This window comes from Maridesulfovibrio sp. (assembly GCF_963677005.1).
Classification (GTDB): domain Bacteria; phylum Desulfobacterota; class Desulfovibrionia; order Desulfovibrionales; family Desulfovibrionaceae; genus Maridesulfovibrio.
This window is the reverse complement of sequence record NZ_OY781616.1, coordinates 1,662,668-1,720,338: the sequence shown is the minus strand read 5'-3', so window position 1 is coordinate 1,720,338 and position 57,671 is coordinate 1,662,668. Positions and strand designations below refer to the sequence as shown.

Annotated in this window: 48 protein-coding genes and 1 tRNA gene (1 of these 49 cut by a window edge); 25 read left to right on the top strand and 24 right to left on the bottom strand. The window is 49.8% G+C overall.

The genetic code is table 11. The features are described 5' to 3' along the window. Positions 1-83 precede the first annotated feature (83 nt). The 4 genes from ACKU4E_RS07855 to ACKU4E_RS07840 all read left to right on the top strand — a co-directional run bounded on the left by ACKU4E_RS07855 (position 84) and on the right by ACKU4E_RS07840 (position 7,815). Positions 84-1,886 carry a methyl-accepting chemotaxis protein gene (locus ACKU4E_RS07855; protein ID WP_320170523.1) on the top strand — a complete coding sequence of 601 codons (1,803 nt, stop codon included), beginning with the start codon at positions 84-86 and terminating at the stop codon, positions 1,884-1,886. A gap of 393 nt (positions 1,887-2,279) precedes the next feature. Then, on the top strand, positions 2,280-3,974 hold the full coding sequence (locus tag ACKU4E_RS07850) for an FAD-dependent oxidoreductase (RefSeq protein ID WP_320170522.1): 1,695 nt from the start codon (positions 2,280-2,282) through the stop codon (positions 3,972-3,974). A 259-nt stretch (positions 3,975-4,233) separates the two neighbouring features. Beyond that, a complete protein-coding gene (locus ACKU4E_RS07845; protein ID WP_320170521.1) occupies positions 4,234-7,563 on the top strand; it encodes a S8 family serine peptidase in 3,330 nt (1,109 codons plus the stop codon). Between the two features lie 176 nt (positions 7,564-7,739). Next, a tRNA-Ala gene (locus ACKU4E_RS07840) sits at positions 7,740-7,815 on the top strand. Positions 7,816-7,959: 144 nt separating this feature from the next. Here ACKU4E_RS07840 and ACKU4E_RS07835 read toward each other — a convergent pair. Then, a complete protein-coding gene (locus ACKU4E_RS07835; protein ID WP_320170096.1) occupies positions 7,960-9,135 on the bottom strand; it encodes an ISL3 family transposase in 1,176 nt (391 codons plus the stop codon). Positions 9,136-9,319: 184 nt separating this feature from the next. Continuing rightward, on the bottom strand, positions 9,320-11,686 hold the full coding sequence (locus tag ACKU4E_RS07830) for a hypothetical protein (RefSeq protein WP_320170520.1): 2,367 nt from the start codon (positions 11,684-11,686) through the stop codon (positions 9,320-9,322). A gap of 450 nt (positions 11,687-12,136) precedes the next feature. Between ACKU4E_RS07830 and ACKU4E_RS07825 the strand changes: the two genes are divergently transcribed. Then, on the top strand, positions 12,137-12,367 hold the full coding sequence (locus ACKU4E_RS07825) for a type II toxin-antitoxin system ParD family antitoxin (RefSeq protein ID WP_320170519.1): 231 nt from the start codon (positions 12,137-12,139) through the stop codon (positions 12,365-12,367). A 3-nt stretch (positions 12,368-12,370) separates the two neighbouring features. Next, complete coding sequence (locus tag ACKU4E_RS07820; RefSeq protein WP_320170518.1) at positions 12,371-12,658, top strand: type II toxin-antitoxin system RelE/ParE family toxin; 288 nt, start codon at positions 12,371-12,373, stop codon at positions 12,656-12,658. Positions 12,659-12,671: 13 nt separating this feature from the next. On the opposite strand, the gene ACKU4E_RS07815 is transcribed toward ACKU4E_RS07820, so the two are convergent. The 4 genes from ACKU4E_RS07815 to ACKU4E_RS07800 form a co-directional block, all read right to left on the bottom strand. Then, positions 12,672-12,971 (bottom strand): type II toxin-antitoxin system RelE/ParE family toxin, encoded by a 300-nt coding sequence (locus ACKU4E_RS07815; RefSeq protein WP_320170517.1) that lies wholly within the window; start codon positions 12,969-12,971, stop codon positions 12,672-12,674. Beyond that, positions 12,958-13,200, bottom strand: a complete 243-nt coding sequence (locus tag ACKU4E_RS07810; protein WP_320170516.1) for a ribbon-helix-helix protein, CopG family — start codon at positions 13,198-13,200, stop codon at positions 12,958-12,960. The genes ACKU4E_RS07815 and ACKU4E_RS07810 overlap by 14 nt, the downstream gene beginning before the upstream one ends. Positions 13,201-13,340: 140 nt before the next feature. Further along, positions 13,341-16,487, bottom strand: a complete 3,147-nt coding sequence (locus ACKU4E_RS07805; protein ID WP_320170515.1) for an HD domain-containing phosphohydrolase — start codon at positions 16,485-16,487, stop codon at positions 13,341-13,343. Between the two features lie 205 nt (positions 16,488-16,692). Beyond that, positions 16,693-17,121 (bottom strand): rhodanese-like domain-containing protein, encoded by a 429-nt coding sequence (locus tag ACKU4E_RS07800; RefSeq protein WP_320170514.1) that lies wholly within the window; start codon positions 17,119-17,121, stop codon positions 16,693-16,695. 632 nt (positions 17,122-17,753) lie between these two features. Between ACKU4E_RS07800 and ACKU4E_RS07795 the strand changes: the two genes are divergently transcribed. The 3 genes from ACKU4E_RS07795 (at position 17,754) to ACKU4E_RS07785 (ending at position 20,708) form a co-directional block, all read left to right on the top strand. Next, positions 17,754-18,737 (top strand): MoxR family ATPase, encoded by a 984-nt coding sequence (locus tag ACKU4E_RS07795; protein WP_320170513.1) that lies wholly within the window; start codon positions 17,754-17,756, stop codon positions 18,735-18,737. Positions 18,738-18,746: 9 nt separating this feature from the next. Next, positions 18,747-20,066, top strand: coding sequence for a DUF2201 family putative metallopeptidase (locus ACKU4E_RS07790; protein WP_320170512.1), 1,320 nt, complete (start codon positions 18,747-18,749; stop codon positions 20,064-20,066). 183 nt (positions 20,067-20,249) lie between these two features. Then, positions 20,250-20,708, top strand: a complete 459-nt coding sequence (locus ACKU4E_RS07785) for a hypothetical protein (protein ID WP_320170511.1) — start codon at positions 20,250-20,252, stop codon at positions 20,706-20,708. Between the two features lie 520 nt (positions 20,709-21,228). On the opposite strand, the gene ACKU4E_RS07780 is transcribed toward ACKU4E_RS07785, so the two are convergent. Continuing rightward, on the bottom strand, positions 21,229-22,686 hold the full coding sequence (locus tag ACKU4E_RS07780) for a hypothetical protein (protein ID WP_320170510.1): 1,458 nt from the start codon (positions 22,684-22,686) through the stop codon (positions 21,229-21,231). Between the two features lie 515 nt (positions 22,687-23,201). Here ACKU4E_RS07780 and ACKU4E_RS07775 point away from each other — a divergent pair. The 3 genes from ACKU4E_RS07775 to ACKU4E_RS07765 all read left to right on the top strand — a co-directional run bounded on the left by ACKU4E_RS07775 (position 23,202) and on the right by ACKU4E_RS07765 (position 25,541). Further along, on the top strand, positions 23,202-23,735 hold the full coding sequence (locus ACKU4E_RS07775; protein ID WP_320170509.1) for an HD domain-containing protein: 534 nt from the start codon (positions 23,202-23,204) through the stop codon (positions 23,733-23,735). Positions 23,736-23,858: 123 nt separating this feature from the next. Next, positions 23,859-24,713, top strand: coding sequence for an aldo/keto reductase (locus ACKU4E_RS07770; RefSeq protein ID WP_320170508.1), 855 nt, complete (start codon positions 23,859-23,861; stop codon positions 24,711-24,713). Between the two features lie 189 nt (positions 24,714-24,902). Continuing rightward, positions 24,903-25,541: a LysE family translocator gene (locus ACKU4E_RS07765; RefSeq protein ID WP_320170507.1), complete on the top strand. Its 639-nt coding sequence runs from the start codon at positions 24,903-24,905 to the stop codon at positions 25,539-25,541. Between the two features lie 19 nt (positions 25,542-25,560). Here ACKU4E_RS07765 and ACKU4E_RS07760 read toward each other — a convergent pair whose 3' ends face one another. Next, entirely contained in the window at positions 25,561-26,094 is a 534-nt protein-coding gene (locus ACKU4E_RS07760) for an N-acetyltransferase family protein (RefSeq protein ID WP_320170506.1), read from the bottom strand. Between the two features lie 273 nt (positions 26,095-26,367). Here ACKU4E_RS07760 and ACKU4E_RS07755 point away from each other — a divergent pair, with 273 nt between their 5' ends. The 3 genes from ACKU4E_RS07755 to ACKU4E_RS07745 all read left to right on the top strand — a co-directional run bounded on the left by ACKU4E_RS07755 (position 26,368) and on the right by ACKU4E_RS07745 (position 28,307). Continuing rightward, the gene (locus ACKU4E_RS07755) at positions 26,368-27,198 is read left to right on the top strand and encodes an AraC family transcriptional regulator (protein ID WP_320170505.1); all 831 of its coding nucleotides are present in this window, start codon (positions 26,368-26,370) and stop codon (positions 27,196-27,198) included. Between the two features lie 10 nt (positions 27,199-27,208). Then, the gene (locus ACKU4E_RS07750) at positions 27,209-27,811 is read left to right on the top strand and encodes a LysE family transporter (protein ID WP_320170504.1); all 603 of its coding nucleotides are present in this window, start codon (positions 27,209-27,211) and stop codon (positions 27,809-27,811) included. Positions 27,812-27,914: 103 nt separating this feature from the next. Then, the gene (locus ACKU4E_RS07745) at positions 27,915-28,307 is read left to right on the top strand and encodes a hypothetical protein (RefSeq protein ID WP_320170503.1); all 393 of its coding nucleotides are present in this window, start codon (positions 27,915-27,917) and stop codon (positions 28,305-28,307) included. A 9-nt stretch (positions 28,308-28,316) separates the two neighbouring features. Here the strand turns inward: ACKU4E_RS07745 and ACKU4E_RS07740 are convergent, their stop codons facing one another. From ACKU4E_RS07740 to ACKU4E_RS07720, 5 genes are all read right to left on the bottom strand, one after another. Beyond that, positions 28,317-28,676 carry a cupin domain-containing protein gene (locus tag ACKU4E_RS07740; protein WP_320170502.1) on the bottom strand — a complete coding sequence of 120 codons (360 nt, stop codon included), beginning with the start codon at positions 28,674-28,676 and terminating at the stop codon, positions 28,317-28,319. Further along, on the bottom strand, positions 28,673-28,918 hold the full coding sequence (locus ACKU4E_RS07735; RefSeq protein ID WP_320170501.1) for a DUF2798 domain-containing protein: 246 nt from the start codon (positions 28,916-28,918) through the stop codon (positions 28,673-28,675). Before ACKU4E_RS07735 ends, ACKU4E_RS07740 begins: the two co-directional genes overlap by 4 nt. Positions 28,919-28,938: 20 nt before the next feature. Next, complete coding sequence (locus tag ACKU4E_RS07730) at positions 28,939-29,541, bottom strand: TetR/AcrR family transcriptional regulator (RefSeq protein WP_320170500.1); 603 nt, start codon at positions 29,539-29,541, stop codon at positions 28,939-28,941. A 258-nt stretch (positions 29,542-29,799) separates the two neighbouring features. Then, complete coding sequence (locus ACKU4E_RS07725; protein WP_320170499.1) at positions 29,800-30,651, bottom strand: YkgJ family cysteine cluster protein; 852 nt, start codon at positions 30,649-30,651, stop codon at positions 29,800-29,802. A 125-nt stretch (positions 30,652-30,776) separates the two neighbouring features. Then, entirely contained in the window at positions 30,777-31,724 is a 948-nt protein-coding gene (locus ACKU4E_RS07720; RefSeq protein WP_320170498.1) for a LysR family transcriptional regulator, read from the bottom strand. A 122-nt stretch (positions 31,725-31,846) separates the two neighbouring features. Between ACKU4E_RS07720 and ACKU4E_RS07715 the strand changes: the two genes are divergently transcribed. The 7 genes from ACKU4E_RS07715 to ACKU4E_RS07685 all read left to right on the top strand — a co-directional run bounded on the left by ACKU4E_RS07715 (position 31,847) and on the right by ACKU4E_RS07685 (position 36,025). Beyond that, complete coding sequence (locus ACKU4E_RS07715) at positions 31,847-33,079, top strand: APC family permease (protein ID WP_320170497.1); 1,233 nt, start codon at positions 31,847-31,849, stop codon at positions 33,077-33,079. A gap of 200 nt (positions 33,080-33,279) precedes the next feature. Beyond that, positions 33,280-33,909 (top strand): nitroreductase family protein, encoded by a 630-nt coding sequence (locus ACKU4E_RS07710; RefSeq protein ID WP_320170496.1) that lies wholly within the window; start codon positions 33,280-33,282, stop codon positions 33,907-33,909. Between the two features lie 211 nt (positions 33,910-34,120). Further along, positions 34,121-34,591 carry a transcriptional repressor gene (locus ACKU4E_RS07705; protein WP_320170495.1) on the top strand — a complete coding sequence of 157 codons (471 nt, stop codon included), beginning with the start codon at positions 34,121-34,123 and terminating at the stop codon, positions 34,589-34,591. 226 nt (positions 34,592-34,817) lie between these two features. Beyond that, positions 34,818-35,060 (top strand): hypothetical protein, encoded by a 243-nt coding sequence (locus ACKU4E_RS07700; RefSeq protein ID WP_320170494.1) that lies wholly within the window; start codon positions 34,818-34,820, stop codon positions 35,058-35,060. Next, complete coding sequence (locus ACKU4E_RS07695) at positions 35,060-35,407, top strand: hypothetical protein (protein WP_320170493.1); 348 nt, start codon at positions 35,060-35,062, stop codon at positions 35,405-35,407. The genes ACKU4E_RS07700 and ACKU4E_RS07695 overlap by 1 nt, the downstream gene beginning before the upstream one ends. 31 nt (positions 35,408-35,438) lie before the next feature. Beyond that, the gene (locus ACKU4E_RS07690; RefSeq protein ID WP_320170492.1) at positions 35,439-35,768 is read left to right on the top strand and encodes a hypothetical protein; all 330 of its coding nucleotides are present in this window, start codon (positions 35,439-35,441) and stop codon (positions 35,766-35,768) included. Between the two features lie 26 nt (positions 35,769-35,794). Next, positions 35,795-36,025 (top strand): hypothetical protein, encoded by a 231-nt coding sequence (locus ACKU4E_RS07685; protein ID WP_320170491.1) that lies wholly within the window; start codon positions 35,795-35,797, stop codon positions 36,023-36,025. Positions 36,026-36,110: 85 nt separating this feature from the next. Here the strand turns inward: ACKU4E_RS07685 and ACKU4E_RS07680 are convergent, their stop codons facing one another. The 11 genes from ACKU4E_RS07680 to ACKU4E_RS07630 form a co-directional block, all read right to left on the bottom strand. Continuing rightward, positions 36,111-38,201, bottom strand: coding sequence for a heavy metal translocating P-type ATPase (locus ACKU4E_RS07680; RefSeq protein ID WP_320170490.1), 2,091 nt, complete (start codon positions 38,199-38,201; stop codon positions 36,111-36,113). Then, positions 38,198-38,941, bottom strand: coding sequence for a ferrous iron transport protein A (locus tag ACKU4E_RS07675; protein WP_320170489.1), 744 nt, complete (start codon positions 38,939-38,941; stop codon positions 38,198-38,200). Before ACKU4E_RS07675 ends, ACKU4E_RS07680 begins: the two co-directional genes overlap by 4 nt. Beyond that, positions 38,942-41,083, bottom strand: coding sequence for a heavy metal translocating P-type ATPase (locus ACKU4E_RS07670; RefSeq protein ID WP_320170488.1), 2,142 nt, complete (start codon positions 41,081-41,083; stop codon positions 38,942-38,944). It lies immediately after the preceding gene. Positions 41,084-41,418: 335 nt separating this feature from the next. Beyond that, positions 41,419-41,640 carry a hypothetical protein gene (locus ACKU4E_RS07665; RefSeq protein WP_320170487.1) on the bottom strand — a complete coding sequence of 74 codons (222 nt, stop codon included), beginning with the start codon at positions 41,638-41,640 and terminating at the stop codon, positions 41,419-41,421. Between the two features lie 4 nt (positions 41,641-41,644). Then, the gene (locus tag ACKU4E_RS07660; protein ID WP_320170486.1) at positions 41,645-42,019 is read right to left on the bottom strand and encodes a YtxH domain-containing protein; all 375 of its coding nucleotides are present in this window, start codon (positions 42,017-42,019) and stop codon (positions 41,645-41,647) included. Between the two features lie 4 nt (positions 42,020-42,023). Then, entirely contained in the window at positions 42,024-42,503 is a 480-nt protein-coding gene (locus ACKU4E_RS07655; protein ID WP_320170485.1) for a hypothetical protein, read from the bottom strand. 37 nt (positions 42,504-42,540) lie between these two features. Next, a complete protein-coding gene (locus ACKU4E_RS07650; RefSeq protein ID WP_320170484.1) occupies positions 42,541-43,269 on the bottom strand; it encodes a hypothetical protein in 729 nt (242 codons plus the stop codon). Between the two features lie 25 nt (positions 43,270-43,294). Next, positions 43,295-43,606: an HMA2 domain-containing protein gene (locus ACKU4E_RS07645; RefSeq protein WP_320170483.1), complete on the bottom strand. Its 312-nt coding sequence runs from the start codon at positions 43,604-43,606 to the stop codon at positions 43,295-43,297. Positions 43,607-43,611: 5 nt separating this feature from the next. Then, positions 43,612-45,819 (bottom strand): cation-translocating P-type ATPase, encoded by a 2,208-nt coding sequence (locus tag ACKU4E_RS07640; protein WP_320170482.1) that lies wholly within the window; start codon positions 45,817-45,819, stop codon positions 43,612-43,614. Between the two features lie 161 nt (positions 45,820-45,980). Continuing rightward, complete coding sequence (feoB, locus tag ACKU4E_RS07635) at positions 45,981-48,167, bottom strand: ferrous iron transport protein B (RefSeq protein WP_320170481.1); 2,187 nt, start codon at positions 48,165-48,167, stop codon at positions 45,981-45,983. Positions 48,168-48,169: 2 nt separating this feature from the next. Beyond that, positions 48,170-48,412, bottom strand: coding sequence for a FeoA family protein (locus ACKU4E_RS07630; protein ID WP_320170480.1), 243 nt, complete (start codon positions 48,410-48,412; stop codon positions 48,170-48,172). A gap of 765 nt (positions 48,413-49,177) precedes the next feature. Here ACKU4E_RS07630 and ACKU4E_RS07625 point away from each other — a divergent pair. The 3 genes in view from ACKU4E_RS07625 to ACKU4E_RS07615 are tightly spaced (at most 49 nt apart) and all read left to right on the top strand, a layout consistent with a single transcriptional unit that may run on beyond the window. Further along, positions 49,178-50,173 carry a hypothetical protein gene (locus ACKU4E_RS07625; RefSeq protein ID WP_320170479.1) on the top strand — a complete coding sequence of 332 codons (996 nt, stop codon included), beginning with the start codon at positions 49,178-49,180 and terminating at the stop codon, positions 50,171-50,173. Positions 50,174-50,222: 49 nt separating this feature from the next. Further along, on the top strand, positions 50,223-51,695 hold the full coding sequence (locus ACKU4E_RS07620) for a TolC family protein (RefSeq protein WP_320170478.1): 1,473 nt from the start codon (positions 50,223-50,225) through the stop codon (positions 51,693-51,695). 27 nt (positions 51,696-51,722) lie between these two features. Next, on the top strand, positions 51,723-57,671 hold the 5' portion of the coding sequence (locus ACKU4E_RS07615) for an Ig-like domain-containing protein (RefSeq protein ID WP_320170477.1). It continues 3,360 nt past the right edge of the window; 5,949 of the gene's 9,309 nt are visible here — the first part of the coding sequence; it begins with the start codon at positions 51,723-51,725; its stop codon lies off the right edge, out of view.

The window sequence follows — 57,671 nt, the reverse complement described above, 5'->3', positions numbered from 1 at the left end:
CGTCAGTATCTTGTTGCTTTTACATGTGCTGAATCTATACGGAATGTTGACAAACATTGTGTCTTATATGGGGGAGGTAACCCTTGGTAAATCTTTCTATACGTGGCAAACTACTGCTTTTGTTTTCAGTTGCAGTTGTCACTACGGTAATAATTATTCTGATCAACATTTATTCTTCTTATGAACTGGCTGACAGAGAGGTTGAAAAGGCCCAGCAACTGATGCTTGAAGGGCAGAAAGAGAAGATAAAGGTTGCAACATCCGCCATGGCCGAGGCCCTGGCAAAAGCTGTGTCTGGTGTTTCCGAGGACAAGGAAAAGATTGAGATATTCCGGAACATGATAAAGGACGCTTTTTTTGAGCAGGATTCATCCGGATATTTTTTTGTATATGAGGGAACGACAAACGTTGCGCACCCTGTGAAGCCCTCCTTGCACGGCAAGGATCTTAACAATCTGAAGGGCAAAGACGGCGTTTATTCCGTCCGTGAGTTGGCTCGTGCCGCAGAGTCCGGCGGCGGGTTTGTCCATTTTACCTGGGATAAGCCGGGCAAGGCGGAACCCATGCCGAAACTTGGTTACGCACAGATGATTCCGGGTACGGATTTCTGGATCGGGACCGGCGTTTACATCGATAACATCGACAGCAGGGCCGCCGAAATACGTCAGGCCATGATGGATGCCGGAACACGGACCATACTGATTCAGTTGGGCGCCGCCGCTGCTCTGTTCCTGTTTCTTATGCTCCCCATGAACATGGTTGTTTCAAGAAATATCATAAATCCGCTTGTTGAAACCAAGGAGGCTGCCCGCAAGGTTGCCGCCGGTAACCTTGATATGGTCCTCACATCGAAAAATCATGATGAAATAGGTGAACTGCAGGAGGCTTTGTCGGCCATGGCTGCATCACTTCGCAAGAACATTTCCGATATGGCCCAAAAGGAACGTGAAACCGCCAGAAAGGCGGAAGAAGCTGAAAAGGCCGGCAGGGAAGCCATGGAAGCTCATGAGCTTGCACAAGGCAAGACAGCCGAGTTGCTTGAGGCTGCCCACATGCTTGAGGATGTTGTTGAATCAATTTCTTCGGCATCCGAGCAGTTAATGGCTCAGATAGAACAGTCAAGCGCCGGAGCGGTTGAACAGGAGTCCATGGTTGAAGCTACTGCCGCATCTACTGCAGAGATAAGCGCAACCGTGGCGGAAGTGGCCCACAATGCAGCCGGAGCAGCTGAAGCCGTGGACGAGGTCAGGAAAATGGCTGAAAAAGGGGCCGAGGTCGTGAACCGTGCAGTTGATGGAATCGGAACAGTCGCGGTTCAGTCCAGAACGCTGATGGACGATATGAGCCATCTCGGACAGCTGGCCGAAGGGATCGGCGCGGTCATCAATGTCATTAATGACATAGCTGATCAGACCAACCTGCTGGCGCTCAATGCCGCCATCGAGGCTGCAAGGGCCGGGGATGCCGGACGCGGTTTCGCCGTTGTCGCGGACGAAGTCCGTAAACTCGCGGAAAAGACCATGAGCGCCACCAGCGATGTGTCCAGCGCGGTAAAGGATATTCAGTCTGAGACCCGTAAAAACATTGATAACACGGTTCATTCGGTTGAAACCATTGCTAAGGTGACTGAACAGGCCAATGAGTCAGGCGAATCTTTACGTCAGATTGTTTCACTGGTCGAAGATGCCACCGGGCAGGTGCATTCAATTGCCACCGCCGCGGACCAGCACAGCGTCGCCAGTGAAGAAATCAGCCAGAGCATCACGGAGATTAATACTATCTCCGGCGAGACATCCAGAGCCATGGCGTCCTCCAAAACGGTTGTAAAAGACCTTGCAAAGCAGATAAATACCCTGACTTCACTTATGGTGAGGATGAAAGCGTAGTTACTAAAGCCTTGAATGTGCGGCTCAGGCTGTACTGATTCGGTTTTTTATAAGACAGCGGCAGGTTCGACCTCTGCTGTGGAAGGGCGGGAGCAATCCCGCCCTTTTTTATCCGGTTATCAGTCCTGTGCCGGAGTGATTGCTGTATCAAAAAGTTTATTCATATTTCCTTGAAGTTTGCAGAAAAAACGGATTACGTTGATCTCGGTCAATGCCTTGCCTGTTTGGTCCGGGTAGAAGCTTTACCTGCAGGCGGGAATTATTGATGTCTGTACTTTACGGGTTGGGTTGAAGTCCTGTTTTTTCCCGTCTTGATTAATATTGAGCAGAAATATCTACTGAGTCGGTCTGTGTTCTATTCACCACCGGTGGAAGCAAACAAGGAGAAAAGGTATGAGTACGAGTAAGATAGTTGTGATAGGGGGCTCGGCAGCTGGTCCCAAGGCCGCAGCGCGCGCCAAACGTCTGGATGCCGATGCGGAAGTTACCCTGCTGCAGAAGGCCCCGGAACTTTCCATGGCCTCATGCGGCTATCCCTATTATATCGGCGGAAATTTTGATGAAAGAAACGCCCTGCTGGCCACTCCGACCGGGGTTGTGCGCAATGAGGCTTTTTTTGAGGCTGTAAAAGGCGTCAAGGCCATGGTCAATACCGAAGTGACGGCCATTGACCGCAAAAGCAAAGTCGTCAACTGCACGGATGTGGCCACAGGAAAATCTTCCACAGTTGAATATGACAAGCTGGTCGTCTGCACTGGAGCCACTCCGCGCCGTCCCCCCATTCCCGGAATTGAACTTGAGGGAGTAAGGTCCCTTTCCGAAATGAAGGACGCGGACAAACTTCGCGAACTGGTTGATTCCGGCGCGGTCAAGAATGCGGTTATCGTTGGCGGCGGGCTGATCGGCATTGAGGTCTGCGAGGCCCTTTCCGAATCCGGAATGAACGTCAGCGTTGTGGAAATGCTTTCCCAACTGCTGCTGTTTCTGGACTGGGAAATTGCCAAGCTTGTTGAAAAGCATGTGGCCTCCAAGAACGTTACCGTGCATACGGAAAACGGAGTTGCGGAATTTATCGGGGAAAACGGCAAATTGACCGGGGTAAAACTCAATGACGGGTCTGTAATTCCGTGCGAACTGGCCGTGGTTGCCATCGGCGTTGTTCCGAATTCCACTCTTGCCCGCGAGGCAGGGCTGGAGATCGGTTCGTTCGGCGGCATTGCGGTGGACGAGTACATGCGCACTTCCGATCCCGATATCTATGCCGCGGGTGACTGCGTGGAAATCACCAACCGCATTACCGGCAAAAAGGTTTTTGCTCCGTACGGAGACCTCGCCAACCTTGAAGCCCGCGTGGCTGCCAACAACATCGTCCTCGGCGATAAACACGTATTTCCCGGCACGGTAAACAGCGGCATATGCAAGGTTTTCGATATGAGCGCCGGTGCTACCGGACTTTCCGAAAAACGTGCCCGTGATGAAGGGTACAACGTAATAACCTCCACCAACGCAAGCCCGGATAAACCCGGTTTCATGGGAGCCAAGCTGCTCGTTTCCAAGATGGTTGCGGATGCTGATACCGGGCGCGTTCTCGGTTTTCAGTGCGTCGGCCCCGGAGAAGTGAACAGACAGCTGGCCGAGGCTGCCATGGCCGTAATGAGCGGCGTAACCGTGCAGGATATAGCAGTTGCCGACCTGCCTTATGCCCCTCCGTTCTCCCTGGCTATCGACCACTTCATCGCCACCGCGCACATTCTGGACAACAAGATGTCCGGCCGCATGACCGGCATCAGCAATGCCGAGGTCAAGGAAATGCTTGATAACGGTGCGCACCCGTTCATTCTGGACGTGAGAGCCCCGGACGAGTTCGAACAGATGCGCCTTGATGTCGGTGAAAATCTCATCCCTCTTGGAAAGCTGCGCCATTCGCTGGATAAGCTGCCGCAGGACAAGAACGCGGAAATCATAACCTTCTGCAAGATATCCATGCGTGGATATGAGGCCCAGCGTATTCTTGAAGCCGGCGGCTGGACCAATGTGAAGGTCATGGAAGGCGGAATTATGGCCTGGCCTTTTGCCGTTAAAATGTAATAAACACTCTTTTAATAAATACTGCTGTTTTCCGGGCACTTCGGCTTTACTGCCGGGTGCCCGTTTTTTTATGCCGTTGAACTTCAGCATGCCGTTATCGATCATGTGATTTTATCTTCATTGCAGCAGGTTGTTTTCTGTGTACTAGTAAATCTGATTATTATATATAACCACCTATTATAACTGCTGTTGCTTGTTGACAGTTCTGTTACATTTTCAATATTGCATTCAGATAATCCGGCAAAATTGGAAATAAGTGATGCGTACAGTTTCTACCCTGCAGTTAATTCTTGCCCTATCGATAGTCCTCATGTTGTCCGGTGTTATTTCAGCTGGCGCGGCGGCAGAAAGCAATGCAGCAGATGCACCGGTTCTCCATTTTCAGAATCGTGTTGTCGACCCTTTGAAGGACAGTCTTGAAGATGGGCTGCTTCCGTCCGAAGCTGACTCTGCAAAAGCGGAATCCTCTTCCCAGACCAGCGGTCTTTTGCAGTCTCTACGCCTTTTTTCTCTCTCCGTTTCATCTCTTGTTGAGGATGACGCCGGTTATTATGTTGTTCAGTTCAGCGGACCGGTCCAGTCCGGTTGGAAGGAGAGCATTTCGGAACTGGGGGCCGCTTTTTATGATTATATCCCGCAGTATGCCTTTATCGTAAAAATTTCAGCTTCACGAATTGATGAACTCCGGGGACTCAGCTTTGTCCGCTGGGTCGGCGAGTATGTTGCGGACCTGAAATTATCCAGCAAGGTTTATGACCTTACGCCGGAGCAGCTGCAGGAGCATGGCGGGGTATTGCAGGTGCGCGTAGTGGCTTTCCCCGGCGAGAATCTCGATGCCCTGAGCCGTGAAATATCCGCTGCCGGCGGAAGTGTGCTTTCCTCATCATCTTCCAAGTGGAATATCCTGATCAATGTTGAAATACCGGTAGCTGACGTAATTAAATTAAAAGATATCTCAGGGGTAAAATGGGTGGAGAAAGCCCCTGAACACCGGTCCGACAACAATATTGCCGCCGGGATTATGGAAGTCCGTTCCGTGCAGTCCAAGGACTTGCCTTCATCCGGGTTACGACTGTTCGGAAAGGGGCAGATAGTGGGTATCTGCGATTCCGGACTTGATTCCGGAGACCCCGGCAGCATGCATGACGATTTCAGCGATGGATCAGGCGGAACCCGCATAATCAGCTGCACGGCCTTTGAAGGGGCGGAAACCAAGGATTATACCGGACACGGTACCCATGTGGCGGGAGCAGTTGCCGGAAACGGACTTATGTCCGGATCGACTCCGTCAACCGGATCTTTCCCCGATACCTGCTATGCCGGGATTGCTCCTCAAGCGAAACTGTTCATTCAGTCTGCCGGTTATGAAGGCGGCAACGGAAGACTCGTGGGCATCCCGTCCGATCTGAATGATCTTTTCCAGCCAGCCTATGATGCCGGAGCCAGAATTCATACGGACAGTTGGGGAACGACCGGACCCGGAGATTACAGCAGTGAGAGTCTGAACACCGACCAGTTCATGTGGGCAAAAAAGGATTTCCTTGTCCTTTTTGCCGCAGGCAACGGAGGGTATGACAAGGATATGGACGGAGTGACCGATCCATACTGTATCGATTCTCCGGCTACGGCCAAGAACTGTCTTTCCGTCGGGGCAAGCGAATCTTACCGAGTTGGTGGCAATGAGGGATTTGCTTCTTCCTATTGGGGACAGTTTAGAACATATGCGGAACCTATCAAGTCCGATCTTACTTCGGACAAACCATACGGCCTTGCATCTTTTTCCGCCCGAGGACCGACTATTGACGGCCGCCATAAGCCGGAAGTTGTTGCTCCGGGCACTAATATTCTTTCCACAAGATCAGCATTCCAGACCGGTGACGGCTGGGGCGCGTTCAACGACTATTATTACTGGTCCGGCGGAACGAGCATGGCAACGCCCCTTGTAGCCGGGACCGCAGCACTCCTTAGGGAGTACCTCATAAGTGAGGAAGGAATAAGCAATCCCAGTGCGGCACTGATCAAAACTGCTCTTATTCACGGTGCGGTTTCTCTGGTTCCGGGACAATTCGGAACCGGGGATACTCAGGAAGTTCATTCTGCTCCTGACTACGCTCAGGGATGGGGCCGTATAGACCTTGAATCCTCAATTAATTCCGACAGCAGCTATAAGATGGAATACCATGACGTAACAGACTCGGCCCCTGAGGATACCGACTATTCACGCACATTTTCTTTTGATGTGGGTGATGATGCAAAGCCCTTTAAAGCGACTCTGGGATGGACTGACTATCCCGGCTCTGTGGCTGCCGGCGGAGGGCTTGTAAATGATCTGGACCTGAGGGTGCAGCGTCCGGACGGGACATGGGTCTATCCGGATAATGCCGTTGATCTTAGTTCGTTGACCGAGATAAAGTATGTAACCTCAGTAGACAGTAAATTCCTTGATGGCGCTCTGGGGTTGGTGGTTACTCCTCCTTCTTATCCGGCAACACTGGAATCGGTAGTGCTGGCTTTTTCCAATACCAACAGTGAAGCAAGAACGGTTTCTGTTGCCGTTTACAGGTTTGACGGTGAAGTGGGGGATGAAATTTTCCGTGATGATTATGCCTACATTCCATCCGGAGAGTTCGGGATACCGGTCGGGGTTATGGTCTCTTCCGGCAGTGTGCTGGTTTCAGTTGAAAAGCACGGCGGCACCTGCGGACTCTGGTATGAAAACGGAAATACTTCCGGGCGCGGAATGGTCTTGGATTCCGGAGTCTGGAAGGTCGCTGAATTCACTCCGGCCATGATTGTTAATTTCAGAAGCAGTGGTGATTCGTCAGAATTTGACCGCATCAACAACACTGTTTCAGTCTCCATCAAGAACCCGGAGTCCGGTACGTATACTGCCGAGGTCACAGCACATAACGTCCCCATGGGGCCGCAACCGTACGCTCTGGTTCTCAGCGGCATGACCGGGGCTGCTCCTACTGACGGCGACATTGAACTGAACGAAGATCAGCCTGATGCTCCGGAAGCGACAATCCTCAGTAAAAGCAATACCTCGCAGACTGCGGAAGGATTAAACACTTCATACGGCGCAAAACTTGATTCCGTGTACGGCGACGTGGCTTCTTTCAGCATTCAGACTACAAATTCCAGCCTCGTAAGCGTTAAATACGCTGTGAGCGGGCTTCCGGCTGTTGAGGCTCGGAGTCTGAATCTGGTCAAGCTGTTCAGCAACGGAACCAGCAGGGATTTTTCATATGCTGAGCTGGAGCAGTACAATGACGGCAACTGGTGGCTGACTGATGTGGGGGGAGTCTTTGTGTCCCCCGTGCAGGTTTTGAATGCCACAACCCCGTACTATATAGTCTCGGTGGTGCAGGATAACGGTTCTTTCGATGACAACAGGGATGAAGGTATCATAGACGACCCTCAGATACTCGGTGCCAGAAGTTCAGAAAGCAGTGCGACCGGCTGCACAATCGGGGTGAACGATGATTACGGTCCGGTTCTGTTGCTGCTGATAGCAGTGCTTTCGTTGCTCTTGCGCCGCATCGGCTCCGCTTTGCCGAGTAATGTCAGGCGGACTACGAAACCATAAGGCGGTTGTTCAGCCGTTAAAAGGGTCGCTGGGACATAAAAATGGACCTTGTCTGGCCGTGAGAATAAGGCAGTTCCCAGGTTTGTTTTAGTTTTTGCGCATAATTATGGACTATGCCCCTGTTAGGTGTTGACATTGGTCGGGTGATTCTATAAACACTCTTTCACACAGCAAGTGGGGCTGTAGCTCAGTTGGGAGAGCGCTTGAATGGCATTCAAGAGGCCAGGAGTTCAATTCTCCTCAGCTCCACCATTCGAAATTATAAGGACTTACGATGAAAATCGTAGGTCCTTTTTTAATGCCCTTTCTTTGAGGTAGAGCCGTAGAGGGGTCTACACCAAAGAAAGGGGCACAAGCCCGAATGATCAAATTTCCAACCGTTGATTTTCTTCTCGACTACCCGCACAAAACCCGTACACGCAGCCGATAGTTTTCGAAATTTCTAAATCCGTATGCCCGCCTCTGGATAAGTTTCATCTTCCGATGAAATCCTTCGGTTGTTCCGTTGCTTTTACCGTAACGAAACATCCGGGCCACTTCCTCTTTCCAGCTATTCAGAGTTCTGCCCAGCGTTCGAAGCGGAGCAAAAGGACTCTGCTGAAGTTGCTTGATTTTATCAAGCAGTTCGAAAATGTATTTTTTGCAGCTACGGCCATTTTGTGCCCTAACTCTGAGCAGATCGTTCAGTTCATGGCAGAAGTGGTAAAGACTTTCGATTGCCGGTTGCGCCTCAAAATATTTAGATAAAAGCTCTTTCCTTTTGTCTGACAAACGGTCCTGCCGACACAGCATGGCCCGCAAAATTCCACCCCGACCATACGAAATATTTTCTTCATCGATCAGCTTGCAGGTCTTGCTGAAATGCTGGTTCACCAGCCGAATTACGTGAAAGCGATCCGAAACAATCCGGGCGTTCGGAAACCAGGTTTTGACCATATGCCTATAAGCAGAATTCATATCTATACAAACTACTTTTACCTTACTCCGCCCTTTAAGAGTCCTGAGAAAGGGAAGTAATTCAGCGGCACTGCGGCCCATGGCTATGTCAAAAATTTTATTGTTTGCAAGGTCGCAAAACGTGGTTGCAAACCCCACTTTGCGTGTGAAACGATGCTCATCAATTCCGAGATACCGAGGACACTTCCAGTTGCTGCGCTGTCGGACTTTTAGATTGATGACCTGATGATAAAATCGCTCCACGCTGGAAACTCCGATTCCGTTTTCACTGGCAATGGTCTTGTTACATGATCCGTTGTTGTACTGCCGAAAAACTTCGCGCTTTAAAATTTCGGTAGAGCGGCTCCACTTCTTAATCCCGTCCATACGGGTGTTGAAATATCGACCACAATCCTTGCAGTGATACTTGTGGCACTTTACCCGCAAAATCGATGCGCGCCCGTTATGCGGAATGCTCTTGATAAATCGCCTGAACGTATCCTTGATCCGAAATGAAGAACTTCGGCACCGAGGACAAATTGGCTTGCCTGTCCACTCTACCTCAAGAATTATCGGAAAATACGACACCACATTTTTGATTGCAAAATCGGGCAGGCCGATTAAGATTCGATCCATAAATTGATCTCCTTTCTTTGGTCGGAAATTTGATCAATTTATAGGGCATATCGAGTCGGTTCGGTATGCCTTTCTTTTTATCGGATTAAGTCATCGCCCCTTTCTTTGAGGTAGAGCCCCGTAGAGCCTGAAAAGTGGGTGGGCAGAGTTTTAATTGATAAACAAAATAACATGTTATATTTGATCATTTTTTTAAGTTTTTAGCATAGCGACGGAGGTATTTCTGTCTGCGTTTTCCAAATTTTTCAATTTCTTGTTCTAGGCTATTCTTGGCTGCAAGGTCATTTTTTAACTCTTTAATAGTCTTTTCTTTTGCCTTAAGTTTTGCTTCCATAGCTTGTCCAGCAAGATATAATGGCACTCCAGCTTCTTCTGCTACGGCAAGTAATTCTTTGAATTCAGCAGAGTCTGAAGATGCAGTTTTCATGTCTATCTTAGTGAGATGTTCGTGTAGCTTGTCTTCCATAGTTACACGTAAGCGAGGAAGTGTCATGTTGCTTAAATCAAATCCAAGCTTAATCAGTTTGCCAATGTCATCCCAATGCTGTTCCATAGAGTGCATCAATATTGGATTTTCGAGAGTTTTTATTAAATCTACTTTTGAAATCGAAGAAATGCCAATAGATGTCAATATGCTCATGAGAGACTGTGGGCGAGTAGAGACCGAGTCTTTGTAGTCAAGTATTGAGGATATTATTCGGTATCTACCTGAATCTGTTATTAGATAATGTGATCCGCCAAGAATAGTGTCTTTAACAGCGTCCTTATTGCAGTGAAGTGTGGTCAAAAATAAAGAAGTATCAACCTCGGCATATGCCTTGTTTTCTTCCTCGTCTCTGTATCTTCCTTTTTTAGATCCTGCTGTAAGTTTAAGGACTTCTGAAAATACACTCTCATATTCTTCATCAGAAATATAGCCACTGTAAATGTCGGCAACGTTTTTAAAATGTATACCCTCTGGGAGATGTGTTTTTATGACCTCCTTCATAAAGGCTTCAGGTCTGTCAGGATCGTAGTAGTTGTAAAGGTAAGTCTGGTAATTGACCGAAGAAAGAATTTTTCCTCTTTTTATTGAAAAGTAATAACCGCGCACGAATGCGTTGTATATCTTTTCACTAGCCACAGGCTCTGGCAAAGACAGTAAGCTTGAATTGAAAAAGTTGTATGTTCTAACGGAGTACTTTGCATGAAGAACACATTCATCTATGGATGAATCTGGGATAACTACTGTTGCATTGAGGGCAATCAGGTCTTTTACAAGTTGTATGGCAAGGGCATATTCGTCAACATCTGGAACTAGACAATTAATAAGAAAGTCTGTGTCCAAGATAAATGTTTTTTGTGAAAATTTAGTAGCTTGAAATTCTTTAAGGTTTGGGTCTAGTACCATTATTGCATTTGTTACGTGCGCTAAAACTAAATAATGCAATGCTTCAATTTGTTCTTCTGAAGGCGAAGCTAAGACTTCACCTATGCTATCAAAAATTAAGTTTCCTAGTCTATCACCAACCTGTCTACTGCACTCGTCGGTTATTGTTGAAATTGATTTTTGAAATACAGGAAACGATTTTGCCTCAGAGGAATACTGGCTTGTTATCTCTGTGCCGAAAGCTTTAAAATACACAATGAGGGCTCGTTTGGCATTTCTCTTTGCCCTTCTAATGGTGTCGTCACTTAGAGGCTCAGCATGACTGTCCTGCGCCATTTGCACAATATCATGCACTAATGCATCAAGTTTTTCCAGACAATCATTGGTATTGAGCTCTATCTCTTGATGTTGTTTGTCTGCGACTTTAGAGGAGTTCTCTTTAAGTTCAATTTTCGCTTGTTTCTGAAGTCGAGTTAAAGTCGCTGACAGCTTATTTTTAATATAGTCTTTTCCTGGAATTATCGCGTCAAGTTTTTCCACGACAGTTTGATGTGCTATATAATGAGGGTATGCCTCATTGATGACACTAAAGGTCAAATTGTCAAACACGTGCTTCCTAACATTTTGAGCATCGTCATTATGAATAAAAGCAAGGTTGACCTTCAGTAGTTCTGCCTCGATCTGATTCTTATCATCTAAAGATAAATCATCAATATTGGCTGAAAACGCTGCAATCTGTGTCTCTATATCAGGGAAGTGCCTTACGAATATCGTATTTGTAGAGTTAGCTAAAACTGATTTGAAAGTTTTTCTCTCGTATATGACCAACGTTTTATGATATTTTTTTCTTATCTTTGATATTAGGTCGGTCTGAGCGCTACTAGATATTGTGGTAGAGGTGACGTATATGATCGTGTGAAAATCAATGTTGTTATTCAGCAACTTATCAATAGTTCCGATCAGCTTTGTATATGTATTTTTATCAACTGTGTACTGAAAAACATACTTTTCTCGTTTGTGAGCATAAAGTCTTTCAACAGTAGCATCTTGACCATAGTCTCCAACTCCACCAAGCGGCTTGATATCGTGAAATCCTTCTTCTTGCATGACTTCTGTAGCCAAATTTTCAAAACCGATATAATCAGTTATAGTACTTAATGCGAAGTCAATAATGTCACTCATAGCTTTACCTTTGCATGGTGAAGTTTGTGCTTGTTGTCATCAATATTAAATACGTAAACTCCTTCCCTGAAGGAGCGATATTGTCCAAATCCACTTGAAAAATTGTCATATTCTATTGAATCTCATGCCTTTTTGCTAGGTTAAAATGGCACGCCAGCTTTGGTCAACCAATTTGGTCAACCAAACGCATTCAACAGACCTACAACACCACTGATTCTCTGTTGACGTCATAATAAAAATCCAAGTAGTTTTACATTTACACGAGTATCTTCCGCCATGGCATTCAAAAGGCCAAGAGTTCAATTGTCTTCATCTATATAATATATTTCAATGTCTTAAAATAAAAATTGTATGCCCTTTTTAATGCTCTTTCTTTGAAGTAGAGCCCCATGTTGTTGCACCAGATACCAATAAATATTATATTTCTTTCTAGAGACCACGGAGGACAACATGCAAAAGAACACCAGCGTTACGCTCGGCCATCATTTCGATGATTTCATTGCCAATCAAGTCAAAGAAGGGCGTTTCAACTCCGCCAGCGAAGCGATTCGTGCGGGATTGCGGCTTCTTGAGGAGCGCGAAGCCAAAGTCAAAGCGCTTCAACTTGCTCTCATTGAAGGCGAGAAGAGCGGTGTTGCGGACTATTCCATAGAAAATCTGTCTGCCGAGTTGGACGGGTAGGTGTTGTTTCAGCTTACAAACAAGGCATATGACGACCTTAAGAGTATTGCCCGGTACACCCAAAAGACCTGGGGTATCGAGCAACGCAAGGAGTATATGTCACGGCTGGATCAGTCATTCCATCTGATTGCTGAGAATATCGGCATTGGGAGAAATTGCGATCACATAAGAGAAGGGTATTTCAGCCATCTGGTCGGCAGGCATCTCATCTTCTATCGCGTTGAGGACAAGACCGTTATGATCGTTAGAATTCTGCATCAGAACATGGATGTAGAGCGGGGAGAGTTCTGAAAAAGGAAAATCCTCATTCGTTATCGCTTTTTCCGGTCCATAGCTTTGATGTGTGCATAACTCGCAACAGGTCAACGACATCCTGCCGCACCTGATACACTAGAAAATATGGGATATGAGGGATAATCAGCTCCCTCGTCTCTTTCAGCAGTCCAACCCTACCGGAGTGAGGAAAAGTGCGGAGTATTCCTGTTGCCTTGTAAATCTTTGCAACCAGAATCTTGCCGATATCCGGCTCATTTTGTTTTTGAAAGTAGTCCAGCAATTCAGTTAGATCGGCGTATGCTGTTTCGGTCCAGTTAATCGAGTTCAACGCCTAGTCCTTTCAGCCTGTCGGCAACTTCCTCATGCGAAAAGACTCTGCCTGCTTCAACATCATCAAGTCCCTTCTGAACCTCGGCTGAATACCAAGTCAGATATTCCAGATAATGATTCACAGCATCTTTAATCAAGCCGGATCTGGTTTGTCCTAACGCATGGACAACCTCGTCCAACCGCTCAAGAGTGGCGGTGTCAAATCGTGTGCTTACTATTGAAGGCATATTTGTTCCTCCTGTATGACATAGTGTATGTCGGTGCCGTATAGATGTCCACTACGAGATCGGAGGTCGGGGTAATGAAATGAAAATTGTGAATCCTTTTTTCGTCTGGAAAACCGGGAGTGGAGCTCTTAAACTGAAGTCTAGTGCAATGAATCAATGTTTGAAAGAATTGCGGAGATATCTATTTTATCCAACTGGTCTTTGGCTAAGTATCGTCTTGCGTACTTAAGATATATGCCGCTTTCCAGAAATAGCCGGAACAGTTCCGGATCAAGGCGTTGGGCTTTTACCATGCCCGCCATGATGTTGATGGCTTCACTCAATGTTTTGTTCTTTTTGTAGGGCCTGTCGCTGGCTGTGAGGGCTTCGAAAATATCGGCGATGGCGATGATACGGGAGGGTATCGAGATGTCCTTTCCTTTCAAGCCCCGTGGGTAACCAGTGCCGTTGAGTGTTTCATGGTGTGCTCCTGCATATTCAGGAATTTTCGCCATGTTCGGAGGCAAAGGCAGAGTTTCCAGCATCCGTATGGTTATCAATATATGTTCATTGATTTTGTCTCTTTCCTCCGGGGTCAAGGTCCCTCTGGTGATGCTTAAATTGTACAGTTCGCCATGGTTGTAGATAAAAACTGGTTTTTTAAGGGCGGAGTCGGACTCGGTGCGGGGTGGGATTGCAGACCTTGTATCGAGAATCTGCTCAGGCTTATCGGCGAGCAGTTTTTCAACGCAAGGCAGTGGGCGCGGTTGCTCAGGGTAACGTTTGAGTTCTTGTGGACTCAGCCCCAGACGGTCATCAAGCTGGCGAATCCATGTTTTTTTACCGATGGACTTGATTCGGTCTATTTCCGATTGCCCCATGGCTTCTCCGCCAATGTTGCAAGAAGCAATGAAGGCGAAATCTTCCCGGATTTCCTCCTTTTTGCGATGCAGAACAGGCGCAAGTTCTTTTTCCTCACCACCGTTGAGAACAGCTTGAAGATATTCTATCTCGGCATCGCGAAGCAGTACTTCAAAGCGGGTGCGGATTTCGTGGATTCGGTTGTAGATGGTCTCCAGCTTGGTTGCTTTGTCCACAATATATTCCGGGGTGGTTATTTTTCCGCAATCATGCAGCCACGCAGCGACTTTAAATTCGCGCCATTGTTCCTCTGAATCAAGCGAAAAGTCAGCCATTTCCCCTTCGTCACATGCCGAAGCAGCTTGAGCCAGCATAATCGAGAGTTTGGGAACCCGCGCGCAATGTCCGCCGGTATAGGGCGATTTGAAGTCGATGGCTGAAGCGATAAGTCGGATGAATGAGTCCAGAAGCTCTTGCCGCGATTTTTCGTGCGCTCTTATGGATGAGGCCATGGATGTCATGGATGTGGAAAGAGCCTGAATTTCAGTGATATTGCTGTTTATTCCGCACACCTCGTCGAATCGGCGTTGAGTTACTTTTTCACTTTCACGTGACAAAGCACGGATGGGCAGGGTGAGGAAGGTTGAACCGAACCAGGCCAACGGGGATAGGAGGAGCAATACGGAAAATGTAATAAAAATGGATACCTGTATTTTTTCCAAATAGGGCTGCAGTGCTACATCAAGCGGTAGCAGCATGCCTAAGAATACATGTCCGCCGTAGTCTGAATCTATGCGAGCTAAATAACCTAGATATTGCTTTTCATTAATGTCAAGAAATTGCAGCTTGCCATGCTTGGTTTCATCTGCAGCCAGTTCCAATATCCGCAATGCCTTTCGACCTCTGACGAGATTGGCGTCAACTGCTTGATTTCCGAACCATTTAGTGTTCAGCCACCTTTTTTCATCCGGAGTAACTGCTGCTATTGCTTTGTTCAGGATGGTTGCCAGTTGGGGAATATCCGGCCGGACAACGAAATGCATACCCTGCTTTGGAGTTGGCAGTTGTATCCCCAGACGGATAAAACCAATGAAATTTGTGTTTCCAAGATATCGGAGTTCTTCAACTTTACCTATTACCGCATCGGCCTGCCCGAGAGCGACGGCTTTGGTGCCATCAAGAATGCTCATGTTTATTTGTCGGATATCTGGATATCTTTCTTTGAGGTATATAGCGGCGAGGCTGTTTTTATCAATCGCTACACGTTTTCCTCTGAGGGCGGCAAGAGATGTGGGCAGCGGAGTATCACGCTTTACAGCTATTCCGTCTGAAAGAGTCGTATATGCGTCTGTAAAAATCCCTAATTCCTTGGTCCTATGTGTTTTAAGTTGAGAATGAAGCAGGTCTGTTTCTCTGTCTGTATGTGACTCAAATGGTTTGTCGTCGTATTCAATATGTAAATTAACCTTGCCGGCAATCAGGTTTAGAAAATCAATGGAATAACCGGCTTCGGATGTCGTTACGGGTAAGGAAAAGGGAAGAATCGGTGAACCTGCTGCATGGATAACAGGATGCTCTGCAATGAAAGCCCGTTCGTCTAAACTTAGAAAAATGTTGCTGTCCGGTTTGAATGCCGGTTGAATCTGTTTGTTGGTCCTGGCAATAAGGTTGCCCTGCTGGTCAAAAAGGGTCACCTGTGCTGATGCTGGCAAATGTTGATGATGAAGAAAGTTGGATATTCCATCCAGTGAGATATTGAGGGCTACGACTCTGTTTCCATTGTCCATGCTTTTGGCATAGGTGAATCCGGATGTTTTGAGGTTGGCAAAAATATAGGGTTTGGTTCGAATTGTGTCTCTGGATGCAACTGCATCAACAAACCAGGGACGTTCATAGGGAGTGTAGTCAGTCTGTCCCTTATTCTGTGATCGGATGATGAAATTCTCATCCATATAGACAGTGTGCTTTACACGCTTGCCGTCTTTAGTTTCTGTACGGATGACAACCCAGCTGTCTTTTGGGTTTGCATTCAGCGCCAGTCGGGCATTTATGCTGCTGTTCAGATTGACTATTTCAAAAAAATCGCCGTTCTTGAATCCTACATATACCGATAATACCGGTGTTTGCTTCATACATCCGGTTATGAGCGACAAAAATCTTTCGTCCAGCTTTTCCGGGGGATATTGTTCTAATTCAGAGAACTGACTTAAAATTCTGATGAGATTGGCGCTTTGGTTGTCTAGCGAGCGGACTCGTTCGCTGATGTTTTCGGAAACGGATCTGAATGTTTTTTCTGCGGCAGTCTTAGCCAGATCAAAATTGAAATAGTAATCCAATCCGATAGCCAGACCGGCGATCAATGCACCGATGGTCATGACTGCTCCCACCGCCAGAAAGCGTATAGAGATGGAATGTTTAGGTCTGAAAATATTGGAAATAGTTGTCATGATTGCTCCGAGCACCGGTCTTTTGCCTGAATAGGTTTGGCATAAATAATAGAATAATTGCTCGATAAATGGTATGAAATGTAGGTGGGGCGGTATATCTTTTAGGGAAGTGTACGTCAACCTATTCGGCCTGTGGTTGTGCATATAAGAAAGCCCCGGCATCACTGGATGCCGGGGCTTTTGGTGTATCAGTAGGAATATGGAACTAATCTTTCGCCAGCAGTTCGGGATAGGGCCAGCCCTGCTGTCCGTCTTCCAGAATCAAAAGGCGTCCTTCGTCAACGCCGTTTTCTTTCATATAGTCATACGCGCGTTTGGCTCCGCCCTTGCCTCGCGGACAAATAATGACCACAGGCAGATTGTCCTTTTTGGCCTTGCCCAGCACGTCCTGCAGTTTTGCTTTGTCCTCGTCTGATTTAACGGGGTAGGCCGTGGTCTTTACGGCTCCTTTGAGGTGATGTTGGGCAAACTCATCAGCGACCTGGATGTCCACGATGAGCATGGGCTCGCCCTGCTCCATCTTAGCCTTCATATCCGCCGGGGAAATGTAGTTGAAATCTCCGGCCAGCGCCACGGACGCGGTCAGTGCCATGAGCAGCATCATGAACGGAACGGCAAGTCTATGCAGTTTCATACGTGTCTCCTTTGTTTGTTAAATTTAATTTTCTTAGCAAAGGATTATCTTTATGGATAATTGAAAACACGGATGGTTGTGTGTGGTTGGTATTATTAAATCAGATCGAAATCAGGCCGTGGGAGACCTGTCGGTTTACGATGAAAATTGCATCATTTTATTTACTGTTCGGATCGAGCGCAGAGCTCTATTTCAAAATAATCGGTACATATGCTTTGGGCATCGTTATTAATTTTCACACCCTCGTTCTCCCGTAGCGCGAGATATAGGTCAATAAACTTCCCCCAAATACGTGAGTCCTTTGAAAATTCATCAATGATCTTGATGAGGATCTGCTTATGCGTGTTTGGAAGACTATCCGGGAAATCCTTTTTTATCTGCCAGTTAGAAGTGAAAACCGCCAAAGCGGAGCGTGCGGTAAAATGAGCGCAAAAAATTAGACTGCTTTAAATCAGGTGTAATCGCAATATCAGAATTTGTCTTACAGCTTGAAAGTGAATCGGGAGACCTTATTGCCGATCAGGATTTTGTTGACAACGACTTTCAATCTCTAGTAGCTAATATTTGTCTAGTTGATATTAAAAGTCGTTCTCAATGATATTTTGCAACTTCATTATTTCCGAGGATAATATATGACCCCTAAATTGATCGCTAAATCTCTGTTAACCCTTATCAAGTCGAAACAGCCGGTATTCATCTGGGGGCCTCCCGGAGTGGGCAAGAGTCAGGTTGTAAGACAGGTGGCCGAAAAACTGGAGTACGAGCTTACCGATTTGCGTGCGGTACTGCTTGACCCCGTGGATTTGCGCGGTTTACCGCGAATCTCGGAGTCCGGTGATGCACAGTGGTGTCCTCCGTCTTTTTTGCCCAAGGATGGTAAAGGAATTCTATTTCTGGATGAACTCAACGCAGCACCGCCGCTGGTACAGGCAGCCTGTTATCAATTGGTGCTGGACAGGAAGCTTGGTGAGTACCAAATGCCTGAAGGCTGGTTGATTGTTGCTGCCGGGAACAGGGAATCTGACAAGGCGGTTACCCATCGCATGCCGTCTGCACTTTCCAACAGATTTGTGCATCTTGATTTTGCCACCAGTACAAATGACTGGTTGGATTGGGCTGGGCAAAATGGTATTGCCGAAGAATTGCAGGCGTTTATCAAGTTTCGTCCCGGATTGCTTCATGATTTTGATCCTTCCCGAAACGAAAAGGCCTTTCCTTCCCCGCGATCATGGGAGTTTGTGTCAGAAATTATCAAAGGCAGGCCGGAGCCCGAAATAGAGTATGAGTTATACAAGGGAACAGTGGGCGAAGGGGCTGCCGCTGAATTTTTCGGGTTCTGCAAAATCTATCGCAAGCTTCCTGATCCTGACTTTATCATCAATTCCCCTGATACAGCTTTAATCCCCGAAGACCCTGCCACGGTTTACGCTCTCTGCGAATCGGTAGGTTCCAAGGCTACCCCTGATAATACAGAAAGCATAATGAGTTTTGCCTCACGCCTTCCTGCGGAATTCGCCGTGCTGCTGGTACGCAATGCTGTGAAGAAAGAGCGGTCCATTATAGAGAGTGCTGCCTTTGCAAGCTGGGCCACAGCCAATTCCGATATCCTGATCTAGGGAGCAACCATGAATGCAGAGCGGAAACTGATCAAGGCCCGGGCGAATCTTTTATTGAATCATCCTTTTTTCGGTTCCCTGTGTTTGCGTATGGAACCGCAGGTGGACTACACCTGCCAATCCGCATGGACTGACGGCAAAATATTGGGATTTAATCCCCACCAGATAGATAGGCTGTCCAGCGAAGAAGTTCAGGGTATGCTGGCCCATATTGTCATGCATCCTGCCTGCCAGCATCACAGGCGCAGGAAAGAACGTGATGAGCGCCTCTGGAACATGGCTTGTGACCATTCCATTAACTGGATTCTGATTGAAGCCGGTTTTGAGCTGCCTCCCGGTTATTTGGATGATGAAAAATACCACGGCAAGACCGCTGAGGAAATCTATACCGAGTTGGGGGTGGAGTTCGATCAGGACGGCAACCCGGAAATAGGCAGGCAGCAGGATGGCCCTAGGAGACTTGATGGCGAATACGAAGACGGGCAGGGCGAAGGCGATAACCACGAACAGGGGAAAGATGAAGAACGGTTACAAAACGGAGAGGACCGAGACAGCGAACAATCCGTAGATTCTGAACCAGGTGAATCTCAAGATTCTGAAGGACTGGCGGAAGATGAGATGTCGGCAGACCCTGCCGGAACAGGGGAAATCAGAGATGCTGCGGATGATTCAGATTCCGGTGGCGGTAATGAAGGCTTTGAAACTGATCAGAACTGGTTGCAGGCCTTGGCACAGGCCTCCAATCTGGCTCGGGATTGCGGAGAACTGCCTGGTGGATTGGAACGGCTGGTACAAAAGCTTCTCTACCCGCAGCTGGACTGGCGGGAATTATTGGACCGTTTTATCAGTGCCCGCGCCCGTAACGACTATTCATGGACCCCGCCCAGCCGCCGACACCTTCACATGAATCTTTATCTGCCGTCTCTTTCTACCGAGCAGTTGCCGGAAATTGTGCTGGCAATTGACACCTCCGGCAGCATTGGTCCGAGGGAACTGGAACAATTCAGTTCCGAAATTTCTTCCATTCTGGATTCATACGACACAACGATGCGGGTCTATTGGTGTGATATGGGCATTGCCGGAGAGCAGGTTTTCGGTCGAGCCGACCTGCCCCTTAACCTTAAAGCCGAGGGCGGTGGTGGAACGGATTTTCGTCCGGTATTCAAAAGACTGGATGAAGAAAATCTGCATCCAGCCTGTCTGGTTTACCTGACTGATATGGAATGTGGAAAATTTCCCAGCCAGGAACCGGATTACCCGGTGCTCTGGGTCAGGATCGGAGGGGCAGGGTATGCACCCCCTTTTGGTGAGATGGTCGATATTTATTAGGTAAAATTAGATAGTCAACTTTTTGAAGACCATTTTTCAAACGTTGCTGTTTTCTTTGCTCCGCCGAAAAGCATTTGGGAGGCTGGTTTGAAAGTCGCTTAAGTCGAAAGTCCTGCGTAGCGAAGGCAACGGCCGGATTTTTATAAAGTTTTAGGCCCGCTTGAGACATTCAGGAGGATTATGATGATTATTGAATGGAGTATTAAAAAGAAACGGGGAAATTTTCGTCCGGTGCTGACATACACCGTAACTTTGGAAGATTTTGAAAAAGATCTGGGTATGCAGCGTATTGTGATACAGTCGTCGATTCCGCACCCTCCAGGCTCATGGTTCGCCGGATGCTTACCCGGAGAAAGGGAGAGAGGCGGTGAAGAGTGCGGTACGTATAGAATATACACTCCCGACTATAAAACCGGTGAAGTTGATGGCGAATTAGTTCTTCCCTGGCGGGAACACGCTGAGTATCCTGAAGTGGAGGAATCATTCATCAGGCTGCGCGAAGAATTTGAAGCTGCCTTGAATGACGTATACAACAGCAAACCTGTCGAAACAGAAGGAAGGCTTGAGCTGTCTGAAGAGACTCGCAAGAATATCGCCGTAGGATTGATTTCACAGAAGTTTTTGCAGGCTGCGGGGTTTTAGTATGAACAGCAGCACACAAAATTCTTCGCAACAGGACCATTCTGTGACAATACGGCAGAACACCATTGGTTTTGGCAGTTTTTTCTTCTGGCTTTGTGCAGGCTACACAGATCTCTTTAAAAATTGTTTTCCAGAACTTGATGTCCGAACGACGAAGGAGGCATCGCTTTAAGCAACCGAATCTGTAAGTTATGTGGCAGTTGTTTACAACTCCGGCTGTATCGGTCTTGGACAGATGGCCAGAGTCGGATCAGTGCTCGATTTAGCCTGTGCCATCTGGATTACTGTAACGGTTGTATTTCTTTTACCCATACTATGGGGGATCAACCTTATGGACTTACCTGCCTGGGCGGTCATGCCGAAATAAGATGTTGATATTCCAATATTATCAAAGTCGAAGAATTCCCTCTTTTCCGGCTTTGACAACATGCGATATGCAATTGCGGTAAATATATTTTGTGTCGGTGAATTGTGTGTCAGCGTTTATATCTTTTGAACTGACATAGGGGTTGAGATAGAGTTATAATTTTAGTGGATGTTTGAAGAAATGCTCATTTAGTATCCTCTTGATGCCACTTGCACGTATCCTGCTTGAATACTTTTTAACCTGACTCCCGTCCTTCCAATCCAATTCGTACTTTTTAACCGATGACTTCGTCTTGGCTAGTAATTCAATGGCATCAGCATGGAATTTTCCGCATGTCCAAAATTCAAAACGGATTGTTCCGTCAAACCGACTTTCCTGACGTGTTGCACTGTAGATAGTTGGTATTTTTTTAGTAATCCATTCATTAATCTCATCAAAAGAGACCTTCGATGAAGGTTGATATCCCTTACACTCATAAATAATTACGTCTCGCTCTTTCACAAGCCTAACGTCGACTTCTGCATTTTTCCCATTGATATTATCGTATACTTGTATTCCAAGATCAATTGATCCAGCTTCAAGTGTTCGCACACAATGTCCGACGATCAATTCAAATAGTGCTCCTCGAAGATTTGAAGCAGCACCTTCAATTTTTGAAATTCCAGAAAACAATTTTTCAATTCGGTCTGGATTTACCGCTGCAATGGCCGCTGAATTGTTAAGAGTGTCGAGGAGACTCGTGAGTGCTTCTGCGACGTCTTTCCCAAAAATTGTATCTGGCCTAGTTGCAATTATCCCCTGAGAGCGACATTCTCGTAGGGCTTCAGGGGTAAAATTATCTGCTACTAACATAGGCAAGAATTTTGGAAGGTTTCTCAAAGCCTTGAGCATGGCACATTTTCTTGTAAAGGGTCTTATCCCATTAATATCAAGTGTTACACCTAGCACAACATCAGAAACGAAAAAGCCCGGCTGAATTTTATTATTGTTGAATTCTACCAATGGGTTGAGATATGAAGGTCCGCAAAGATCAAAGTGGCAAGTTCCAAATTTTGGCAGAGTGCTGGGGGCTCTTGTCGTGGTCGCTTCTGGGCTGGCAATATTCATACGTCCGGCCCACCGTTTTATTGCGTCAAGAAGCACATTCTCTGTTATTAACCTCGAACGGAGTTTTGTTAATTGCGGGCATGGAAATATGCCATTCTCTGAAATATAAACACATTCCCCCAGTCCATCAAAGCTAACGACTTTGAGGATATCAATTGCTTCTAGCCGTTCTAAAATTACTGAACTAGCAATTTGGCCCTGCTGTCTGACTGGAGCGCCTAAGATAATCGGTAAATAATTTTGGGGGTAAATGCCGTCCCTGATTTCCAGTCCAACAAGAGCCGTACCATAAGCAGGGCTATGTTTTTTAACAACTCTATACAGAGCTTCCCAGTAAACCGGTTTGCGGAAGTGGTCGCTTAGGTATAAGAATCTAGCTCGTTTTGGGAAGCTTAAGCCTGATAGATATCTGAGGTCTGCTCTGGCTCGAGAAATCCGTTGTCTAGCTGCATCCGCTGAAAGCCCCATTTGTTTATACTGGTCAATGAGGTTGCTTGATAGCATTGGTCCTTGCTCGAGAAGAATCTCTTTTACTGAGGGGAGGTTTTGATTTATTTTTGTCACACAGCGCTATTTATAATAAAAACTACTAATGGGCAAGATTCTACTGATTATTTGTTGGCTTTAGGGTTTTTTATACTTATATTTAAGTTGGTTATAAAACGTACGAATACGCCGTGGTTTTTACGATGTCACAACACATTCCCGGAATATAGAAAAGAAAGCACCTTCTTTGACGTCCCCAACTTGTATAATTCACACCTCTCCCTATTCGGAATTGGTTTTCATGGTGCTGGGTTAAATGCAGCTTGCAGATTCTACGAAACACTGTGTTTATTTTGCGGTTCTTTTGACATATCAAGTGATTTCGAGAAATATGACTCGAAGTTGAATAAGAAATTCAGGTGTTTTTTACCTGTTGCAGCTTTTCAGCCAAGAAGGCTGGAGTATTGGATGTATGGTCTTCTCGAGGGAATTGCAGGGATACTGAACGGCCCCAAAGCATAAGGATTCTAATGATGAGCCCGGATAAATATATGGCTGCCTGGAAATTCGCAGCAGCAAAGCACAATGGACAGCTCGTGCCTGGCACGGAATTGCCTTACATCACTCATGTCGGTTCTGTCGCCATGGAAGTAATGGCGGCCATGATTGAAGAGCCTGACCGCAATGCTGATTTGGCGGTTTGCTGTGCTCTGCTTCACGATACAGTTGAGGATACTGATACCACTTTGGGCGAACTCGCTAAATTGTTTGGAGAGGATATTGCCATGGGGGTGTCCGGCCTGACGAAGGACAAGACGCTTCCGGATAAACGCTCACAGATGCTCGACAGTCTGGCACGTCTGAAAGTTCTGCCGAAAGCGGTGCAACTGGTTAAGTTGGCAGATCGGATAGTTAATCTGCAGCCGCCGCCGGCATACTGGACATCGGAGAAGTGCGCAGCATATCGAGACGAAGCGCAACTTATTTATGACGAACTGAAAGATGCCTCGCCTGTGTTGGCCGAAAGGCTTGCAAAGAAAATAATCGGGTACGGGCAGTATTGCTAAAAATTATCTCAATAATCTACCGCCCTCATTATAAAATCTTTGGCGGCGTGAAATCCATGGAAATATATAGAGGGGGCAGGCTGTTAAAACCGGCTGACCTGTTTCGCACTATCTGGAGGAGCTATGCCCAAGGATAATGAAATTAGTGCTGCAAAGAGCATCGGGACATTCAATTTCAAAGAAAAAAATGTCTTGCTTAACAGCGGGTATAAGATGCCTATAGTGGGCATTGGAACATACAGTTTACAGGATGACGTTTGCGTAACATCCGTTATTGAACATCTGAAAATTGGTGGTCGTCTGATTGATACGGCTTTTATGTACCATAATGAAAAAAGTGTGGGTAAGGCGGTCAGGCTGTCTGGGGTTCCGAGGGATGATATCTTTGTCACCACCAAATTGTACCCGAACCAGTATGGCAATGCCGAGGCGGCTATAGATGAAGCGCTTCAAAAGCTTGATATCGGGTATGTTGACTTGATGTTGCTTCATCATCCCGGAAAGGACGATGTGGAAGCATACAAGACCATGGAACGGGCTGTGGAAGCTGGAAATATCCGTTCAATTGGACTCTCCTGTTATTATATCGAGGAACTGACTGAATTTCTCCCAAAAATCAATATCATGCCGTCTCTTGTGCAGAACGAAATACACCCATATTATCAGGATATTGATGTCATTCCATTCATCCAGAGCAAGGGAATAGTTGTTCAGGGTTGGTATCCGTTGGGAGGGAGAGGATACACCGCGCCATTACTCGATAACCAGACGATTTCTGAAATCGCGCGAACCCACAACAAAACTTCCGCGCAGGTCATTCTCAGATGGAACATGGAGAAAGAAGTAATTGTAATACCCGGGTCAAGCAATCCCGATCATATAAAAGAGAATCTCAATATATTTGATTTCTCATTGTCCAGCGAAGAAATGTCCATGATTAAAGTTCTTGAACGTAAAGAAAAGCACGACTGGTACTGATGCACCCGTGTCGTCTGCTGAGCGTTGTAACTCCCGGCTATTGAGGTTTCCCCCAGCCCTACCACTATACTTCTGAAAAATTACCGGTTAGTGAAAGGCTGACTGCTTTTGTGATGAAATCAGGCGGGAGTACGGGCATTCCTGGCCTTCCGGTCGCAAAAAGTTAATTCCAATTTTTTAGGATGTTCAATGAATATAGAAACGTGGGCAATGTTTTTTCTGGCCTACCTGGTGATAACTCTTTCTCCGGGGCCTAATGTCTTGCTGGTTATGAAGAACAGCATCCGGTACGGATGGAAGTCTGCGTTTGTTACTGTGTGCGGCAATCTGATCTGCCAGTTGCTGATAGTCTGCCTCGTCGCGGTCGGAGTCGGCCAGTTGCTTTCGGCTTTGCCGTTCTGGTTCGTTGTCATGAAAACTCTGGGGGGCGCGTACCTCATTTATCTGGGGATCAAGAATTTGTTTTTATCCCGCAAGGCTGAAAACCGTCCCATGGAAAAAGAAGCAGAATCGGCAAAAATCACATCTTCACGCAGGCTCCTGATTGAAGCATTCTGCGTTTCGGCAAGCAATCCCAAGACCCTGATCTTTCTTTCAGCCTTTCTGCCGCAGTTTCTTGATACTGCCCATCCGGCTTATGAGCAGTTTGCCGTTATGTATATCACTATCTTCTGCATCGTTACCGGAGTGCACCTCGGTTATTCGTATCTGACCTCTTCGGTGGGCAGACATTTTTCATTCAGGGATTTCGGGAAAAAGATCGACAAACTCACGGGCGGTCTTTTCATTGCCATGGGCGGAGGTATCCTGCTCAGCGATAGAGTCTGATACTGTCCTGCCTGCAAGGTTATTCCCCGTCTTCATTCGGCAGAGCTGGGGTGTTCAGTATAAGCTGATAGAAGGCCAGATCAAGCCATCTGCCGAATTTGAACCCGACCTGGGGCAGCGTGCCTACATGCCTGAAGCCGAATTTTTCGTGAAGGCGAATGCTGCCTATATTTGTCGCGTCGATCCCTCCTATCATAGCGTGAAAGTCGTTTTCCGCAGCCTTGTTTATCAGTTCCCGCATGAGTATTTTTCCAATTCCCCGTCCGCGAAAGTCCTTGTGTACGTAAATTGAATGTTCGATTGTGTACTTGTAGGCCGGCCATGCCCTGAATGAGCCGTAGCTGCCGAATCCGATAAGTGTTCCGGCGGGATTCTCTATGCCGATTACCGGATATCCTTTGGCCTGTTTTGTTTCAAACCATCCGACCATACTGTCCTTATCCCGCTCTTTATAGTCATATAAAGCGGTTGAATTTATTATGGCCTCGTTAAATATGTTCAATATGGATTCCGCATGAGAATCGAATGTGCACAGCACTATCCTGTCGGTCATAAAGGCGCCTTTTAACTGGTTGAGATTACAATAAGATGTCTGGTCTGAACACCGGTATGAAAAATTATGAGTCGGTAAGCTGTTGTAGTTAATTTGCCGTCATTCCACAAGGTGACGGCGGGGGTGAACGGCTTGACTGTTTAGATCCGGTGCCTAAGTGACGTAGAGGACAATTGGATTTTCGGATGAACAATTGGCGATGAAATGAGCAATTCTGTCCAAGTTTTTTGTGCTGTATTTATGAATATTGGTCGGCAGAAGAGGAGGTAAGGTATGTCCATGCAATCGAATCGCTTTGAATTCGTGAACGCTGATAACGATATGGGCACAAAACTGCTTAATGCCGTCATGTCTGATTTTTCCTACGCCAGACATTCCCACGAAGAACTGGCCATAGGTGTCACCATGCAGGGCGTTCAGGAATTTTCCTGCAAAGGAAGCCTGTTCAAGAGCTATCCCGGAAATATTATTCTATTCAACCCCGGCGATGTGCACACTGGAAATCCGGGAAATGATGAAGCCTTGAAATATACGATGCTTTATCTGGATACCAGGGATTTTTATCCGCTGCTGTGGAGTTCAACGGGTTCCGATCATACTCAGTTCCGGTTTCCGGAGTGCCATTTCAGGGATGACGTGCTTCAGACTCTGGTTCTGGAAATGTCTCAGGTTATTTCCGGGAAAAATCGTTTTTCTCTTGAGTACGAGCACTGCCGCTATCAGATAGCGAAGCGACTTGCGCAGCGCATCCGCATTGCCGATGTTAACGTATGGGCGGAAAATAAAGACACACTGCTGCTGAAGGTTAGAGATTACATCCATGATAATGTCACAGAAGATATTTCCATTGATGCGCTCAGCCTGGTGGCCAACATGTCCAAGTATCATTTAATCCGCATGTTTCGAAATCAATTCGGGCTGACTCCGCACAAATACATTTTCAACCTGAAGGTCAACAGAGCGCGGGATTTTCTGGAAGCTGGAAAGCCGCCTTCTGAAGTTGCGCAGGAGTTCGGTTTTTTTGATGTCAGCCACCTGAACCGCCATTTCAAACGTTCTTTCGGAATCACTCCGAAACAATATCAGAATCAAGTCAAAAATTAAGGTTATCAATATGATGGAAATTGTCCTTTACAGCGTGGGTGTCATGTACACTCCCGGGCCTGTCAATATTCTCAGTTTAAACAGCGGGGTGCAAAACCGTTATACCGCGCACATTCCTTTCTGCATGGGAGTGGGGACTGCGCTTTGCCTGTGGTTTCTCGTTGTAGGGTATGCAGGCAGCGCAATAATGACGGATCAGGTTATGCCGGTTATTTCTGCTCTGGGGGCCGCTTTTATCCTGTATCTTGCCTATAAGATTATCTTTTCAGACGTTAATCTCGTGCTGGATGGAAAGGGTGCGAGTTCGTTCAGATTCAGAGACGGTTTGCTGATGCAGCTGTTGAATCCCAAGTCCTTTCTGGCTGTTCTGCCAGTGACCGCCGTTCAGTTTCCCGCTGCGGGGATTGATGGAAATCTGATTGCTGTATGGTCTGTCGGTCTGGGAGCCCTTGGTTTCGGCGCACCACTGGTTTACGCTGTTGTCGGTACAAAGCTGTCTGAATATATTGCAAATACTCTGTATCTGCGGCTGTTCAATTATCTGATGGGAGCAGCGTTGATATTCGTTGCCGGGGATATCGCCTATAACCATATTTATCTCGCTTTATCCTGAACCTGTTTTGCTTCCGAAATAAATCCACCTTTTCTTCTCCCTAAGCCCCGAATGTGTTATCAATAATACTGAGCAAGGTATTAATTGTTGCATGGAGGTGCAAATGGCTGTCAGCTGGGGAGTGCGGATAAGGGTTTTCATTCTGTTTGTTCTGGGGGCGTTTCTGTTCTTCCCAGGGCTGTTGCTGGTAGTCTCCGGTTTTCTGGAGCCGGATATAAAATCTGATGATGCTCTGGCTATGTTCTTTATGGGCGGACTGCTGGGGTTTTGCGGATTGCTCATCTGGTGGGTCATGCGCAGGATGTATCGCCGTGCCAGGTATGGGAAAGCGACGATGCGCACGGAAGAAGATGAGGGTGTGGCAATGGGAATGGGCATGGCACAGGCCCATTATATCGCTTCCATGCACGATGCGGATGCCGGTGCTGTGGATTCCGGGGATGTCGGTGGGAGTGATGATTTTGACAGTGGCGGCGATTTTGATTTTGATGACTGATTCGGCGGATTACTCCTGTTCCGAACCGTCCAGACTGATTCCGAGCACCTTTGCCGGGTAGGAAGAGGCGTTCCACACGCTGTGCACGCATGCTCCCGGAACAAGTATGGACTGGTGTTCGTTCAATGTGGTTTCGTTGCCGTCCATCCTTACCTTGATGCATCCGGACAGAACCACGAACAGATGATCGTGCTTATGGGCATGGTCCGGTTCCGGGCCTCCTCCGCCGGGCGCTATCCAGGCTACGGAACAATCCGCAATCTGGCTGTCTACACGTCCTGCAAGGCGAATTGCGGAGAATAGTATGTGGGCCGGAGGCGTTACTGCCCCGGCAGGCGCTCCTGTCTTTTTCAGATTAGTATCACTCATGCCTGTTCCTCCGCGCTTTCCGCCCTTGCCAGCCTGCGTGAAAGATTCATGATGTGTTTTCCGGAAAACAGGCTGAGAACAAAGGCAAGCGGCCAGGCCAGAATGAAGCTTCTTCCCCATCCCCAGAGCCAGCTCTTCGTTAGTCCGAAGTTGACCAGCGAAAGGCATCCCGACATGAACAGGGCCATGAATCCGGCCATAAGAACCGCGTTGATCAGTGCTATCTTTTTATCGTGCGTCATAGTTTTATTTTTTCTGAAGGTTAAGCCGGGCCGCCGCCGGGTCTGCAACCGTTAAGAAATACATCCACGGCATAGCGGGCATGTTTGTCCAGTTCTTTTTCCGAAACCGACTTGCTGAGGCCCAGAAGCAGGGGCATCCTCACATTCAGGAGCATGGAAACGAAAATGAACGCGGCCTGATCGGTATCCCTGATTTCCGGAATGTGTTCTTTCAGGAAAGCGCTCAAAAGATCTTTGGACCTTTGCGGTCCGTTGGCAAAGAAAATAGCTCCAAGATCCTCTTCCGTCCTCCCTTCGCTCATCAGAAGGCGGATGGTGTCCAGATATTCCGCGGAAACATGGAACCGCAAAAACCGCATCGCAAAACCGTACAACTCTTCCGAAATATCCCCGTCCCCGAAAACATGTTTGGCCGGAACCTGGCCCGTACACGCCTGCAGTGTGGCTTTGAACAGGTCCGATTTTGACGGGAAATAGCGGTAGACTGTCTGCTTGGTAACACCTGCCGCAACAGCAACATCGTCCATGCTTGTGGCAGCGAAACCTGATCCGGCGAAGAGCTCTTTAGCTGCTTCCACGATCTGCTGCTGCTTACGGTTATAATTATCCAGTGCCTTACTCATTTCTGCCTCCGGAATGAGGATTAGCTGTATTCAATCATACTGTCAAGTATGATTTATACATACTTATGAGTATTGCTTTTTGCAAAAAACCAGCTAGGTAAAGAAATATCTTTATTAATTCAGCTGGATATTTTCTGTGGAGTCGTCTGTCGCCGGATTAAGATTTTTACGGGGGCTGGGGAAAATTATGGATTGATGCAGACCGGGCGTCGAATCCCGGCCTGCGGTAAGTTTATGTGAAAGGTCGGTGTTGTACGTTCAGGAAATCAATGTGCTGATCCGTGCAAAAAAAGGTCTGCCTTCGAGCCAGTCGGTCGTACAATTCATCACCCCGTGTTCCGCACCGCCTTCAAGGAGAAGCAGTACCGCTCTGGTCAGGAGCAGGAAGCCCGTTTCCAGCCCCAGGTCGCGCGCTCCCTGCAGCAACCCGGTCTGCACGCTGGCCGCCAGAAGCCTCGGCAGCGGGTGGTTTTCTATCGGGGCCAGGGCATCGCCGGACTGGTTGCTGTGTTTGCACATCTGCGCATTTACCGAATTCCATCCCCTGCATACCAGCGGACGCGCCGGGTAGATTGAGCAGGTGCCGTTCTCCATGAACAGGCAGGGGTAAAGATGGCGCGTCATTCCTATTTCCTGACGACTTTTTCCTTTAAGACTTTCCGAAAGAGTGCGTGCTCTGGCGTGAAGTTCCAGCAGTTGTTGCGGGGTACGTGTTTCGAGCAGGTGAAAACCGAGAAACAGGGCTTCGGGCGGGGTGAGGGAAACCTGATTGACGCAGCAGTAGATGCATCCCCGTTTGCAGTCCATGGGAGGGTCCAGCACAAGCTCTGCGAGCATTGAATCAAAGACATCCAGTGAAGCCCTGACGATTTCATACAAGGCCCTGATGTCATTGCGCGCTCCGGTCTGTAAAGCGGAGTTTCCTTCCGGCTTCAGTCCGTTTTTGAATGCATCCATGCATTCTTCAGTGACCCGCGAAGCCACGGCTTCCTGTTCTGCTGTGATTCCGTTATCGGAGTTGATCCGGCCATGGGCCGGAGCGGGTTTGGAAGACCGTCTGGCCTTGACGGCCCTGGAACGAGAGCCGCGTGAGCGGGAACGAGCGGCCATTGACCACCTCATGTGTTATCTGTTCGGTGACGGCAATCCGTCACATAAACACATTTCGGAGAGAAGTCCTGTTTTGTCAACAGAATTCGTTAAGGGCAGGCCGGTTTTCTGTATCAATCTATATGTTACTGAGAACGCCCTGTTATGACCGGAACAGCAGCTGACTCATCGGCAGGTAAATGTAATCCGTCGGTCTTGTCAGTACGTAAAACATTGCGGACCACCTCGCGGAATTCGCGCAGAGGTGTGGCATACCCGGAACCGGTAGGGTAGGACAGGCAGAGCGGAACGTGCAGCGGTTCTGGCCAGAGTTTGGCTTTGCCGGATTCCTTGAGTTGTCTGGCCTCATCCTCGCGCAGTATGGCTGCTCCCAGCCCTTCGGCGGCAAATTCGCGCATAATGTTTTCGTCATCAGCCTGTTCTGCCAGATTCGGTTCGGTGCCGTAGGTGGACAGACGTTCCCGCAGGACCACATGAAAAGGACAGCCGGAAAAGGAATAAATCCACGGGAGATTGCCCAGTGATTGCCAGTTCCCGAATTCCACCTTGTGTACAAGGTTGTTCGGTATTGCAATGTTAAGAGTTACCGATGAAAGCATTTCATCGTAAATACCTTCCTCTCCCCACATTCCGAACCGGAATCCCACATGCATTTCTCCGCTGCGCAGCATCTTGGCCGTGTAGCGACTCTGCGAGACAATGAAGGAAAGGCGTGCGTTGGGCACAGCCTTGCGCATGAGACCGGCAAGCTCAGCCATCCGCAGGAAAGCCGGATCTGTGTTCAGCCCCACAACCAGAGACGGAGTCGCTTCACGTTTCAGTCCGGCAGCGCGAGCCTTGAATTCCTCCATAGCCTGTACGGCACTCCTTGCATAAGGCAGCAGTGTTTCTCCCTCGTCTGTGAGGTCCATTCCCCGCGCCTTGCGCACAAAGAGTGTGCAGTCGAGTTCCTCTTCGAGCTGTCTGATGCGCCCGCTCAGGGCGGACTGACTGAGGAAAAGCGATTCAGCGGCCCGGGTAAGGTTGCCCTCGAAGGCTACGGCCAGAAAGCAGTTCAATTCCCTTATATCCATTTCAGCTCCTGTGTCTGTTTTGTTAGCGTTCTGAAAAACAGAACGCTGGCAGTTTCTTTTTGAATTGGACTTTCCGTTGTTTGTGCCTGATAAATACGAAAATTTCAACAAGAGGAGTTTTTATGAGTCAACGCAAAATAGGAACGTTTTCGCTCAGTCTCATGTTGACCGGTTCCATTCTTGGCTCGGGAATAATAATACTTCCGCCGCTGGTTCTCAATGTGGTCGGAGAGTGGGCCATAGTCGGATGGTTGATTACAGCGCTGTTCGGGGTGGCCTTTGCCTACGTTTTTGCTCACGCAGGCACCCTGTTTCCCGGAGACGGGGGAGCAGCCACGGCCATTGAGCATGCATTCGGTCCCGGTGCCAAGCGGCTGGCTTCATATTCGCTTATGTCGGCGACCATGTTCGGCCCTGCTGCCGTCATGCTCACCATCGTCAACTACCTTCCGCCCGTGCTGGCTCCGGAGACCGCGGTGGACCGGTTTCTGGTGATGGCTATTATTCAGGTCAGCTGTGCAGGGCTGATTTTGAGCGGATTGAAGAATATGAGCCGCATCGGCGTAATTCTGGCGGCCCTGTCGACCATTCTCCTTCTGGTCGGTTCCTGGCTGGCCCTTTACTCCGGCAGCGGATCAATCCATCATCTTCCTCCTTTTGACGGCAGGTCCATGGGGTACTCGCTCCTGCTCATGTTCTTCGGGATTGTCGGCTGGGAGATAGTCGGCAACTACGGCAACGAGGTCAGAGACCCGAAAAAAACAATTCCCCGTGCCGCGTTGTATGCTTCCACAATTATCGGGCTGGTTTTCGTGAGCGTCGGGGCCGGAATGCAGTACGGTTCTTTTCCCGCCGATGCGGGGAGCGGGGTTACGGTCCTCCTGTATCCGCTTTTCGGATCATTCGCCCCGTGGATAATGGGCGGTCTTGTTGCCGCGCTTTGCGTCACAACATATATTGTGTTCGCCGGGGGAGTTGCCCGGCTGGCGGCGCATCTGGGTGAGCATGGAGGTCTGCCTGCTTTTCTAGGTAAAAGGAACCGGTTCGGCGCTCCTATGACCGCTATGATCTGTTATACGGTCATTCATGTTATCCTGATAGGACTCGTCTGCCTTGATGTTATTGATATGGCCGGTCTGCTTGCCGTGGCAGACGGGTTTTTCCTGACCAACGCCCTGCTGGGCACGCTGGCTGCGGTCAGGCTTTTTCACAAACCGCTGCCGAAGTTTATTGCCGTCCTGCTGAGCATGGGCGTTTTCATAGTTCTGACCATGGCCCACTGGCCGGTGCTGGTCGCTGTATGCGCGATGGCTGTTTTTGTCATGGGGCGCGCAAGGCGGTTCGCATGGCGATAATTATGAAGTTCTATATTTAAATCCTTTTGCTATACGGTTTCCTGGTGTAGGTTTCATTATTATTACTGTTCAAGGGTAGATAGCTCCGATACGTGGCTGAGTCCGGGCAAACATGGTGAAGCGTTGTTCTCAATAGGCTGAACCGGAGTGACTGCAACGGGGTTAATCAGGATAACTGCATATGCTGAAAGGAGAAATATATGAGTTCGAATATGATGGGAGTAATGGATGCGATCACTTCAAGGCACAGTGTGCGTACTTTCACCGATGAACCTGTTTCCGCCGGGCAATTGGAAAGCCTGTTTCAGGCTGCACGTCTGGCCCCTTCAAGCCTGAATTCGCAGCCCTGGCGTTTCAAGGCGGTTCAGGACAAGGCTATGCTGCTGGAGTTCGGTAAAAAGGAAGTTACCCGCACGCAGACATGGCTGTCCGGGGCAGGGGCTATAATCGCCTGCTGCGCCGATATTTCCGGATATGTGCGCGATTCACAGGCCAGTGCCTTTTTCTTCCGCGATAACAATCTGGTTCAGGGCGATACCATGGACGGGATTGATGATTATGTTGAACGGGAGTCCACCGCTGTTGAATCCGCAAAATTCGGGGCCGCAGCAATGAATGTGGGGATTTCTGTTTCCTTCATGATACTGCGAGCCATGGAACTCGGGCTCGGCACCTGCTGGGTGGGGATGTATAACGAGCAGAAGGTGAAAGAGCTTTTGAATATTCCGGCAGAAATAAGGGTAGTAGGTCTTCTGGCCGTAGGACACCCGGCAGCCGGGCAGCCGACAGAGCACAACCGCAAGCCTCTGGAAGATATCCTGCTGCCGTAATTTTTACGTAATCAGGTTTTAGAGTCCGGGGTGATGCTGTATGGGCACCACCCCGGACTGTCAAAAAGACTCTACTATATATTATACGGTAAAAATCCGAGACTCGTATCTGTCTATGCATGCGGGAGCTTGGATTTTTTTTATTTGTTATATCTGAGTGTTATGCAAGGTATAGAAGTTTATTCCTATAAAAATAGAGAACACACTTGACATGACAATGAAAATTGTTTTCATTGTCGACATGACTGGAGCAGCTGAAAAAATATTTATCGATTATCTTTCAAGGAAAGGACTGACCGTGACCCCCCAGCGGAAGGTTATTGCGGAAACATTTCTTGAGACCGAAGGCCATTTTTCCGCTGAAAAACTGTACGGCATCGTATGTGTGAAATACCCTGAAATAGGGCAGGCCACAGTATACCGTACATTGAAACTGCTTGTTGATTCCGGACTTGCAGACAGCCTTGATCTTGGTGAAGAGGCCACTCTGTATGAACATGCTTACGGGCATAGACACCACGATCATCTGATATGCGTAAATTGCGGTTGCAAAGTGGAATTTTACGATGATGAAATCGAGCGCAGGCAGGAAAAGCTGGCCAAGGCTAACGGGTACACCCTCACCCGACACCGGATGTCTTTGTACGGTCTTTGCGAAAATTGCCGTAATAAACTAAAATAATAGACCGGTATCACATGTATAATTGTTGCTGTTCCGGGAGCTTTACGCTTTATTTCCACACACTTAATTTCTCCTCTGCATAATTAGCACGTCTTCGTATGCCTGGTCGGCATAAAATTTTGATACTGCAAATCAGCATCGCGATTTTACGTTTTCTATATTCAGGTCTTATTCTGCCTTCATCAGAAACGAATACTGCAATTCCATTAGATGAAGGAGAACTGAGATGCAAAAGATCGTGGTAAAGCACAGGCTTCCGGATCGCGTGAGGCTGAAGGTTCCTACTGGCAGCGGTTTTGAATCGGCAGTCTGCCGACTGTCTGAATATGCGGACAATAGCGAAGGCATACACTGGGTCAGGCCTAACCAGGTCTGCTCCGGTCTGGTTGTCCGCTTTGACTCTTCATTGATCTCGGAAAGCGAGATTGTGAGGATTGCGGGTGCGCAATCCGAAGCGAGGGCCGAATAATGGATCTTGATCTCATGCTCGGCCTGCGTGAACACATTACGGTAGGCAGCCATACTCCCGGCAGATTGAAGTTGAAATTCGACCTTTCGGTCATCGGAAATCCAAAAGTCATCAAATACGTAAAGGTTAACGGGTTCGGTCCGCCCAAGGGGCAGGACATGCCCGGAATAACCGGAACGTCTTTCAACCCGCTTACCCGGTCCATGACCATGCGCTATGATGACCGGATTCTTGATCCGCGTCTGCTGCACAGGCTTTTTACCTGCGCAAGCGTGGAAGAATTTCAGGAAACAGCAACGGAATTGGCTGAACTGGTCGATTTCGATCTTTCAACCTTTTTAAACTAACCCCGGTTTTCGGGCATACAGGAGTCTGATTATGAGTGTTGTAGCATCGCGCACACTGCTGCCTGCGGCTGTGAGCGCATCAGGAACGGTAGGGGCTGTTGTGGGCGCAACTGTAGCCGCCGCAAGAGATATAAAACGGGTGAATGACGGAACAATGACTAAATCCGAAGCCGCAACCGATATCGGCCTTGAGGCTGTCGGAACCGGGCTTTCCACTGCCGCAGGTGTTGCGGTTGTCGGTGCTGCGGGCATCGGTGGGCTGCTCGGTCTGGCAGGGATTGTCGGTGTTGCGGCCGGAACAAAATATCTGTGGAACAGAACTTTCGGCGGCAGGGCCGCTTCAAAAACCGCCGAGTCCTGAGCTCGGCAGATACCAAGGAGAATATAATGACTTTAGGAAAAGTTGCGATTTTTACGGCTGGAGCAGTGGTAGGCGGTTTGATCGGTTATGCGGCCACCAAGTCCGGAACAGTCCGCAATGTTACCAAATCCACGATAAAGGCCGGTATCAAAGCCAAGGACTGGACCGTGGACACATTCAGGAAGTCCACAAACGAAGTCAAGGAAATGATCCGTGATGCCAAGGCTGAATCCGAATTGAAGGCCGGAGCGCAATAACCTGATCTTACCACCGTATAGTCAGGGATTATAATGCGCGGAAGAATATTGGCCGGTAGTTCCGATTCAGGAACTACCGGCCTTGTTATTGCGGCATGGCGCGGGAGGAGGCCCATGCTGCTGCGCCGAGTATGGCGAAGGTGTTCAGGTTGTGCAGGGTGGCGGCCAGTGCCGGGGAGAGCTTTCCAGCCATTGCCGCCGCCAGCAGTCCGGTGTTTACAGTAACTCCGGTATTGAAGCAGTTTTGCAGAATTCCGTTAACCCGCAGGGATACGGCTCGTGCGGTCAGCAGGCCGTCCAGACTGTTGCGGTCCAGAACAACGTGCGCGGATTCTCTGGCAAGGCCGGTACTGCGCGACATACATATCCCCATGCCCGCCACGGTAAAGGCCGGGGCATCGTTGACCCCGTCTCCCACAACCGCGACCCTGTATCCTTCGGACTGGAGATCGCCGACCACTTCGGATTTTAGTTCCGGGGTAAGATCTGTGCGGATCTCGTCCACCAGAGGCAGCTTCTTTTTGAATACAGCTGCCGTTCCGGCATGATCCCCGGTCAGCATGACAATTTTTTTAATTCCCGTTTCCTTTAGACTTTCCAATACGGTTTCCGCTTCGGGCCTGATGGTGTCGATCAGCGCCACAATGCCTTCCAGATGTCCGTCACAGGAAACATAGACGAGTGTTTTGCCTTCCGACCTCAATCTTACGGTGCGGTCCGATACCGCGGAGCAATCCGTTCCGCAGTCATCAGCTATGAAATGGCGGCTTCCGGCCCTTACAAGGCTGCCGTTCACAACGCCGCTTACTCCGTGGGCTATGCTCAGGTCGGTGTCTGTTGCCTGCAAGGGGGGGAGTCCTCGTTTTTCAGCTTCGCGTATGATGCCCTGTCCTACGGGATGGCCGTGGCGGTTTTCAACCGCTGCCGCAAGGTTCAGTAGCTCGTCCTCACTCCTTGGGGAGCAGACGATTATGTCGGTAACATCTAGTTCTCCACGGGTCAGGGTGCCTGTTTTGTCAAAGACTATTGCATCTACCTCGGCCAGAGATTCAAGGGCTGTTCCGCTTTTGAAGATTACACCTTCTTTGGCTGCCGCGTACATTGAGGTCTTGATTACCACCGGAGCAGGGAATTTTACTGCGCAGGCGAAATCTATGGTCAGTACGGAAAGGGCTCTTTCCATGTCGCCGGTTGCGGCGTAGAGGGCAGCTCCCAGTCCCAGCGTAACCGGTGTCAGCGCATCGGCAAGGCGGCTGCTTTTCCTTTCGGTCGCGGATTGTTCCGAGAGTGCTCCGGTCATCAGCCGGGTGATGCGGGCCATACTGGTTTCAGAAGCTGTTCCGGCAGCTTTGACGCGTAATTCTCCTTCCACCAGTATGCTTCCGGAGACCACTTCATCACCGGGGCTTACCTTAACCGGCGCGGATTCTCCGGTTATCGAGCTCCTGTCCAGAATCGCTTCGCCGTCCGTAATTGTGCCGTCCACGGCAATAAGTTCTCCGCTGCTGAACAGAACCACATCTCCGGCCTGCACCTTCTCAAAAGGGATACTTACTTCTTTTCCGTCCTGTTCCACCCAGATTTCTTTTACCGGGGATGCGGTGAGGCTTTTGAGCAGGGAGTTTGAGCGGTCATCGGTTATCTGGCGCAGGCATTCACCGATTACGACCATGGACGAGATGGATGCCGCCGTTGTGTAATCTGCGCGGAGCAGGCTGGCCCCGATGGTGGTCATATCCAGTACACGGGCCTTCGGGCCATCGGAGATGAGAGTATCCAGTCCTGCCAGTACGGCGGGCATTCCCATTGCCGTGGCAACGGGAGCCTGTATGGTTGCGGGCATGAACGGAAGTCCGGCCGCCAGTCCCGAACTCCAGGCCGCATCTATGAGTCTGCGCCTGCGCACGGCTGGTTCTGCTCTTGAAAAGGCCTGCGGGGGAATGCGGTTCAGCCCTTCCAATATTTCGTTTCTGCTTTCCGGGGTTCCGTTGTAGCGGATTATCAGACAGCGTCCCTGTGGATTGACCCGCACATCGCGGACCCCCGGCAGATTGGATATCCATGCGGCCAGATAGTCGGAATCAAGTTCCGGGGAAAGCAGCGTTTTCCAGCGGATACGGAGGCGGTTTCGTGTCTCATGGACCACGCGCGGGGCGTTTTGGAAGGGACTGCTCATTCCGTGGTATCCCCGTTTTCGGGCTGGTCGTATGAAACAACTATTGAATCGGCCTGATCGTGGCGCAGGAAGATGCGCAGGCCTTCACTGCTGCTGATGACGCAGCGGTCCTTGCATGCCAGATGGAAGCTTGAGGCTTTTTCCACCGATTCCAGCCGCATGATAATGCCCGGTTCGATCTGCAGCGAGGATATGGCCCGTTTGGCCCGCCTGCCGCCGATAATCTTGTCCACCACAAAGTCCGCTCCGGTAGCGGCATTGGCGAACTGGCATTCCATTTCCCCTATATGGCCGAGTATTTTGGCAGCCATGCCTTCGGCCATACGGACGCGTCCCCGGCCCTTGATCAGAGCCGTGAATTCCATGGGCGGCAGGATGCGTACCAGTTCTATGGGGTCGTCGTCCCTGATTCCCAGAGCTTCCATTCCTTCTCGCAGGGGACCTCCTGCGGTCACGCATTCAACATGTCCTTTTTCGCCGGGCTGCATTTCGAGAAGCGGAACCATGCGGCCGTCATCAAGGTGGGCTACAACCTTGCCACCCATTCCGCCGCCGAGGACCACTTCGCCCTTGGGACCACGTACCCTTACGGTCTGGAGGGCCACATCTTCATCCAGTCTTGTAATTTCATCTCCGATGAAAAGGCCCATGCGGCCCAGGTTCATTTCCAGCTCCTCATCGGTAACCCTTGATATGAGCAGGGATATTCCCGATGGGGCATGAGTCAGGTTTGAATACATCTAATCTTCCTTCCCGTAACTTGTAGGCGAACCCAGTCTGACTGCCGAATCCGGTGTGCGCCTTCCGGCTGCGGCAGCGTAGGCCAGAATGCCGAGGGTGCTGGTGTTGTGCAGAAATGCCGAGAGTACCGGAGAGAGCTTACCGGTAGAAGCAGCGAGCAGCACCGCCGAGTTTATGCCCACGGCGGCCTGAAACGATCTCTTGAGTATGTGTTCCGTGTTTTTGGCCACATCTCTGGCCACGGCGAGAATGCGCAGGTCGTCCTCAAGAAGAACAACCTGAGCGGATTCCCGGGCAAGGTCGGCCCCGGCGGGCATGCAGATGCCTACATCCGCGGAAACAAGGGCCGGGGCATCGTTAACCCCGTCACCGGCGAAGGCCAGCCTGCATCCGGATTCCTTAAGTTTATTTACCAGCTCGGCCTTGTCTTCGGGCTTGAGCTCCCAGTGGACTTCGTCAATGCAGCCGAGTTCGTCGGCTATGGATTTGGCTGTGTCCCTATGGTCTCCGGTGAGCATGACTATTTTTTCTATGCCGCGTTCCTTGAGCATGGAAAGTGCTTCGGATGCTTCCGGACGGAGTACGTCCCGAAGGGTTATCAGCCCCAGCAGCCTGCCGGAGCGGGCCACGTACAGAAGCGATTTTCCTTCGGAGCGGAGTTTTTTGCCCTGTTCATTCATGGACGAGCAGTCTATTCCTTCATCGTCTTCAAGAAAGTGGCGGCTTCCCACCAGAACCTGTTCCCCTTCCACATAGGCGGAAACGCCGTGGGCGACTATGAAGTCGACCTGGCTTATGGGGGGCAGTTCAAGCTTGCGCGCTTTTGCTTCCGAGACTACGGCACGGGCCACCGGGTGGTGGTAGTGTTCTTCCGCTCCCGCCGCCAGCGCCAGAAGACCGTCCCGGTCCAGGCCGTTATCCGGGATTACGTCCGCGACCATGAAGTCGCCTCTGGTCAGCGTTCCTGTTTTGTCGAAAACAATGGTGTCGATGCGGGCCAGGTTGTCCAGCGCCTGTGCACCCTTGAGCAGTACCCCGCAGTGACCGGCGGTGTGCATGCCGGTTTTGACCGCCACGGGAGAGGCCAGCTTGATGGCGCAGGAATAGTCAACCGTAAGCACCGATGCCGCACGGGTGACATCGCGGGTGAGCGCGAAAAGGGCCAATCCGAGCCCGAAGGTGACCGGAACGAGGCTGTCGGCAAGTTCATCGGTTTTCTTCTGGGATGCGGACCTGTTGCGCAGGGAGTTCTGCAGGAATCGCCCGATGCGGGCCATGCTTGTTTCCCCGCCGACATTTTTAGCCGCAATTTTTATGCGTCCTTCTTCCACTACTGCCCCGGAGAGAACCTCGTCTCCCTCGCTGGCATGCAGGGGGAGAGACTCCCCGGTGATCGAGCTCTGGTTCAGCGCGGCGTCGCCGTCCACCACAACTCCGTCTACCGGAACCAGTTCTCCGGCTCCGCAGATTACCAGATCGCCTACAATCAGGTCATTGAATTCCACCTGAACTTCTCTCGCGTCCCTCTCCACCCAGACGCTTTCCACCTGCGGACGCAGGAGGTTTTTCAGCAGATCGTCGGATTTCTTTTCGGTCCAGCTTTCCATGTAGGACCCAAGACCCAGCATGGCCACAATGGCATTGGCGGTGAAGTAGTCCTTTCTCAGCAGGGAAAAGGCAACCGCCGATGCATCAAGTACTTCAACTTTTACTCCTTCATATAAAAGGGTGTGCAGTCCTTCGAGCATGGTGGGCATTCCGAGCATCCAACTGGCCGGAGCAGCCGCTTCGTGCGGCATGAAAGGAGTCAGTGCGGCAGCGGCTCCCTGTGCCGCCACTGTGGGCAGCGTTATATCATCATGGCCCGAACCGCCGGGCATGTATGCTTCCATGGGAATGTTTTCGAGAAGTTCCAGAATGCGTTCCCTGTTTTTCCTTTTGCCGTCGTACTGTATGACAATGCTTGATCCCCACTTGTTGGTCCGCACGCTCTCCACGCCGGGCAGGGATTCAATCATGGCCTCAAGGTATTTCAGGTCCAGCGCCGGATCGAACAGTCTGCGGCTGCGCATCCGGATTCTGTGTTTTACCTCATGGGCGATTTTGAAGGCTTTTCCTGTCTGTTCCGCTCTCGCGGTCATGTTCATCTCCGCGTTTATGGGCTATCCGGCGAGTGGAAAAGTCGTACGAGTCCGGGAGGTCCGGTTTCATGGGCACCGGCGGTGCCGCATGGTATCGAACCTCCCGGAGCACGACTTTCGCTCGTTTACGAACAGCCCGGGGTTAGGGGAGCACTGATTAATTCCATTTGATGCGCTTTGCGCTTTTGATAATTTGATTTCGCCGCCGGCGGCCAAAGGGTCCGCGCCCCTTTGGAATCCCTGACAGTTTAATGTGCCTGCGGGGCTAAAGCGACAGCCGCATCAAAATATGGTTTTAGTCAGTGTTTTTGTAGGATTCTTTTCTCTTGTACATGCTATTTTTTGTTGTACAGGGAATAGTGCCAGTAGGAAAAGCCGACCAGTGCGAACCCGGACCAAAGGTGTATTTTCTTCAGGGTTTCGGTCTTGCCTGTTTCCATGAGTCCCGTAGCCACCAGACTGCCCAGCGAGACAGCCATCCCGGCTTTGGCTATGGTCCTTTTGGTCTTTGTCGATATTTCCGGCAGCCGGGAAGCCGTTTCACCGGTATCTTTCATGGCATCAGTCCTCGCGGCTGATTTCTGCTTTGGCATCCTGAACCTGTTCCTTCAGTTCTTCCACCCCGCCCTGTATGGCGGACCAGAGCCTGACCGCGCCGGATACAACGGCCTTCTGTACCGTGGGGTTGGTGGCAACAAGGGCGACCCCGGCTCCGAGGGCGAGGCCTTTGAGATAGTCAGTGCTCGTTACGTTGAACCATGAGGAGATTGCGGAATATTCGGCCGCTTCTGCCGGATACTGCGCAACGGACTGAGCGTTGACGGTTCCGTACTGGTTGCTGTCCTGAAAATAGTAGGAAGGCTGCTGCGGATTTTTCAGGTATGCTCCTTCGTCGGAGGAACTGCCGGGCAGGGGCTGGTTTACGTATTCACTCATGATTCTACTCCTCAGTGTCGCCGGTTTTTACTTCAGCGGTTTTTGTTTCGGTTGATTTTGTCTTCTGGGTTGTCGATTTGGGGGCAGCCTTTTTTCTGGGGGATTTGGCGGGTTTTGTTGCCCCTTCGCTCATGACCAGAGGAGCGTGTTTTTTGTCTGGAGAGGCTGCAGCTGCCTTTGCCGGGGGGAACATTGAATCCATTGCGTATTTAACGCCGGTGGCAACAGCCACAAGGGTCAGTCCGGACAGCACCGGGCCTATTTTCAGGGAACCTGCAACTGCTCCGGCTGTTCCGGCAGCTACTGCCGTGGTTCCGGTTTCCCGGGCAATGTTCTTGATGACTTCGTTTTTGGAAGCCTCGTTATTCCTTATCTGCCGTATACCTTTGGCTGCCGCGGCAGTACCGCCGACTACCGCCCCGAACAGGGCCGGTCCCAGGACAGGGAGTGCCGATCCGGTCTGGGGTTTGGTCTGCTTGATCATCTGTATCTCCTTTGAATTTCTTTTCAGGTGGAAAATGTTAGTCTTCTGCGGTTCCGCCAACAGTTACCTGCGGACCTTCGGGGTCGGATTCTCCGAACATGGAGCCGAATGCTCCGGCAACAGCCCCGCGCACGGTTGCGTTGCCTATCAGCAGAGCGCCGACTGCACCGACCACGGCACCTTTCCAGAAATCGGCTCCGCTATCCTGAAGCAGCGACATGATTTTGGCCGGATCAGCTTCCCCGTTCATCACATCGGTCATGACTCCGTACATCTGACCTAATTTATTCTGGTCGAATTTCGGCTGGGTGCCTTCAGGCATGGCCTGGCCGTACATGCCGGACTGTGCCGCGCCGTCCATCGCACCGGCGGCCTGCGTTCCGTATGCTGTAGAGGCCTGTGAAGCGGCCATGGATTCCTGAGCACCATATGCTGCGGAAGGCTGGGCAGCACTCATGGTTTCCTGAGAACCGTATGCGGCGTAAGGCTGCTGGGAAACCGCCTGCGCGGCGTAACCCTGCTGGGTCCCGGCAACGCCCTGAACAGATTGGCTCGACTGCGGCTGGACCTGGAAAAAGCCTGATCCTGGTACGTACTGGTAAAGTCCGCCCTGCATGGGGGCAGAACCCATTGTTCCGTATACAGCCTGTGTCCCCTGACTCTGCTGCTGGCCGGACATGGATGCGGAGTTTTCGGCATCCGGTTGGGACTGCATGCCGGTCATGCCTCCTGCTGGGGTTTCTCCTGTCATTTTCATTTCTTCCATTTTCATACTCCTGAATGTGTTGGGTTTATCTTTCCATTATCGCCTGAAGTTCCGCCGCCAGTTTTTCAAACCGCTCCGGGTCCTTGGTGATCAGTGCTTCATGCAGTTTTTCGGGCACAATGGTTTCGGCATCGTATTCAATAATCACGTTGCGGGTGAACATGTTCAGCTTGCTGCTTCGGATGCACGAAGGAAGCTCTTCTCCTGCTTTCTCCCTCAGTTTTCCGGCGCGCCGGTCCCCCAGAAGTCCGGGAGAAAATTGAATGCGGATGCGTCCGGGGATGTGGTGTTTTATGGTCAGATAGTTTCTGAGTTCCATCAGTAATTGGAAATCCATTCTGTCTATTGCTCCGGTAGGGTGTTGCTTGTTTCAAGTGCAGGCGGGTCATAGCGCAGCAGTCGTGCCGAGTTGGCCAGAACTCCGAGGGAGTGTCCGATATGAATGAGTCCTGCCATCACCGGGGAGAGCAGTCCCATTGCACCCAGAACAACTCCGGCGAGATTTGACCCGGAGGCAATCCAGAAGTTCTGGTGGACCACCCGCAGAGTCTCTCTGCTGAGGGACTGCACGTATACGAGCCCCCCGAGATCATCGTTCACAAGAGCTATGTCCGCGGCTTCTATGGCTACTTCACTTCCTCCTGCACCCATGGCCACGCCCACATCGGCACGTGCCAGGGCCAGGGCATCGTTCACCCCGTCACCGATCATGAGAACCGCCGCTCCCTGTGTCTGAAGTTCTGCTACGATGCCGGCCTTGTCTTCCGGCATGACCGAGGCGTGCACTTCGGTTATGCCCAGTTTCCCGGCCAGTTCCATGGCCGTGTTCCGTTCGTCACCGGTTATGAGGATGATGTCCTTTGCTCCGCCGGTGCGCAGACGGCTCACCGCCTCGCGGCTTTCCGGGCGGATCATGTTGTCAAAGGCCAGCAGCCCGGTAACGCGTTTGCTGTCGGCAACAAAAAGAACAGTACGGCCTCGGGAATGCAGCGGGGCTGCCTCTGCTGCTGCAGCGGATGTATCCACTTCGTAGCGGTCCATAAGCTTGCCGTTGCCGACAAGTATTTCGCTGCCGGAGATTTCCGCACGCATCCCCATGCCCGGAAGATATTCGCAGACAGTGTGGGCTTTAGGCTCGATTCCCTGTTTGTCCGCTTCGTGCTTTATGGTCTGGGCCAGTGGGTGGTGATTGTGCATCTCCACGGAAACCGCGGTCTGCAGCAGAATTTTCTGTTCGGTCCCGTTAAGGGGAACTATGTCGGAGAGGATCGGCTCATTGGTGGTCAGGGTGCCGGTCTTGTCGAAGCAGATGATTTCCGTCCTGCCAGCTTCTTCAAGGTAACGGCCTCCTTTGATGAGTATGTTGCGTTTTGCGGCTGCGCTTATGGCTGCGGAAACCGCCGTCGACGCGGCCAGCACTGTTGCGCAGGGGCAGGCCATGACCAGCAGCACGGTAAAGGCCCGGTAGAGGCTTCCGGTCAGCAGCCATGTCCCGGCCGTGGTCACAAATCCCAGACGGATCAGGTTTGCGGCCAGTCTGTCCGCTACCCCTTCGATCGGGGCCCGGTTTTCAAGGGAGTCTTCAACCATTTTCAGGATGCGCGACAGATAGGTCCTGTCTCCGACTTCCCGGGCTTTGACGTATATTACTCCCTGGCGGACAAAGGTTCCGGCCAGAACTTTGTCGCCGGATTTTCTGTGAATGAGGTCGGAGCGTCCGGAAATGGGGGATTCGTCCAGAAGGGCTTCTCCGTCCACAATTTCGCCGTCCACGCAGACCTTTTCACCTGTGTGCAGCACAACGGTATCGCCCTTGCGCAGGTCCCGGACCTCTTTTTCCACTTCCACACCGTCAGCCAGAACAAAGGTGTGGTGGGAGGTTACTTCCAGAATGCTGCTGATGGATTTGCGTGAACGTTCCGTTATCCACGACTTGACCAGCTCCGCCCCGGAATTGATCCAGAGCACTTCAAACGCCGTCAGCGCTTCGCCTGCTGCTACCGCTGCAACACAACTGGCTCCCAGGAATGCTTCCAGAGTGAAACGCTTCTGCTTCAACTGGTGGTACGCTTTCTTGAACAGCGGCAGTGAAAGTCCTATGGCTATCAACCCCAGTGGGCTCAGAGCCGTTTCCGCAACTGCGAGTCCCATGACTGTTGTGCGAACGAACACCACGCCCATGACCGAACTGACCGCGAGAAACCGGACCAGTGAAGACTTTACCGGATTACATCCGGCGTTTGTTGTCCTGCAGGCTTTGCATTCGCACATGGATGAGGCACAGGGGGAAAGAGTGCCCGCGCCGGACGGTTTTCCGTTTCCGGCCAGTTCCTGAATGCAACTCACAAGGGCGGTCAGGTCTTCCAGTTCCGGATTGAAGCGAATCGTGAGGCTGCCGCAATGTATATTTGGACGGATGTACTCGATATGGCTTATTTTTTTTAGTTCATTGTCCAGCTTTTCGGCCAGAGACGGGTTGTTGCTCATGCTTCTGATTCTGAATCTGACTCGTCCGGGAATGCTGTGACGTATGCTGATGTTCTGGTTCATTCTGTATTCTGCTCTATCTGTTGCGGATCTTTTTGGAATTGAATTTAATATTCCTTTTCATTTAGCGGGTGGCTGACGGAAAAGTTGATGAATAAATATCCGTTTGTTCCGGTCAGCCACCCGCTGGGAGCGGGATGCAGGAGTTACATTCCTGTCAGGGGTTAGAGAACTGCTTTTGCTATATTGTATCCCGCTACAGCCACGCCGAAGGCCAGAGCCGTGGAACCGACCACACTGAACATAGCCCAGCTCCAGCTTGATTCGCGGGCCATGGTAACTACAGTTACAAAGCACGGGGCATAAAGCATGGTAAACAGAATCAGGGCCACAGCAGCGGCAGGAGTGAAGAGCGGGTCTGCAACCAGTCTTTCCGAAAGCGGGGCGGCTTCTTCCGCGTCCACTTCACCGAGGGAGTAGGCTGTTCCAAGGGTGGATACAATGACTTCCTTGGCTGCGAAGCCACCGGTAAGGGCAATGTTGACCCGCCAGTTGAATCCGGCAAGTTCGGTAACCGGTTCAAGGAAGGTTCCGATGCGTCCTGCCAGAGTATAACGGACGGCTTCTTCGGATTCCTCGTTGGCAATATCTTCAAGCTTTGTTTCAAGGGCGGCTTTGACTTCTGCGTCACCGTTCTCACCGAGGGCGGCAAGCTGTTCCGCTACAGGTGCGCGCATGGCTTCGTATTTTGCGGTTACGTTTTCAGGCAGTTCCGGGAAGGTCATCATGGCCCAGATAAGTATGGAAATGGCCAGGATTACGGTACCGGCCTTTTTGGCGTATTCCCAGGTGCGGTCCCATGTGTGAATGAGCACTCCGCGCAGGGTGGGAATTCTATAAGGAGGAAGTTCCATTACAAACGGGGTAGGATCACCCTTGATGACGCTTGAGCGCAGAATCTTGGCGACAACAAGTGCCATTGCCCAGGCCCCCAGGGTGATGAGCAGCATTATGGTTGCCTGCTTTTGCGGGAAAAATGCTGCAGTGAGCATGAGGAATACCGGGACTTTTGCTCCGCAGGTCATGTACGGCGCCACAAACAGGGTTGCCAGTTTTTCCTTCGGGCTGCGCAGGGTTCTGGCGGCCATTACGCCGGGAACAGCGCAGCCGCCGGCAATGCCTCCGGAAACGATGAACGGCAGGACCGATGTTCCGTGCAGACCGAAAGTCTTGAATACCCGGTCAAGCATGTAGGCCATGCGGGCTATGTATCCGGAGTCTTCCAGAGCTGATATCATGAGGAACATGAACATGATCAGCGGAACGAATCCTAGCACTCCGCCGACGCCGTCGATTATGCCGGAGACAACCAGAGATTGAAGGTAGCCTTCCGGTATTGTTGCTGTGGCTGCATCGCCGAGCATTCCGAAGAGATCCTCAAGCCAGCCCATGGGAATTTCACCGACAGTGAAGGTGACCTTGTAGATCATGTAAATGATGCCTACCATAATTATGGGGCCGAATAATTTGTGGGTGAGCACTTTGTCCATGGCATCCGAACGGCTCAACCGTTCTTCGCTGCTGCTCGGGTAGGAGACAACGTCTTTTATGAGTCCGGCGATGTATCCGTATCGGTAGTCTGCTATTATGGCATCCGGGCTTGAGTTCAGGGTCTTTTCGGTGTGTGCGGTGACCTTTGCGGCCATGCTGCGGAGTTTTTCCGAAAGGTTCGGGTTAAGGGCATGTCCTTTGGCTATGACGTCCTGATCTTCCTCCAGGTATTTTATCCCGGTCCAGCGGGCCGGGACTTTGCTGGTCAGGAATTTTTCAGCAGTAATAAGAGCTTCCATTTCGGCAAGGACAGGATCAAGGTCGGGGCCGTAGGATATGTTCAGCGGTTTCCATTCTCCTTTTTTTTCAACAGCGAGATCCATTGATGCCTGTATCAGCTCGTTTGATCCCTCACCCTTGCGGGCAACAGTTTCCACTACCTTGCAATTGGCGAGCATGGCCAGTTTGGAACTGTCGATGGATTTTCCATTTTTACGGACCTCATCCATCATATTGAGTCCCAGAACCAGCGGAACGCCGAGTTCCATTATCTGAACGGCAAGGTAGAGGTTGCGTTCAAGGGCATCTGCATTAAGAATGTCGATAACCACTTCCGGGCGGTCATCAACGAGAAAATCGCGGGCTACAAGTTCTTCCTGGGTGTAGGCGGTAAGTGAGTATGTCCCCGGAAGGTCAACCAGTTCCACTCTGACGCCGTTGTTTTTTATATAGCCGAATTTTTTTTCAACAGTAACTCCGGGCCAGTTTCCCACATGCTGGTGTGCGCCGGTGAGGGCATTGAACATGGTGGTTTTACCGCAGTTCGGGTTGCCCGCAATTCCTAAGGTTATGTCCGTCATAATCAGTTCTCCCATTCCGTTACAATTATGTGGTCGGCCTCGCTGTTGCGCAGGGTCAGGGTGAAGTCTTTCAGCCTGAGGGCGACGGGATCTTCAAGCGGCGCTCTGCCAAGGACCCTGAATTCGGTTCCGGGGATAAGTCCCATATCCCTTATGCGCCGTCCAAGCTCCCCTTCTGCTTGAACTTTTTTGATAACAAGATGCTGATTCACCCTAGCCGTTCTTAAAACGAAAGAGTTATTCATGAGTTTCCTTGAGTTTGAAATTAATAATCTTTATCACCGATAAGTGACAGCCAGTGCCCAGTTAAGCGATCCATTGCATTCAAGCAGCACAGTTCAGTCTTTTATCCGAGGAGTGGTTGCCTTGGACAGGACCTGATACAGGTTTCAAATTGGACCCGCCGAAAAACAAGCTGAACGATAGTGAGAATGATAATAGATGTCAATTGAAAAATATTAAAAAAAAGTGCATGAAATCAATTTGTTTTAGTGTATTATATATTATTTGGCTTTATAGTTATTCTGGTCGTTAATTTTAATTACAAAACAAAATCGGGTTCCACGCAGCCTTATTACGAACTATTTGTTTATATGGTGTACGTAGTCGTTATGTATCAATAAAATAGATGGATAGGCGTGACAGAATCGTTGCTGAATATTTTTGCTGCTGTGTTGATCCGGGTGCGTGCAGGATTTACTTAATATAGCCCTATGCATATGTGTAATTCTTCTGAGAATAGGCTCCCCTTTGTATCTTATAATTAATTATAATATAAATTCAATCTATATCCAGTTTACTACATCACAAAAAGGTTAGTGACATTTAGTGAACTTTGTAGTTATTTTTCCTTGAAGATGGCTGGTTGGTCGGCCAGCTTATCACTCTTTTTTTCTGAAATGTTATTTGTTATATAAGGTTTAAGTTAAGTTATGTTAACCGGTTTTAATAAGTTTAAATTATATTTGTATCTGTCTGTCCTGTTGATGCTTGCCCTGGTCGGGTGTACGGTGTTCAGTTTTGCTTTTCTGGAATCATTGTTTTCGACTTCGGTTGTGATCAACACTGTCATCGTGACTGTTTTTACCGGCAGTGTGATAGGAATTTTTCGATACATTCTGTCTGTTCGCCGCGATCTTGCTCTTTTTGATGAGTTTACTGTCTGGTGCAGGGACCCGGAAGAGAATTCCTTTAATGAAAATGAGTTCAAGAAAGGGTTGCTCGGTCCTTCGCTCTGGCCCATCAGTTGTTCAATAAAAGACCACGGAGTGCTTGTTCTTGGTTCGACAAGTGACAGCCGTTCAATAATCGAAGGGATGGAGCAGAGCATTTCTTCCCGCACATCGCTCATTTCCTTTCTCGGTGGTTTTCTGGTCCTTCTGGGGCTTATGGGGACTTTTCTGGGGCTTACCATTACCCTTAAATCAATGGGTAATATTCTGACTGAACTCGCTGGAGGGCTGAGTGACGCCAGTGATACGTCCATCATGCAGGTAATGATACAACTGATCGTTGAACTGAAAAATCCCATGGCCGGCATGGGGACGGCGTTTTCCACATCTCTTTTCGGTCTTTCGGGCAGTGGTATAATCGGCATTCTGGCTATTCTGCTCAGCCGAATGCATGACCAGCTTACACTAAGAGTTGAGGAGTGGCTTAACGAGAATATTGAATACTCAGCCACAAACAGATCCGGTCAAACTGATTCCGCTGCTTTCCCTGTGGATGCGGACATTACAGGGCAATTGGCGGCTATATCAGGACAGTTGGAAAAGAATAACACTGCTATGCTTGAAGCGATTGAAAATACGAATAAATTTTTACTTAAGATGACCCTTTTGCAACAGAAGTCCGCAGACGCAATCAACGTTATGCAGAGTCAGTCCATCGAAACCACCAAAGAGATAGGGCTGGGTAATGAGCTTACCGGGAGGCTTATAAAAGAGTCGCGGCAGATTGCTGTGGCCCTGGAACGCAGTGTCGAAGCTTTTGATAATAAAAATTGAGTGTTGCCTACGGAATAGGTGGCTTTTTGAATATAGTAGTTTGGTAAGTATGCTGTATTATGTAAAACGGTTCGTTTTTTTAGCTGTTTTCGCCTGCCTTGCATGTCTGTGCATGGCCGGTGGGGCTGGAGCTGCTGATTTTCTGGCGTCGGCTGGAAAATTATCCGATATCAATTTTAACGGCGGCGGGCGTCCTGAGTCGGTAAGTATTGATTCCCCGAAAAACGGGACTCTCGAAATACGCCTTCAGGGGAATCACAACAGTTCTTTACAGGAACATCCTGAAAACGCCACTGCGCAGAAGGTGTTGACCCTGTATGAAGCATGCAGGCTTGCTGTTGAAAAGCACCCGCTGGTTGCCAGTTCCAGATATTCGCGAATGGAAAAGATGGCGGACTACGGCATGGCCAGGAGTGTATATTATCCGCGCATCGATTTTCAGGGACAGGCCGGTCCTTCACACAACCTTGATACCCATACAACGTCATATGGGGAGAGCAATATTTCGTTGACCCATACATTGTATAATTTCGGGGGGCTCAGCGACAGCGTCGAAAGTGCGCGGCTCAAAGCGGAAGGGGCCCGGTACAGGCTGGCCCGTACCAACGAGGATATTGCTGCGCTTGCAATCAATTCATATCTGTCCGTTTTGCAGTCCCAGCAGTTGCTGGATGTCTATAACGATGCACTCGATTTTTACAAGAAGCTTCTGGATACATTCTGGGAGCGATATAATGCCGGGATATCCTCCAGAGCCGATGCTCAGAAAGTTGAGGTTTCCCTACGTTCCACGCAGTCGCAGATAACTGTCCAAAATCAGCAGTTAACCACTGCGCGCCTTCTTCTTGAGAATATTATAAAGCAGCCGGTGCAAAAGGTTGCCGCGGACACCAACCTTTTGAATATGAAAATTGTGGAGTCCCTCAAAGAAGTCTGTGACCGGGCCCTTGCCAATAATATGAGTCTGCGGGCTTTTCAGGCGGAAATAGATTCTCAGGCAAAGGCCGTGGATACGTTGAGAGCCGATTATTATCCTTCTTTCGGCTACCAGTTGAACGCAAAGAGTGAATTTCAGGAAATAGACGGATATGAAAACTCGCTCGATGCCCAGGTTACAGTCAATTGGAATCTTTTCAGCGGTTTTTCCACTGATGAGGGAGTCCGGAAGGAGACTGCCGTTCTAAACAGGCTGAAAGCCACCAAAGACGCCACCGCGTTGCAGGTGCAGAACGTACTTTCGGATGCGTATAATGCATACAAATCGTCTGAAAAGGAATTCGAGCTTGCCAGAGACGCTTATGATTCAAGTGTAAATCTCATGAGCCTTTATTTAAGCGAATTCGACCTTGGAATACGTACCATGCTGGACCTCATCTCTGCGCGGGAAGGGCAGACTGCTGCTTCCGTCCGGGAAGTCAATGCCCGCTTTGCCCGTATGCGCGCCGGGCTGAATATTTTTCTTGAAGAAGGCCGCCTTGAGGAAGTGCTCGGACTGCCGCTGGATACAGATTTAGCTAAATGAATTTGATCAGGAAACACGGTGAATGATATGGCCGAAGATACCAACGATTCTCAGCAGAACAGAGTCCCGCCGTCTACTGTCTACAAGGTAGAGGGGAGCCCTGACGACTACAGATATGTTCTTCGCGGGGCAGACCTTGTCCTTGTAGACAAGGACAACCATGAACAGGTGTTCATGTTCGTGGGGAACATCATGAGCCTTGACGGCAAGGTGGACATGGAGTTTTCCGATGGTGAAAGCCTTGAGTCAAAGGAGCTTTTCGATCGTTCAGAGATGCAGGATTCGGAAAAGGAAGAGGAGAGTTCCACCTGGGAAGTTCAGGACAGTCCTCCTGCGCCTGCTTCAACCACCGGTAATTCTTTTGACGGAGACGGCCTGAATCCTTCCGGAAGTTCAAAGCCTGAGCTTGGCATCAGCAGCCTTACCTCTGCTTCCGCCCAGCTTTCTGTCGATTCCAGCAGAGCCATAATTTCAACTCAGACTGCGCTTATTAAAAGCAGCAGTTCTTCCGCTACCAGCGAAGAAACATTTTCCAGCACAGTAAAACCCAGTTCCGCCCAAAAACAGGAGACTACTGACAACCCTGATTCCGAGGAGAAACAGGAAGATACTACCGAAGATATACCGGAAGAGGAGACTCAGGAGGAGACTCCGGAAGAAACCTCGGACAGCGACAACGCTTCGGATGAAGACAGTCCTGATCCGGATACCGTAAGCAGACCGACCATCCATCTGGCTGAAGGCGAAGATAACGGTTATTCTGATGATGATGGTATTATCAGTTCGCAGAATCCGACTTTTGAAGGTGAAACTGATGGTGGTGCAACCGTAAAAATTTACGTCAATGATGAGCTTAAGGACACTATAGTTGCAGATGAGAACGGTGATTACTCTGTTACCATCGCAGGACTTAATGACGGAGATTACGAGATTTATGCCGTTGCCTCCATCGGTGAAACAGTTTCCGAGGATTCGGTAGTTCTCAGCGTTGAAGTCGATGCCACTGCGCCCGGTGTGCCGACCATGCAGCTTACCTCTCAGTCCGATACCAAGGTAGGGACCATTGCCGGAATTTACACCAATGACAGCACGCTTTCCCTTGAAGGTACTGGTGGCGACCCAGACAGCCGGGTAACCATTTCGTACTCCACCGATGGAGTAAACTATACAGAACTTGCCACTGTCTCCGTGGGTAGTGACGGATCATGGGGCTATACCCTGACCGAGGAGCAGGCTCTTACCGACGGTGAATATACATTCAAGCTTACTGCCGAGGACCTTGCGGGCAACGTATCCAGCGGGGCCACTTATCTGAGCGGGGTTACGCTGAAAACCACCGACCCGAGTTCTACCGGGCTTGATCTAGTGGCCGGTTCCGACTCTTACGATGAAGATGCCGGTGGCACGAACAGTGATAACCTTACCAACAAGGAGACAATTGACCTCACTGTTGTCGGTGCGAGTGATGATACCGCAAAGGTCAGCATCTACCTGATAGAGGACGGCACATATACTTATGTGGGAGATGCTGCCAAGGACAGTTCGGGAAACTGGGTGTATACTGTTGCCGAAGGTGTGATAAGCGACGACGGCACCTACCGGTTCGTGGCAGAGCTCACCGACTACGCCGGAAACGTGGAAGGCCGGAACATACACGCCTCGCTCGATGTTGTTATCGACCGCACCCCTCCGGAGGTTGAACCGACAATAGACCTTGATTCCGGATCGGACTCTACTACCAGCAGCCCGGATTTAGGGGGAACCGATGAGGACGACATTACCAGTTCAAATACGGTTACCCTGAAAGGCACGGCCGAGGTCGGTGCGCCCATAAATATTTATCTTACTGTCGGTGACGGTACCGAGAAACAGATATCGGATGGAGAAATAACCACGGACGGCCTTGGAAACTGGACTTACACTTATGATGTTTCCTCCTATGGCACATCCGGTTCGGAAGAGCTTACTTTTCGTGCCGAAGTCTGCGACGCAGCAGATAACGCTGCCGACGAAACCCTGACTGTTACCGTTGACCATACAGACCCTGACCGGCCCACCATAGGGCTTCCTTCTTCCGGTGAAGATCAGCTGCTTGGAACGCTCGATACCAATCTGGATAAGGATATTGCCACCGTACGCAATGACTCTGCCGTGCTTACAGGCAAAATAACCGAGAGCAGTTCAGAGGTTGTACTGGTTCTCTATCAGGTGGACTCTGATGGAAACAGAACCGTCATTGCAAACAGCCTTGCCGATAACGGTGCGCTTGGTGATGTTTCCATAACCGACAACGGTGACGGAACCTACAGCTGGTCCTACGATTACGGCAATCTCACCGATGGTGAGACATATACTTTTGTTGCTACTGTTGAAGACCTTGCCGGGAATACCAGCCTTGATTCCAAAACTTTCGAAATCCGTTCCGACCAGACTATTGACGCGCCTACTATCGATTTAGCTCCGGGATTCGATTCCGCAGGCGGACCTGCGGGCACGGAAAGTGACGATTACACCGCTTATCCTGACGGCGATTCCAGCAAGGAAATCAGCTTTAAGATATCCGGTGATACGGATTCAACCATATCCGTCTATCTGCTTGATTCATCTGCGGACGGAGCAGTGGAGATTGTTTCTGGAGAGGTCAGTGTCGGGTCCGGGATACTGGTCGATTCCGTGGTGGACGATTCCGGCGACTGGCCTCTGGTCTCTTTTGACGCATCTGCATACGCCGGCACAACAACAGAACTTACGTTTGTGGCTGTTTCTACAGATATGGCCGGCAACAGCAAATACACCACCTACACCATGACTCTGGATGATTCCGATCCTGTGGCCGGAGCCATAGACCTGGATGCATCGGATGATCTCGGGACATATGCCGATGATGAAATAACCAATGCCAGGGAAATTCTGATCAGCGGAACTCTTGAGGAAGGTGCGAACGCGGTCAAGGTAACCGTTTACGATAACGGGGTCGAGATCGGCGAGGCAACAGTCAGCGGAAACGAGACTGACGGATACAAATGGGAATTCTCCATTGGTGATGAAGGATCGACAGACGCATCCGATTACATCACCGAAGGTTCGCATTCCTATACAGCCGTGGTGGAAGACAACGCCGGAAACCAGACGGTTCTGGACGCGCTGCCCGTAACCATAGATCGCTCGATTTCCGATCCGACATTTGTACTTACTTCTGGTGAGGACAGTTCCGATACCGGCCGGATTACCAATGACGGGATCACCAAAGCGACTGAACTGGTTTTCGAAGGATCCTCCGATATCGGGGATACGGTTACAGTCCATGTGGTGGATTCCGAAGGGCACGATACGATAGTAGGGTCTTTTGTCGCATCCGCTGCCGACTGGGAATACACGGTGGCGAATTCATTTATTTCCGCGGACGGAGATTACGAATTTTATGCGGTTACCAGCGATGTGGCCGGTAACAGCAAAACCACCGCAAGCGTGGATGTTACCATTGACCGCACCACGAATACCCCCGGTGACATAGACCTTACAACCGGGTCGGATACGTCTTATACGGACGGCTCTTTCAGTGTGGGAACGGATTCGGACAACATTACGAGTTCCGAAAATCTTACCTTTACGGGTGCCGTGGAATCGTCCGGAGTAGAAAAAGGGTCCACAGTCTATCTGTACGTTGTGGGAACCGATGATCCTGTCGGCTCGGTCGTAGTCGGCGAAGATGACACATCCTGGACCATAACCGTGGCAAGAGATGATGTGGGACAGGGAACCCACGAATTTTACGTGCGATATGTGGATCTGGCTGGAACCGAGTCCGCTTCGTCCTCTATTCTGCCGGTGGAAGTGGACAGCATCAAGCCCTCAACCCCTACAATAACACTCGACGACGCTGCAGAGTATCCGGTGCATGACGGCACTGTGTATACCAATAAAGTCAATCCGGAGTTCACGATTTCCAATCTTGAGGAAGGCACCAGCCTTAATATCAAGATCAACGGGGTTTCCGTGAAAACCGTGGTGGTCGATGCCAGCGGCAGCTATTCGTTTGATCCAGAGGACTTTGCCTCCGACAAGAGCGACGATGGGACGAAAACAATCACCGTCGTGGCAGTCGACGAGGCCGGTAATGTCTCCGATGAGGCTACATACAGTTTTGAGCTTGATACTTTCGCCGAGAATATTTCCGGTGTGAAGCTGGCGGATACTTCCAATTCCGGCTCTCTGGATGACAACATCACCAGCGAAACAGAGCCTCATATTGTCGGCTATGCTGAAGCCTATTCCTCTGTTGTTGTGACTATCCTGAATGGTGAGAACGTTGCGTCCACAGGAACGGTCGTTGCCGGGGCGGACGGCAGTTGGGATTATCCGGTGACCGAGTCCGAACTGGGCGAGGGCGTGTACACGGTGGAAGTTACCGCAACCGACTATGCCGGTAACGTGGCAACTGATACATCCTACAGTTTTACAGTGGATACCAGCATTGATCCGGTCGGCTTCGATATGATCCAGGATGTGGACAACGACACCGGTTTCGAACTGGACGACCACAATACCCAGACCCGCAATCCGGGATTCAGTTGGACTGCCGGAGAAAATCTTACCGCGACCATCTCCATTTACGACAGCGAAGGGAATCTGATTAAAAGCTACTACAACGTGGACTCTCCAAGCGGAGATAATTCCTGGGCTGTGCCGGTAGCGGACTCGCTTGAAGACGGAACATACACGTTCAAGGCCGTTTTTACCGATACGGCCGGTAACACCGTGATTACCGATGCTTCCGGGAACGAAGTCAGCGAAGAGGTAGTCGTAGTGATCGATAATGAATCGCCTGCGTTGACTGTCGAACTTGCAGACGATTCTGATTCCGGCACTGATAATGACTGGCTGACCAATGACGAGAAAGTTGCCGAAGGGCTGGTGCTTTCAGGAACGGCCGAGGCCGGGGTCCACCTTTTTGTTTACGTTAATGACATGGAAGTCAGTGTCACTAACGATGCGACCGGTACAGACGGATATATAACCGTTGGCGAAAACGGGGAATGGACTTTCGACCTCTCCGGGCTTGATATCGACAGCGGTATCAATGACGGCGATAATACGATTAAGGTTGAGGCCGTAGACCAGGCCGGGAACGTAACAACTTTTACCCAGATACTTGAAGTTGATTCCGAAGTTTCCCCTGCAGGAGTTATCCTGCTGGCCGATGAATCCGATTCCGGCTACAAGGGAGATTTTACTACCAACGACATGACCCCGACCCTTACCGGGACAACCGAGGCAAATGCTACTCTGGTGGTCTCGGTGATGGTTGGCGATGAGTCCAAGGCCGTGGGCACCGTTACAGCGGACGATGACGGCAATTGGTCTGTAACCGTACCTGATGGAATTCTGGATGAAGACGGAGATTATGTCTTCACAGCTGTTATCACCGATGCTGCCGATAATGAGGCTACAATCACCCAGAGCATCAGAATTGATACCGATCCCATGGTTCCGACAATTTCCATGGATGAGGATACCAAGGGGGAATTCTTCGGGACCGACAGCGATTACGTTACCAGTGATACTTCGCCTGTTTTTACTGTTACCACGGAGGCGCATACCAGCCTTGATGTCTATGTTGACGGTGTTCTTCAGGCGGATTTATCAGTCGCTATCGGTGATAATACCGGTGACGGCATACTTACGGTTTCTTTAAGCGGCCTTGCAGAAGGAACCTATACCTATCGTTTCGTTTCCACCGACAGTGCCGGAAATACCAGTGAAACCACCCAGGTGGTAACCATAGACCCAGAGTATTCCGCAGATGATCTGACAATATCCATAGACTCCGATTACGATTCCGGCGTGAGTGACAGTGACGGACTGACCTACGAAACACGGCCCTTGCTGACCGGTACTGCCGAAGCGGGCAGTAAACTGAGAATTTACATAAGTGAACGCTACTCCACAGGTGAGGAAGCGGCTGCAGCGGCTCTC

What these genes read in the sequence shown, in the direction of transcription:
- ACKU4E_RS07655 (WP_320170485.1), bottom strand. Translation starts at nt 42,503, where the DNA reads ATGATCAAGCAGACCAAACCCCAGACCGGATCGGCACTCCCTGTCCTG.
- ACKU4E_RS07830 (WP_320170520.1), bottom strand. Translation starts at nt 11,686, where the DNA reads ATGAGTGACATTATTGACTTCGCATTAAGTACTATAACTGATTATATC.
- ACKU4E_RS07790 (WP_320170512.1), top strand. Translation starts at nt 18,747, where the DNA reads ATGAATGCAGAGCGGAAACTGATCAAGGCCCGGGCGAATCTTTTATTG.
- ACKU4E_RS07675 (WP_320170489.1), bottom strand. Translation starts at nt 38,941, where the DNA reads ATGTATTCAAACCTGACTCATGCCCCATCGGGAATATCCCTGCTCATA.
- ACKU4E_RS07740 (WP_320170502.1), bottom strand. Translation starts at nt 28,676, where the DNA reads ATGAGTGATACTAATCTGAAAAAGACAGGAGCGCCTGCCGGGGCAGTA.
- ACKU4E_RS07685 (WP_320170491.1), top strand. Translation starts at nt 35,795, where the DNA reads ATGACTTTAGGAAAAGTTGCGATTTTTACGGCTGGAGCAGTGGTAGGC.
- ACKU4E_RS07810 (WP_320170516.1), bottom strand. Translation starts at nt 13,200, where the DNA reads ATGCCTTCAATAGTAAGCACACGATTTGACACCGCCACTCTTGAGCGG.
- ACKU4E_RS07730 (WP_320170500.1), bottom strand. Translation starts at nt 29,541, where the DNA reads ATGAGTAAGGCACTGGATAATTATAACCGTAAGCAGCAGCAGATCGTG.
- ACKU4E_RS07715 (WP_320170497.1), top strand. Translation starts at nt 31,847, where the DNA reads ATGAGTCAACGCAAAATAGGAACGTTTTCGCTCAGTCTCATGTTGACC.
- ACKU4E_RS07660 (WP_320170486.1), bottom strand. Translation starts at nt 42,019, where the DNA reads ATGAGTGAATACGTAAACCAGCCCCTGCCCGGCAGTTCCTCCGACGAA.
- ACKU4E_RS07750 (WP_320170504.1), top strand. Translation starts at nt 27,209, where the DNA reads ATGATGGAAATTGTCCTTTACAGCGTGGGTGTCATGTACACTCCCGGG.
- ACKU4E_RS07710 (WP_320170496.1), top strand. Translation starts at nt 33,280, where the DNA reads ATGAGTTCGAATATGATGGGAGTAATGGATGCGATCACTTCAAGGCAC.
- ACKU4E_RS07725 (WP_320170499.1), bottom strand. Translation starts at nt 30,651, where the DNA reads ATGGCCGCTCGTTCCCGCTCACGCGGCTCTCGTTCCAGGGCCGTCAAG.
- ACKU4E_RS07800 (WP_320170514.1), bottom strand. Translation starts at nt 17,121, where the DNA reads ATGAAACTGCATAGACTTGCCGTTCCGTTCATGATGCTGCTCATGGCA.
- ACKU4E_RS07645 (WP_320170483.1), bottom strand. Translation starts at nt 43,606, where the DNA reads ATGGATTTCCAATTACTGATGGAACTCAGAAACTATCTGACCATAAAA.
- ACKU4E_RS07835 (WP_320170096.1), bottom strand. Translation starts at nt 9,135, where the DNA reads ATGGATCGAATCTTAATCGGCCTGCCCGATTTTGCAATCAAAAATGTG.
- ACKU4E_RS07745 (WP_320170503.1), top strand. Translation starts at nt 27,915, where the DNA reads ATGGCTGTCAGCTGGGGAGTGCGGATAAGGGTTTTCATTCTGTTTGTT.
- ACKU4E_RS07670 (WP_320170488.1), bottom strand. Translation starts at nt 41,083, where the DNA reads ATGACCGCGAGAGCGGAACAGACAGGAAAAGCCTTCAAAATCGCCCAT.
- feoB (WP_320170481.1), bottom strand. Translation starts at nt 48,167, where the DNA reads ATGACGGACATAACCTTAGGAATTGCGGGCAACCCGAACTGCGGTAAA.
- ACKU4E_RS07680 (WP_320170490.1), bottom strand. Translation starts at nt 38,201, where the DNA reads ATGAGCAGTCCCTTCCAAAACGCCCCGCGCGTGGTCCATGAGACACGA.
- ACKU4E_RS07850 (WP_320170522.1), top strand. Translation starts at nt 2,280, where the DNA reads ATGAGTACGAGTAAGATAGTTGTGATAGGGGGCTCGGCAGCTGGTCCC.
- ACKU4E_RS07770 (WP_320170508.1), top strand. Translation starts at nt 23,859, where the DNA reads ATGCCCAAGGATAATGAAATTAGTGCTGCAAAGAGCATCGGGACATTC.
- ACKU4E_RS07845 (WP_320170521.1), top strand. Translation starts at nt 4,234, where the DNA reads ATGCGTACAGTTTCTACCCTGCAGTTAATTCTTGCCCTATCGATAGTC.
- ACKU4E_RS07695 (WP_320170493.1), top strand. Translation starts at nt 35,060, where the DNA reads ATGGATCTTGATCTCATGCTCGGCCTGCGTGAACACATTACGGTAGGC.
- ACKU4E_RS07700 (WP_320170494.1), top strand. Translation starts at nt 34,818, where the DNA reads ATGCAAAAGATCGTGGTAAAGCACAGGCTTCCGGATCGCGTGAGGCTG.
- ACKU4E_RS07775 (WP_320170509.1), top strand. Translation starts at nt 23,202, where the DNA reads ATGAGCCCGGATAAATATATGGCTGCCTGGAAATTCGCAGCAGCAAAG.
- ACKU4E_RS07760 (WP_320170506.1), bottom strand. Translation starts at nt 26,094, where the DNA reads ATGACCGACAGGATAGTGCTGTGCACATTCGATTCTCATGCGGAATCC.
- ACKU4E_RS07755 (WP_320170505.1), top strand. Translation starts at nt 26,368, where the DNA reads ATGTCCATGCAATCGAATCGCTTTGAATTCGTGAACGCTGATAACGAT.
- ACKU4E_RS07620 (WP_320170478.1), top strand. Translation starts at nt 50,223, where the DNA reads ATGCTGTATTATGTAAAACGGTTCGTTTTTTTAGCTGTTTTCGCCTGC.
- ACKU4E_RS07795 (WP_320170513.1), top strand. Translation starts at nt 17,754, where the DNA reads ATGACCCCTAAATTGATCGCTAAATCTCTGTTAACCCTTATCAAGTCG.
- ACKU4E_RS07630 (WP_320170480.1), bottom strand. Translation starts at nt 48,412, where the DNA reads ATGAATAACTCTTTCGTTTTAAGAACGGCTAGGGTGAATCAGCATCTT.
- ACKU4E_RS07765 (WP_320170507.1), top strand. Translation starts at nt 24,903, where the DNA reads ATGAATATAGAAACGTGGGCAATGTTTTTTCTGGCCTACCTGGTGATA.
- ACKU4E_RS07735 (WP_320170501.1), bottom strand. Translation starts at nt 28,918, where the DNA reads ATGACGCACGATAAAAAGATAGCACTGATCAACGCGGTTCTTATGGCC.
- ACKU4E_RS07665 (WP_320170487.1), bottom strand. Translation starts at nt 41,640, where the DNA reads ATGAAAGATACCGGTGAAACGGCTTCCCGGCTGCCGGAAATATCGACA.
- ACKU4E_RS07690 (WP_320170492.1), top strand. Translation starts at nt 35,439, where the DNA reads ATGAGTGTTGTAGCATCGCGCACACTGCTGCCTGCGGCTGTGAGCGCA.
- ACKU4E_RS07720 (WP_320170498.1), bottom strand. Translation starts at nt 31,724, where the DNA reads ATGGATATAAGGGAATTGAACTGCTTTCTGGCCGTAGCCTTCGAGGGC.
- ACKU4E_RS07640 (WP_320170482.1), bottom strand. Translation starts at nt 45,819, where the DNA reads ATGAACCAGAACATCAGCATACGTCACAGCATTCCCGGACGAGTCAGA.
- ACKU4E_RS07825 (WP_320170519.1), top strand. Translation starts at nt 12,137, where the DNA reads ATGCAAAAGAACACCAGCGTTACGCTCGGCCATCATTTCGATGATTTC.
- ACKU4E_RS07805 (WP_320170515.1), bottom strand. Translation starts at nt 16,487, where the DNA reads ATGACAACTATTTCCAATATTTTCAGACCTAAACATTCCATCTCTATA.
- ACKU4E_RS07780 (WP_320170510.1), bottom strand. Translation starts at nt 22,686, where the DNA reads ATGCTATCAAGCAACCTCATTGACCAGTATAAACAAATGGGGCTTTCA.
- ACKU4E_RS07785 (WP_320170511.1), top strand. Translation starts at nt 20,250, where the DNA reads ATGATTATTGAATGGAGTATTAAAAAGAAACGGGGAAATTTTCGTCCG.
- ACKU4E_RS07650 (WP_320170484.1), bottom strand. Translation starts at nt 43,269, where the DNA reads ATGGAAGAAATGAAAATGACAGGAGAAACCCCAGCAGGAGGCATGACC.
- ACKU4E_RS07705 (WP_320170495.1), top strand. Translation starts at nt 34,121, where the DNA reads ATGACAATGAAAATTGTTTTCATTGTCGACATGACTGGAGCAGCTGAA.